This window comes from Actinomyces acetigenes, assembly GCF_031296635.1.
GTDB lineage: Bacteria > Actinomycetota > Actinomycetes > Actinomycetales > Actinomycetaceae > Actinomyces > Actinomyces acetigenes.
In genome coordinates this window covers 1-57671 of sequence record NZ_JASPFC010000008.1, presented here as the reverse complement: position 1 = coordinate 57671, position 57671 = coordinate 1, and the positions used below count along the sequence as shown (strand labels likewise).

The window sequence follows — 57671 nt, the reverse complement described above, 5'->3', positions numbered from 1 at the left end:
GCCGCTCAGCGCCGGTTCGGCCCTTGCAGGAACCACTAAGGAGGAGTAGAAACTTAGGTGTGCCTCACCAAAGCTGGTGGTGTGCTGACGAAAGGACGAGGATTCGGTATGGCCAGTACAGCCGGTTCGGCCGGAACAGCAGCGACCAACCCGGCCAGCAACAGTGGTGGTCGGGCGGCGAGCATCACCTCACCGCGCAACCTCATCAACGTGGGAGTCTTCACCGCCCTGTACTTCATCGCCCTGTTCGGCACCGGGATGCTCGGGGCGATCCATCCGATCATGATCTTCGTCGGAGGGATCATCGGTGTCATCGTAGAGGCGATTATCTGCATGCTGTATGTGTCCCGGACGCGGGCCATGGGTGCCTACACCATCCTGGGTCTCGTCATCGGCATCCTCATGGTCGTTACCGGACACGCCTGGGTCACGCCGCTGGTCGCGACCGTCCTGGGGCTCGCCGCCGACGCCATCACCCGTGCCGGCGGATACGACAGAACCATCACCAATGCCCTGGGATTCGCCGTCTTCTCCATGTGGGCCATCAGCCCGATCCTGCCGGTGATATGGGCCTCAGAGGCTTATTTCGCCGACATCCGCGAGTCCATGGGGGACACCTACGCCAGTGATCTCCAGGCGCTGATCAGCCCGATGTTCCTCCTGGTGTGGATGCTCCTCATCGCGCTCCTCGCCTACGCCGGCGCCCTGCTGGGAATGAGGGTGCTGCACAAGCACTTCAAGCGAGCGGGCGTCGCCTGAGCATGCGGCGCACCCGACCCCGGGGGGCCAACGTTCCTACGATGGGCGTGGAGGAGTCCCCGGCCTCACCGCAGGAGCTCGCTCGAGAGGGCCGCTCTGTCCTGGATGCCGCCTTTGGGGGACGTCCCGGCCCCAGGGGTGCCGCTGCTCCTCGTGTCCGCGCCGATCCGCGCAGCAAGTTCATCCTGCTGCTCGTGTGCAACGTGCTGGTCATGGGCATGGCCTCCAACCGAGCCGTTGGACTCATCGCCGTTCTGGTGGGCGCGCTCATCGCCCTGGACGAGCCGGTGCGCGTGCTCATCAGCTACACCGCCATCACCGCAGTGTTCTGGGGGCTCACCCAGCTGCCCCTGTGGTGGCCTTCCGGGGTCGCGGTCTTCTTCGGGGTCGTCGCCTACTGGCTGCTGCGCTTCGCCATCTCACTGTCGCTGGGGGCCTGGTTCGTCACCACCACCCGCGTCAGCACCCTGCTGGCGGCCCTCAACCAGCTGCGCGCGCCACGGTTCCTCACCATCCCGTTGGCAGTCCTCTTCCGCTTCGTGCCGGTGGCCCTCGACGAGGCCAGGGGCGTCATGGAGGCCATGCGGCTGCGCGGCTACAGCGGCTCCTACCTGTGGCGCCACCCGCTGGACGGTGTCGAGAAGCTCGTCGTCCCGGTCCTGGCCGCCTCGGCTCGCAGTGCCGATGAGCTCTCGGCCGCAGCCCTCATCCGGGGCCTGGGCAGCGGTGGTCGCCCCACCGTTGTCGACCGCCTGCGTTTCGGGGCTGCCGATGCCGTGCTCCTCGCGCTCAGCGCCGGCCTGGTGGTCCTGGCGCTGCAACCCGTCTGGGGTAGGTGACGATGAGGCCCTCCCACGATTCTCGCCTTCGTCTTCGTGGCGTCTCCTACGCCTATCCCACCGGCCAGCAGGTCCTCGACGACGTCGATCTGGACGTGGCCCCCGGACGCCTCACCCTCATCTGCGGGGCCTCGGGGTCTGGCAAGTCCACGATCCTGCGGCTGCTCAACGGCCTCATCCCGCACTTCCACGACGGTAAGCTCACCGGCCGGGTCCTCATCGACGACGAGGAGGTCCCCTCCGTCCCGATCGAGCGCTCCGGGCTGCGCACCGCCACGGTCTTCCAGAATCCCGCCGCCCAGTTCTTCACGACCACCGTAGCCGACGAGCTCGCCTTCGCACCCCAGAACTACCAGGTACCCGCCCCGGAGATCCGGAGGCGTCGTACTGAGGCCTTGGAGCAGCTGGGCATCACCGACCTGGCCGACAGGGATCTGCGCGGTCTGTCCGGCGGACAGACCCAGAAGGTCGCCTGCGCCCAGGCCCTGGCCCAGCAGACCCCCGTCATCCTCCTGGACGAGCCCACCTCCAACCTGGATCCGCGGGCCATCGACGACGTGCGCGCCACCATCGGGCGGCTCAAGGCGGCGGGGCGGACCCTGGTGGTGGCCGAGCACCGCGTCTACTTCCTGCGCGGCCTCGTCGACGAGGCCGTCATCATGGGGCAGGGGCGCGTCGTGCACCGCATGGCGGGGGAGGAGCTGTGGCGGATCGACGATGTGCGGCGCAGGCAGCTGGGTCTGCGGACCCTGGGGCGGCCCCGCCTGGACCTGTGTCCCGCACGGATCGCCGCCCTGGCCGGCCATACGGACAGGCGGGTCGACGACGGCACGAGCGGCGGCGTCGAGCGCAGTACCTCACCAATCGCTGGCGCTGTCCAGGCCGATCCTGACGAGATGCCCGGAGAGGAGGGGGAGGGCGGGCTGCGCATTGAGAACCTCAAGGTGGAGCGAGGCGGTCGCCTCATTCTCGACATCCCCGAGCTCACCTTTCCCGCCGGTGCGATCACCGGCGTCATGGGGGCCAATGGGATCGGGAAGACGACCCTGGCGCGGGCAGTCTGCGGCCTGCAACGCACCCAGCGGGGCGCGCGCGTCACGTACGGCGGCAAGGAGCTCGCCGCCGGGCAGGCCTTCCTCGTCATGCAGGACGTCCACCGCCAGCTCTTCACCGAGTCGGTCTCCCGCGAGGCGGGCCTTCCGCAGCTCGAGCGCCTCGACCTGGCCGACCTGGCCGATCGTCACCCGCTCTCGCTCAGTGGCGGTCAGAAGCAGCGCCTCGTCATCGCCACCGCGATCGACCAGGGTGCCCGCGTCCTCATCCTGGACGAGCCCACCTCCGGTGTCGACCACCGTCATCTCGTGGCCATCGCCGCCGAGCTGCGGGACCTGGCGCGCGAGGGTCGCGTCGTCATCGTCATCAGCCACGACGTCGAGTTCCTCAATGAGTGCGCCGACCGCGTCATCGAGATTGAATGACATCTCACTGAAGGTAGATAACGATAATGATTTGCAAATATGGCGATGCTCGAGTAGATGTGCGGTCATCGCGGCGGCGCGCCTGAGGTGGTGCGTCCTCGGTACTCCGGTACGACGTCGGACTGTTCACCACGACCTGCGAGAACACACAAGGAGAAGACATGAGCCCCACCAACCGCACAGCGACATCGACTGGGCAGGAGCGACCCACCGTGCGCACGTCGTCGCGCTCGGGCCTGGCCGACTCCGCGCTCGGCACCCGCAATCTCATGACGATCGCCGCCCTGGCGGTCGTCTCGATGATTCTCCTCGTGCCGCTGAACTACCTGGCCCCGGCGGCGGGGGCCTCCCGAGACGCCGTGCTCCTGGGGTGCGCGATCATGGGACTGTGGCTCGTGCCGTACCTGCTGCCCGCCACCGTCGTGCGCCGCCCCGGCGCCGTGATGATCGCGGCCCTTCTCATGGGCATCATGAGTGTCTTCACCACCCCGGTCGGCCCCGCGGCCATCGTCGGCAACCTCATCGGCGGGGCCTTCGTCGAGGTACCCCTGGCTCTCCTGCTCTACCGGAAGTGGACCTGGTGGTCCTACCTGCTCTCGGCGATGACCTTCGGCCTGCTCAACGGCATCATGTACGTCTCCGTCATGAGCGCCTCGGTGGGTATGGCCCCGGCGAGCGCCGGCGTCATCATCGCCGTCGTCTCGGCCCTGGTCGGCGGCGGCCTCACCATCCTCCTGACCCGACTGCTCAACCGTGCCGGCGTCGGCATCGACCACCGCACGACCGGCCGTGCATGAGACAGTGCCCGCCGCACCGGCTGCTCCCGAGGCCGAGCAGCCTCTGGGGGAGCCGGCCGATCCGGCGCTGGTGAGCATCGAGGGCCTCAGTGTCCACTACCTCGGACGCGAGAGCTGGGTCCTGGACGCCGTCGACCTCACCCACCTGCGCGCTCAGGTCACCGCCGTCATCGGTCCCTCGGGCTGCGGCAAGACCACCCTCGTGCGCGCACTGTGCGGCCTCATCCCGCACTGCCTGCCCTCGGAGTACGCCGGCAGCCTGAAACTGGCCGGCACCGAGGTCGCCGACGCCACCGTCCAGATCCTGGCCCAGACCGTCGCCTACGTCGGCCAGAGCCCCGACGCCGCCGTCGTCACCCGCACCGTCCACGACGACGTCGCCTTTCCCCTGCAGAATCTCTGCCTGCCCAGGTCCGAGATCACCGCGCGGGTCGAGCAGGCCCTGCGCGCGGTGGGACTCATCGAGCGCATCTGGGACGACCCCTGGACGCTCTCAGGCGGACAGCGTCAACGGCTCGCGCTCGCCGTCGCCCTGGCTATGCGCCCACAGCTCCTCGTGCTCGACGAGCCGACCAGCACCATCGATGCCACCGGTCGTGAGGACTTCTACACCCTCATCGCCTCCCTGACGGCCACGGGCATGGCGGTTGTCGTCATCGACCACGACCTCGACCCGGTACTGCCCATCGTCGACCAGGTCCTGGCCCTCAACGCCGACGGGCGGACCATCGCCGTCGGCTCGCCGCGGGAGGTCTTCATGAGCCACCGCCGCGAGCTGATCGACGCTGGAGTATGGATGCCCCGAGCCCTGCGTGAGGCCGATGACGACCTCTTCCTCGGGGCGGCCGCGCCGGAGGTGGCGCTGACCTGTGCCGAGGCCGGAATCTGGGTGCCGCGGCTCGCCGACCTGTGCGCCCACAACGAGGTGCGCTACCTGGAGAAACAGGTGCGGGACTCCGCTGAGAGCTGGCAGCGGGTTGAGGCCATCGACACCCGCGAGGTAGTCGCCGGCCGTCCCCGGCCTGAGCCCAGAACCAGTGTCGAGCTGGTCGACCTCGAGGTCCCGGGGCGCTCACCCCGGGTGTCCATGCGGCTGGGTGGTGGCGAGCTCGTGGCGCTGGTCGGCCCCAACGGCGCGGGCAAGTCCTCGATCCTGTCCGCCCTGGCCGGACTCGTCCGCTCAAGGGCCGACAAGGCGATGGTTGGCGGCCGGGACGTCGGCAAGGGCAGGCACCTGGTCGGATACGTCTTCCAGAACCCTGAGCACCAGTTCGTGGCCACCACCGTCGGAGCCGAGCTCGCCGTCGGAGGGACCTCGTCGGAGCGGGTCGATGAGCTCCTTGAGCAGTTCCACCTGACCGCTCACCGCGGCCACCATCCGCTGACCCTCTCGGGCGGTCAGGCCCGCAGGCTCTCGGTGGCCACCATGGTCAGCGAGGAGCGCGACGTGATCGTCCTGGACGAGCCCACCTACGGGCAGGACTGGGATAACACCTGCGAGCTCATGGACTTCATCGACCAGCTGCGCCACCAGGGGCGCACGGTCATCATGGCCACGCATGACCTCGAGCTCGCCTTGAAGCACTGCACCCACATTGTCGCCCTGCCGGGGGCGCCCGCAGCCGGGACGGCCGACTCTTTAACCGGACACGTAGGCCTCGCGCCGGTGCTCCCCCGGCCCCAGTCGCGGCGAGGCTTGTTCACCTCGCTCAACCCCTTGACCCTCTTCGTGTCGGTCCTGCCGGTCATGGTGATGGTCTTCGCCCTGCGCAACCATCACCTCAACCTGGGCATCCTGCTGGCCGCCTCGGTCCTCATCGTCGCCGCGCGCGCCTCCCTGAGACGCACCGTGGCCTCGGTGGTCGCCCCCTGGGTGGTCACCGCACTCATGACCTGGATCTTCAGCGGCGGAAGTCAGCACCAGGAGACGGCGGCGCGCCTCTACGACCTGGGCGACGCGGTGACTGGAGGTACCGGTATCGGCGCGCTCATCGCACTGGTCCTCGTCTCGGGCGTCTCCACCGACCCCGGTGCCCTCATCCGCACCCTGACTACTACCTTCCGCATGCCCTACCGCCTCGGGGCGGCGGGCACCGCGGCCATCGCCTTCATCACCCGCTTTCATGACGACTTCGTCCTCCTGCGCACCGCCAGGGCACTGCGTGGAGTCGGAGGGCGTTGGGGGCTGCTCGCCCCTGTGGTCCGCTGGACCGGATCGATCCTGCCGCTGATGATCCTGGCCATCCAGCACGCTGAGCGCGTCGCCCTGTCCATGGACTCGCGCGCCTTCGGCGCCCACAAGCGGCGCACCGAGATGACCGATGACCCCTGGAGGGTGCGCGATTGGAGCGTCGTCGTGCTCACCTGGGCGCTGGTCGCCATCACCTGGAAAACCCTCCACTGAGGAGACAGCCATGCCGAAGCAGCCGAATCACCAGCCGATTTACCAGGCAGCCAAAGACCTCACCGAGCATCCGGCCGAACCCCCCGACCACTCCGGGCAGTCCGGCGGCGCCGGACGCTCCGGCGTCACCGTCGGCGAGCTCATCCGGCCGGCGCGCCCGGCCATGATCGTCACCGGGCTGCTGACCGCGCTCGGAGCGCTGATGTCCATTGTCCCCTTCGAGGCTCTGCGCAACATGGCGGCCATCTGGCTGGGTGAGACCTCGCCGGAGGGCTGGCGCAGCAGCCTGTGGATCTGGGCGGCGATCGCAGCCGTCGCCCTGTTCGCCTCCCAGGCCCTCTACCTGGTGGGCCTGGGGATCACGCACCTGGCCGAGGCCCGACTGCGACACCACCTACGCAGACAAGTCGTCGAGGCCATCAGCAGCCTGCCCCTGGGGCGAGTGGCGCAGATCCCGCACGGCACCATCCGCAAGATGGTCTGCGACGACACCACCTCCATCCACACCCTCGTCGCCCACGTCCCCGGTGACGCCACCAACGCCGTCGTCATGGCTACGGCCGGGGCGGCCTACCTGCTGTGGACCGACTGGCGCCTGGCTTGCGCGCTGCTGGGGCTGTGGGTACTCACCCTGGGGGTCATATCCCTGGCCCTGGCCGGCATGTCAGATATCACCGAGCGCTTCGGCGTCGCGCAGACCGCGCTGGCCGCCGCAACCGTCGAGATGCTCGAGGGCATCAAGGAGATCAAGGGCTTCCAGGCCACCGACGCCTCCCGCACCCGCTTCAGCCGGGCGCGCACCGAGTTCTCCGAGCTGTCATACGAGTGGGTGAGCAGATCCGGGAAGGCCATCAGCGCCATGACCGCCGTCCTGCGGCCCTCCACGGTCTTCGCCACGGTCGCGCTCCTGGCCGTCCTGTTCACCTCCCAGGGGTGGACGCCGCTGTCAGCCACCCTGCCGTTCTTCCTGGTGGCCCTCGGGCTGCCGGAGGGGCTCATGATCCTCGTCGGTCTCATGCAGCACATGTACGAGTCCAGGATGGCTGCCCAGGCCACCGCCGACCTGCTCTCCTTGCCGCCGATGCCCGAGGGGGCCCATGACGACGGCGAGGGACCCGCCCCCGGGCGCGTCGACGTCGAGGACGTCACTTTCTCCTACGAGGCCGGCTCCCCGGTCCTGCAGGGCCTGTCCTTCACCGCCGAACCGGGAAGCGTGACGGCGCTCGTCGGCCCCTCCGGTGGCGGCAAGTCGACCCTGGCCCGCCTCATCGCCCGCTTCTACGACGTCGACGTCGGTGCCGTGCGCATCAGCGGCGTCGACGTGCGCGAGGTGACATTCACCTGGTTGCTCTCTCGGGTGGCGGTCGTGCTGCAGGACGTGGCCCTGGCCCACGAGTCCGTCCACGACAACATCGCCCTGGGACGCCCCGACGCGACCCGGGAACAGGTCGAGGCGGCCGCCCGCGTGGCCTGCATCCACGAGCGCATCACACGTCTGCCCCATGGCTACGACACGATCCTGGGCGATACGGGAGGATTCCTCTCCGGAGGGGAGCGCCAGCGCGTCACCCTGGCGCGCGCCTACCTCCAGGACGCCCCCGTCCTCGTCCTGGACGAGGCCACCGCCCAGGCCGATCCGGCCTCCGAGCGCGACATCCACCAGGCCCTGTCCCGGCTGGCGGCCGGAAGGACCGTCATCATCATCGCCCACCGTCTGTCCACGATCCGCGACGCCGACCAGATCCTCGTCGTCGACGCCGGACGCATCACCGAGCGCGGCACGCATGAGGAGCTGCTGGCCGCAGGCGGCCGCTACGCCGCCATGTGGAGCAGCCAGGACCTGAGCGAGGAGACCGACGCCGCGGCGCTGACCGCCCAGGTCGATCAGCCCGGAGCCAAGACCGCAGGGCAGGAGGAGGAGTAGCCATGTGGAAGCTGCTGACGCGAGTCGTCAACGCCGCCGAGATGCGGACCATCACCGCCTGGTTCGTAGCCTCCGCAGTCCTTCAGGGCCTCACCCTGGCCCTCATGATCCCCTTCCTACGCGCCCTCTACTCGCGCTCGGAGTCCCTGACCGGTTGGCTGATCGCAGTCGTGGTCCTGGGGGTGGTGAGCGTCGTCGTCGACACCATCGCCATGCACCGCTCCTACCGGGTCAGTGTCTTCGAGGTCTGCGACACGATGATCGACCGCGTCGCCGATCACGTCCTGACCCTGCCCCTGGGTTGGTTCAGCGCCGAGCGTGAGGCCGCCGTCGTCAACGCCACCTCCAAGGAGGTCAACACCCTCTCCCACCTGGCCTCCATGGTGATCCCCAACCTGTGCAACGCCTTCATCGTCCCGCTGGTCATGCTCGGGGCCACCGCCGTCGTCGAGTGGCCCCTGGCGCTCATCATGGCCGCCGCCATCGTCCCGCTGGTCCTGACGTGGCGGCTCATGGGAGCCGCAACCACCCGCGCCAACGAGCTGGAGGACCGCACCTCGAGCGCCGCGGCCGGACGCCTCGTGGAGTTCGCCCGGCTCCAGCCCGTGCTGCGCGCCACCGGCGTCACCAAGACGGGCTGGGCACCGGTGCGAACCGCCCTGGAGGCCGACTCCACCGCCACCCTGGACGGCTTACGGGTCAAGGGCAGGCCCGGGCAGTACTTCAACCTCATCGTCAACATCGCCTTCGCCCTGGTCATGGCGGTGGGACTGTCACGTGTGAGCGGGCACCGGCTCGACGTCGTCGCATACCTGGCGATCATGGCCGTCACCGCGCGCACGCTCCTGCCACTGACCAAGGCCGCCATGTACGGCGCCGAGGCCGACAACGCGAAGGTCGCCCTGCGGGCCGTGGGGGACATTCTTAACGCCCGTCCCCTGCCCGACCCCGAGCCTGGCCAGGAGATCGAGCCCCGGGGGACCACGATCGCCCTGAACGACGTCTCCTTCTCCTACGACGCCGGCCGCCCCGTCCTGGCGGGCGTCTGCCTGAGCGCACCGCAGGGACGAGTGACCGCCCTGGTGGGGCCCTCAGGGGCAGGCAAGTCCACGATCCTGCGCCTGGCCGCCCGATTCTGGGACGTCGACGGCGGGACCGTCACCATTGGCGGCGCACCGGTCCGCTCCATGCGCGCCTCGACGATCATGGGCATGACGTCCATGGTCTTCCAGGACGTCTACCTGTTCGACACCACCATCCGGGAGAACCTGCGCATCGCCCGGCCCGAGGCCACCGACGCCGAGCTGGCCGAGGCCGCCAGGCGCGCCCGCCTGGACCGCGTCATCGAGGCACTGCCGCACGGGTGGGACACACAGGTCGGTCCCGGCGGGCTGAGCCTGTCCGGTGGGGAGCGTCAGCGCGTCGCCATCGCCCGGGCCTTCGTCAAGGACGCCCCGATCCTCCTGCTCGACGAGATCACCTCGGCCTTGGACGGGGAGAACGAGTCCGCCATCACCGAGGTGGTGCGCGAGCTCTCCGAGGGCCGAACCGTCATCGTGGTGGCCCACCGCCTGTCCACCGTCCGCCAAGCCGACGAGGTCGTCTTCCTCGAACCGAGTCAGGCCGGCGCCCGCGTGGTCCAGTGTGGTACGCCCCAGGAGTTGGCTGCCGTTCCCGGCCCCTTCCGCGAGTTCATCGAGGCCTCCACGGCCTCCTCGCGCTGGCACATCCGCCAGGAGTGATGCGTAGGCAGGTCATCTCGGGTACGACAGATTCACGGACTGACGCTGTCTCATACCGAACGGTATGGGGCAGCGTCCCCGTTGTTATGAGAGCTCGCGGGGCTCCATGAAACCTCCTTGAAATACTGAGTGGTATCGTCAATACCGACCGGTACGGATCGATCTGGTGGTCGATCGGATTCCCGGATCCAGGTAGATGAACGAAAGGAGGAGGCTTCATGGCCGACGTACTAGCCATTGAGGACCTTCACAAGCACTTCGGAAGCGGGGCGCACACGGTGAGAGCCAACGCCGGCGTCACCATGCGGGTGGGTGCCGGCGAGGTGGTCGGGCTCCTCGGCCACAACGGTGCGGGCAAGACCACACTGGTCAACCAGGTGGTGGGGCTCTTGCACCCGACCTCTGGAAGCATCAGGCTCGACGGTGTCGACGCCGTCGCCAACCCCGCTCTCGCCCGCCGCCTCACCAACGTCCAGGCACAGGCCAACGTCCCCATCACGGGGCTCACGCCCCTGACAGCGATCAACCTCGTGGGGCGCATGCGAGGAGGGCGCCCGCGTCAGACACGCAGACGCGCCGAGGAGCTCATCGAGGCCCTTGACCTGGGGGAGTGGGCGAGGACTCCCGCGCAGAAGATCTCTGGCGGTATCGCCCGCCTGACAGCCTTTGCCATGTGCGCCGTCGTCCCCGGGCGCCTGGTCATCCTCGATGAGCCCACCAACGACGTCGACCCGGTGCGCCGGCGCCTGCTGTGGGACCAGATCCGACTCCTGGCCGATGCCGGATCCGCAGTCCTCCTCGTGACCCACAACGTGCGGGAGGCTGAACGGGCTGTCGACCGGCTCGCCGTCCTGGACCACGGCCACGTCATCGCCGAGGGAACTCCCGCAGCGCTCGTTGCTGGCCACGGATCATCCTTCGTCCTGGAGATCAGTCGGACTCCCGGCCGACGGATCGAACCGCCTGCGGGAATGAGCCTGACGCAGCACGACGCCGTGCACGCATCCGTGGCAGTGTCCTCCGACCGTACAGCGCAGGCCGTGGACTGGGCTGCTCACGCCCTCAAGGACGCCGCGATCGAGCGCTACGAGCTGGCACCGATCTCACTGGAGGACGTCTACGTCCACCTCACCGCGAGTACAGGACAAGAGGCGCATCGTCATGCCGCCTGAACCGAGTGAGGCAGCGGGAGGCCCGGCCCGTTCCAAGGATCCACGTTGCCCCGTGCCGCCATGTCAGCGCGGTACGACTCCAGCCCCCCAGAGAAACAGGAAGTGAAGGAGAAGCCGATGCTTGCTTCAACCAGCGCCGCTACTGAAACGGCTCCAGCCGCTGTGACTGCTCTCGAGGTCACGTCCCAGACGACATCGCTCTGGCATCAGCTCGGCCTGCTCATCCAGTGGCAGTTCCGACGCAGCCTCCCCATGCTGCCGCTGTTCATCATCGTCCAGACGCTGCTGTCCGTCTCCATGGTCCTGGGATACGGGCTCATCGCGGGACACCCAGACCGCGAGGCGAGCCTCTACCTGGCCGGCGGTGGCCCGGCGATCGCGCTCATCTCACTGGGACTCATCATGACACCCCAGTGGGTCTCCCAGTCCCGCACCGAGGGCAGTCTGGACTGGATGCGCACCCTGCCCGTCCCCAGGATCGCCTTCCTCCTGGCAGACCTCGCGATCTGGACCGCCCTGGCACTACCCGGCTTGGTCGTGGGCGTCATCGTCGCCAACGCCCGCTTCGACGTCGACCTCGCCCCACAGTGGTGGCTGGTACCCGGCGCCGTGCTGGTCGCCCTGACAGCGGCCTGCATCGGCTACGCCATCGCCACGCTCCTGGCTCCGGCCCTGGCTCAGATCCTCTCCCAGGTGCTCGCCTTCGGCATCTTGCTGTTCTCTCCCATGAGCTTTCCTTCCGACAGACTCCCCGACTGGGCCCAGGAGCTCCACCGCTGGCTGCCCTTCGAGCCCATGGCGCAGGTGGTGCGCGCCGGCCTGTTCTCCCACGACGCCACCATGCCCACCCGGTCCTGGGTCCTGCTGGTTGGATGGTGCCTGGTGTCCATCGCCGGAGCGTCATGGGCCCTGGGAAAGCGGCCCTGAACCGGCCCGCATAGTCGGAGCCCGGTGGAGGACGTGACGAATGTGGGGGAAGGACCGTGAAACCCTTTCTGAGGAGCCTCCTCTACAGTGGGGGCATGACCGCCAGGAGCTCCGCCCGAGGGCCGGACAGTGATAGTGACGACTCTGGGGCCTCCGCCTCGGATGACATCAGGGAGGCGACGCGCGCCCTCAACGAGGCGATCACGGCACTGTCCCGTGTGGTAGGGGCGGCCGGTCAGGAAGCGCGCCGGAGCAGCGAGAGCGCGGTGGCGGCCTCCCTGGACCTCGCCTCCCGGAAGCTGGCCTCCGCCTCCACCGCAGTCAGCGGCGCCGCCCCGGGGCGGGGCGGTGGACGGCGTCGGAGCGAGGAGACCAGGGCGCGGATTCTTGCTGCTGCCAGGGAGGTCTTCGCTGCCAAGGGCTACGAGGGGGCGTCGGTCAGTGACATCGCCTCGGCGGCCGGATTCACCAAGGGCGCCTTCTACTCCTCCTTCCCCTCCAAGGAGGCCCTGTTCCTGGAGGTCGTCACCTGCGGTGAGGAGAGCTCGGATGAAACCGCTCGCCAGATGGCGAGCCCCGACCAGTGGGGCGAGCAGCTCCAGGAGCTTGCCATGGAGGATGTTGTCCTGCACCTGGAGACCTGGCTCTACGCGATTCGTCACGAGGACTCCCGGGACCGGCTGGCCGGCAGCTGGCGGCGCTGGCTGAGAGAGACCTCTGTCATGGTGGCCCGTTCCCACGGACGCCACGAGCCGGCCCAGCAGGATGAGGAGACGGCCTTCGGACTCCTGGCGGTGGGCATCTTCGGCCGTGTGAGCGCCGCAGCCACCACCTCGCAGGAGGTCGAACCCATCATCCAGCGCCTGTCTGAGCGACTCCTTGAGGATGGTGGTAGCTGACGTTCCGCCTCCGCCGAGAGCAACCTGTTTCGCGTAGGGGCGAGGAAGAACGGCTGCCTTCCGCCAACAGTGCCCCTCTCGGTGGAGGCCGGGCCTCCCGATCAGGCGACCTGCTCGCGGTAGCGGCGGGCCACCAGCTCGGCAACCGCCGGGTGGTCGCCGATGGGGGCGGCCACGACGTCGGCGCCCGTGAAGTGCAGGGCCCGGTGAAAACGTCCCTCCGCCAGCAGGTAGGTGGCCACGCCCACCCGCCCGGCACCCCGGGTCCGGGCCGTGCTCACCGCGTCACGGACGCTGGGGCGCGCAGCCGACAGGTAGGCGGGCGTCACCTCGCGCCCCAGGCGCGTCTCGAGCAAGCGGGTGATGGCCTCAACCTCCTCCAACGCCGCCGCCTGACGCGACCCGGCCGCGCCCAGAACAATATGGTCGAGCCCTGCGAGCCCGCCCAGGGGCGCGGAGGCCTCGTGAAGCCGCTGCGCCACGGCCTCCGCCAGGTGCGCCTCGACCCCCAGGTGCTCGGCGACCGTCCCCGATCCGTGCCGTTCCACCGCGGCCGGTACGTCATGGACAACGTGATAGCCCCGAGCCAGGAAGAAGGGCAGGACCACCGGATCCACCAGCCCCTCCAGCGCCGTGGCCGGGTCCGGGGGCTGGAGCTCGACGTAACCGGTGCGCACCTCCACCTCGGGCAGGATCGTGCCGACGCGCTCAGCGGTGCGCGACAGGACTGAGGACGGCCCGGGCCGTCGCGAGCCGTGGGCCAGTAGCACCAGGGGACGAGTGCTCATGCCGGCTCCACCACCAGAACCGCGTGCGCGTGAGGACGAGCCGGCTCGACCGGCCTCGACCCGAGCGGACCACTCGAAGTGAGAGTCTCGTCCGGCACAGCAGCCTCAGGTGCGTGGCCGCACCGAGGAGCGGAGCGGACCTCCTCAAGCACCTGATCGGTCTGCTTTCGAATGTCTGTGGCGGTGGCGCGCGCCTTGCGAATCGCCAGGGCCAGGGAGGCCGCCCAGATCACCCCGAGCGCGCCGTACACCATGACTCCGGTTCGGGCCGAGGCCTCGGCCCAGGACAGGAGCACCCGCAGGTTCGTGGCCAGGATCAGCCCGCCGACGGCGGTGCCCAGCACCGCTCCAGGCAGACGGGAGACCAGCCAGGCGGCGATCGGTGCGGCCACCAGCCCGCCGGCCAGCAGGGTCAGGACGATCCCCAGGCTGATGCCCGCGGTGCCCAGTCCGGTGAGGAAGCCGGCCGAGGCCGCCACCGTCACCAGGAACTCCGAGGCCCCCACCGAGCCGACCACGGTGCGCGGCGCCGTACGACCACCCGTGAGCAGCGTCGTCGTCACCACCGGTCCCCAGCCGCCACCGCCGGTGGCGTCAACGAAACCGCCCACCACTCCCAGGGGGACCAGGAGCCGCCTGCCGTGCGGGGAGCGCCGGCTACCGGAGCCCTTAGGCGGGCGCAAGGAGAAGCGCCCCAGGACATAGGCCCCCAGCAGGATCAGCAGGCTCGCCGTCACCGGGGTCGCCGCGCGGGTCGACAGGTGCGACAGGACCGTGGCGCCGCCGAAGGCCCCCACCGCACCGGGCAGCCCCAGCCGGACCACCAGGCGAGGATCGGTGTTGCCCAGCCTCCAGTGGGAGGCCCCCGAGGCCAGGGTCGTGCCGATCTCAGCCAGGTGCACCGAGGCCGAGGCGAGCGCCGGGCTCAGCCCGGCCAGAAGCAGCAGGGAGGAGGAGGTCATGCCGTACCCCATCCCCAGGGAGCCGTCGACCAGCTGGGCGGCCAGGCCGACGAGGGCGAGAAGAACAAGCTTGCGCATCAGTGACTCCAGGACATTTGGTCTGCATGCGCCGAGGCGGGCTCACGCGGCGGGGCTCGCCGGCCGGGTCTCCTCGACGACTCGGTCAGCCCAGTACGGGCTCAGGGTGACGACGTCGCCGATGACGATGACCGCGGGGGCGGTCACGCCGCAGCGGGCGGCGACGTCGGCCAGACATCGCAGCTCGGTGGTGGTCACGCGCTGGTCGGGGTGGTAGCCGCGCTCGATGATCGCCGCCGGAGTGGCCGGATCGCTGCCTGCCTCCAGCAGGGAGGCGACCGAGTCCCGCAGCCGGGAGACCCCCATGAGCAGGATGAGGGTGTGATCGCGGCGCTGAGGGAGTACCCCCAGATCCGCATGAGCCGTGATGACCGAGAAGCCGCGCGACAGCCCCCGGTGGGTCACGGGGATCCCCGCCGCCGCGGGCACGGCGATGGCGCTGGTGATCCCCGGGACGACCTCGACGGCGACACCGGCCCGGCGGCAGGCGGCCGCCTCCTCCCCGCCGCGCCCGAGCACGTAGGGGTCACCGCCCTTGAGGCGGACCACTGCCTTGCCGCGGTGGGCCAGGTCGACCAGGAGCGCATCGATCTGCTCCTGGCTCATGACGTGCCGGCCGCGCCGCTTGGAGGCGTCGATGACCTCGGTTGTGGGGTCAAGGTCCTCCAGGAGGTCCCGGGGCGCCAGTGCGTCGACGACGACCACGTCCGCCTGGCCCAGCAGCTCCAGGCCGCGGGCGGTGATGAGGCCGCTGCTGCCTGGGCCGCCGCCCACCAGGGCCACCCAGCCGCCCGCGGAATCGGCGGAGCCAGTGGAGCCGGTGGGTGCATGAGCAGAGACTTCGTGGCTCATGGCTTCAGCCCCTGCCTGAGGAGGCGGCCGTAGCCGGTTCGTCGCGCCCTGCGTCCGCCAGCTGCACCATGCCCGCACCGAGCGTGCCACCCTCGTGGGCGTCAATGAGGAGGAAGGCGCCGTCGGACCGGGAGACCGAGTAATCGGCCAAGGGCACTGGTGAGGCCAGACGCAGCCGCACCAGGCCGATGTCGTTGAGCTCCAGGGCATCAGCCGGCACCGTGGTCAGGTCGTCCAGGTCGAGGCGCCCGTCAATGGCACGCACAATCGCCTGCACCGTCTGGGCGCCGTGCTTGAGCAGCACCCGCGTCCGGGGGCGCAGGGGCTCCTCGCTCAGCCAGGACACGCGGGCGGCGACCTCGGTGAGCACCTGGGGCGCGTCGCCCGCCGCGGCCAGGGTGTCACCGCGGGCGACGTCGATATCGTCGGTGAGGCGAACCGTCACCGACTGGCCCTCGACGGCCTCCTCCAGGCTGCGCTCGCCTAAGTCGATGCCGGCCACACGTGAGCGCCTGCCCGAGGGCAGCACCACCACAGGGTCACCGACACGCACCGTGCCCGAGGCGATCCGCCCGGCGTAGCCGCGGTAGTCGCGCAGCTCGGGCCTCGGCGCCGCCCCCTGGGGGCGGATGACCAGCTGGACCGGCAGGCGGAAGGCGCCCTCGTCGCGGGCGGTGGGCAGGGACTCCAGAAGCCCCAGCAGGGTCGGCCCCTCGTAGAAGCGCGTGCTGGCCGAGGTTTGGACGATGTTGTCCCCCAGGAGCGCGGAGGTCGGCAGGACATGGATCTCGGCTACGCCCAGCTCGGCGGCCACGGCGCGGATATCGGCCTCGATGGCCGCGTAGACCTCGGCGGAGAAGTCCACCAGGTCGATCTTGTTGACCGCGACGATGACGTGCGGGACCCGCAGAAGGGCGGCGACCGCCAGGTGGCGGCGCGTCTGCTCCAGGACCCCGTTGCGGGCGTCCACCAGCAGCACGACGACGTCGGCCGTGGAGCAGCCGGTGACCGTGTTGCGGGTGTACTGCACGTGCCCGGGGCAGTCGGCCAGGATGAAGGAGCGCTGCGGGGTGGCGAAGTAGCGGTAGGCGACGTCGATCGTGATGCCCTGCTCGCGCTCGGCCCGCAGCCCGTCGGTCAGCAGCGCGAGGTCGGCACTGGTCAGGCCCCGATCCAGGCTGACCCGCTCGACGGCGGCCAGCTGGTCGCGCAGCACGGACTTGGAGTCGAACAACAGACGGCCCACGAGCGTGGACTTGCCGTCGTCGACGCTGCCGGCCGTGGCCAGCCGCAGCAGTGAGCCGGTGGCGGCGGCGCGAGCCTCGGCCTCGGCGGGGATGTCGGTGAGGGTGGGGGTGCTCATCAGAAGTAGCCCTCCTTCTTGCGGTCCTCCATGGCCGTCTCGCTCAGGCGGTCATCGGCGCGGGTGGCTCCCCGCTCGGTCAGGGTGGAGGCGGCGACCTCCAGGACGATGTCGTGGTTGGTGGCGGCCTCGGACTCGACGGCGCCCGTGCAGGACATGTCACCCACGGTGCGGTAGCGCACGGTGCGGGTGACGACCTGCTCGCCGTCGCGCAGCCGGTTGACGCCTCCGGCCGCCAGCCACATCCCGTCACGCAGGAACACCTCGCGCTCGTGGGCGTAGTAGAGGCCGGGCAGGGAGATGTCCTCGCGCTCGATGTAGCGCCACACGTCCAGCTCGGTCCAGTTGCTCAAGGGGAAGACCCGCACGTGCTCGCCGGGGCGGTGGCGGGGGTTGAGCAGGTTCCACAGTTCGGGGCGCTGGTTGCGCGGGTCCCACTGGCCGAACTCGTCGCGCAGGGAGACGATGCGCTCCTTGGCCCGGGCCTTCTCCTCGTCGCGGCGCCCGCCGCCGAAGACGCCGTCGAAGCCGCCCTCCTCGATGGCGTCGAGAAGCGGGATCGTCTGGAGCGGGTTGCGGGTGCCGTCGGTGCGCTCGCGCAGACGGCCGTCGTCGATGTAGTCCTGGACGCGGGCCACCACGAGCCGCAGACCGAGCTCCTCGACCGTACGGTCACGGTAGGCCAGCACCTCGGGGAAGTTGTGGCCGGTGTCTACGTGCAGGACGGGGAAGGGGATCGGGGCGGGCCAGAAGGCCTTGCGCGCCAGGTGCAGCATGACCACGGAGTCCTTGCCTCCGGAGAACAGCAGCACGGGGCGGCGGCACTCGGCGGCGATCTCCCGGATGACGAGGATGGCCTCGGCCTCCAGGACGTCAAGAATGTCCAGGGCCTCAGTGGTGGCGGGAGCCCGGGAGAGGTCGGCCAGACCGGCCGGCGCGAGCTCCGGCGCCTGCGCGGGGGAGGGGACGGGGGCCGGACGGGGGTGGGTCAGGGTGATGCTCATAGGTGGATTCCGCATTCTGTCTTGGTGAATCCGGCCCAGCGGCCGGAACGGGGGTCGTCTCCGGGTCTGACTCGCGCCGTGCACGGGGCGCAGCCGATCGAGGGGTAGCCGTCGTACAGGAGGGGGTTGATGAGCACGCCGTGCTGGTCGGCGTAACCGGTCAGCTCCTCCATGCTCCAGGCCGCCAGGGGGTTGATCTTGACGATCTCGTGGGTGGCGTCCCAGCCGATCAGCGGTGTGTGGGTGCGGGTGGGGGCGTCCTCACGGCGCACCCCGGTGGCCCAGGCCTCGTAGCCGCTCAGGGCCCTCGCCAACGGCTCGACCTTGCGCAGGCGGCAGCAGGCGGCCGGCTCCCGTGACCACAGATCCGGCCCGTAGCGCTCGTCCTGCTCGGCCACGCTCAGCTCGGGCGTCACGTCGACGACGGTGACGTCCATGGTGGCGGCCACCGCGTCGCGGGTGCCCACGGTCTCGGCGAAGTGGTACCCGGTGTCCAGGAAGAGGACGTCGACGCCGGGCAGGACCCGGGAGACCAGGTGCGGCAGGACGGCGTCGGCCATGGAGCAGGCCACGGCCAGCTTGCCGGGGAAGTTCTGGGCCGCCCACTGGGCGACGTCGAGGGCCGGGGCATCGTCACCGAGCTCGCGCGCACCGGCCTCGGCCAGGGCTCGCAGCTCCTGCGTGGACCGCAGCGGGGCCGAGCCTGCGCCGCGCGACCTCGAGGCGGCAGGGGCACGGTGCGCCACGTTCAGGGATGCCTGGGCGCTGTCAGTGGTTGCGGCGCTCACTGCAGGGCCTCCTCATCGGCTCGGTGCGCCCACTGGGCGAAGGTCTCCTCAGGGAGACGCTGGTCCAGGTAGCGGCGCACTAGGCGCTCGACGTAGTCGACCAGGCCGGAGGCGGGAACCTTGAGGCCCCTCACCGTGCGGCCCAGGCCGGCCTCGGCGCGTCCGTCAGTGGCCAGACCGCCGCCAAGGTGCACCTGGAAGCCGGGCATCTGCTCGCCGTCGACCGTGATGATCTGGCCCTTGAGGCCGATGTCCGCGATCTGGATGCGGGCGCAGGAGTTCGGGCAGCCGTTGACGGTCAGGGTGATGCGCCGATCCAGGTCGGTGTCGGCCAGGCGCGCGTCGAGCTCGGCCGACACGCGCGCCGCCAGCTTCTTGGTCTCCACGATCGCGAACTTGCAGAACTCCAGCCCGGTGCAGGCCAGGGTCGAGCGGGTGAAGGCGCCCGGGTCGGGATCGAGCCCCAGCTTGCGCAGACCGGCGACGGCGTCGTCGACTTTGTCGGCAGGCACGTCCAGGAGCAGCAGGTTCTGCAGCGGGGTGGTGCGCACCCGGTTGGAGCCGACCTGCTCAGCCAGGTCTGCCAGGCCCAGCAGGACGTCCCCGCTCAACCGGCCGACGGGCGGCTTGGCCCCCACCCAGAAGCGGCCGTCCTTCTGCTCGTGGACACCGATGTGGTCGGAGTCCCCGCTCGGCTCCTCAGGTGCCGGGCCATCGGGCAGGGAGCGCCCCAGGTAGTCGTCCTGGAGGACTTGCCGGAACCTCTCCGGCCCCCACTCGGCCATGAGGAACTTCAGCCGGGCCTTGTTGCGCAGGCGGCGGTAGCCGTAGTCGCGGAAGATGCGGATGACGCCGTACCAGACGTCCAGGGCGTCCTCAGGCGTGACGAAGGCCCCCAGCCGCTGGCCCAGACGCGGGGCGGTGGACAGGGCTCCGGCCACCCACAGGTCGTAGCCGGGACCGAGCTCGGGGTGGTTGACGCCGACGAAGGAGACATCGTTGATCTCGTGGAGGATGTCGAGGCTGGGGGAGCCGGTGATGGCCGTCTTGAACTTGCGGGGCAGATTGGCCAGCTCGGGGTCACCCAGGTAGGTGTCCTTGATGGCACGGGCCAGCGGGGTCGGATCGATGACCTCGTCCTTGGCGACGCCGGCCACAGGGGAGACCAGGAACCCCCGGGGCGTGTCCCCGCAGCCCTCGATGGTGGTCAGCCCCACCGACTCCAGGCGCCGCCACAGCTCTGGGACACTGTCGATCTCCACCCAGTGGAGCTGGATGTTCTGCCGGTCGGTGATGTCGGCGGTGCCGCGAGCGAAGTCGTTGGAGACCGAGCCGAGCACCCGCAGCTGCTGGTGGCTCAGGCTCCCACTGTCCAGGCGCACCCGCTGCATGAAGTAGCGGTCGGACAGCTCGGAGACGTCCAGCTGGGCGGTGCGGCCGCCGTCGATCCCCTGCTTGCGCTGGGTGTACAGGCCCCACCAGCGGAAACGGCCGTTGAGATCGTCGGGTGCGATGCTCTCGTAGCCGCCGGGACCGTAGATGCGCATGATCCGGTCGCGCACCGCCAGCGGGTCCCCGTCCTGCTTGAAGGCCTCGTTGTCATTGAGCGGCTTGCGCCCGTCGAGGGCCCACTGGCCGTTGGAGCGGGCCTTGCGCGGCGGGCGCAGGGTACGGGCGGGTGGCGTGACGGTGGTGGTCATTGCTCCTCCATGACGGTGGCGTGTCATTGGCGTATGAGGAGCGTCCGGGGTCGGCCTGGTGCGCTGCTGCGTGCAGAGCCTGCAGTGCCGTTCGGTTGGCGTCAGCCGTCTCAACGGGGCCTTCCGGACGCTTCATTGCGCCGGATACCTCGTTGCGGGGTGAAGTCCCCGTGGTGTCAGGCGCTGGTCAGGCCCGACAACACATGACCGCATGGGCACGCAGAACGTCAGCGGGATGAGTGCCGCTGAAGAGCGCTGCGTGAGGGAAGGTCATGGCCGAAACATTAACCATGCATTTACCTGGCGACAAGCAGGAATGATCTGTGCTTCGAGTCACGGTGGGGTTGTTGAGGATAGCTTTATCCCGTCAGGACGCGGAAAAAGATCGCACTGCCGCACACTGCGCCGGTGGTGGCGTGCGGCAGCAGATAGGAGGGGTACGGGCCTTTCGGACCTGGGGCTGCGCTCAGGCGCCCAGCTCGCGGTCCCTCTCGGCGATGGCCTCGAAGGCGCGCACGACGGCGTCGGAGAAACCGGCCCGCTCCAGGGCCACCATGCCCGCCACCGTCGTGCCGCCGGGGGAGCAGACCGCGTCAATGAGGTCGGCCGGGGTGCGACCGTGGCCTCCCTCGGCGGTGCGCTGAGCCTCGGTCTGCACGGTGCGGGCGGTTCCCAGCACCGCCTGAGCCACGATCTGGACGGCCAGGGTCTTGGGGATGCTACCCATGACGCCGGCGCGCGCCAGGGCGTCGATAAAGGCGCACACCAGGGCGGGGGAGGAACCCGCCAGACCGATGAAGGAGGAGAAGTCCCTCTCCTCCAGGATCACGGTGCGACCGATGGTCTCCATGAGGGTGCGCACCGTCTCCAGGTCCTGGGGGCTCGCACTGCCCCCCGGTGCCAGCGCCGTCATCGACTCGCCCACGGAGGCGGCCATGTTCGGCATGGTGCGCACCACCCGGGTACCGTCCGGCAGCATCGACTCCAGGCGCTCCAGGGTCACTCCGGCCGCGATGGAGACCACCAGGGGCCGGCTGGTGGCGATGGCCTCCGACAACCGGGGCAGGACATCGGGGATGACGTAGGGCTTGAGGCCCAGGATGAGGACGTCGCTGCGTGAGACCAGCTCGGCGGCGTCGGGCACGTGGACGGCCCCGACCTGTCCGGCCAGGCGCTCGGCGGAACCGTGCTTGCTAGTCAGCAGCAGGTGCCCAGCCGGTGTTCCCGCCGCCACGGCACCCCGCACAATGGCGCTGACCATGTTGCCGGCGCCGATGAACCCGATACGCATGAAAGCCTCCTGCTCGTGAGCGACATGACGCCACCACCGTACCGCGGCGCGCGCCAGGCGATACGACTTCCGGGGCACCGGTGGCCTTCAGAGCACCAGTGCGGCGATCCACCCGGCGATGAGCAGGGGGATGTTGAAGTGCAAAAAGGTCGGGATGACCGAGTCGCGCATGTGGTCGTGCTGCCCGTCAGCGTTGAGCCCCGCCGTGGGACCCAGCGTGGAGTCCGACGCCGGTGAGCCGGCATCCCCCAGCGCCCCAGCGGTCCCGATGAGGCAGACCGTGGCGACCGGCGAGAAGCCCAAGGACACGCACAGCGGCACATAGATCGCCGAGATGATCGGCAGGGTGGAGAAGGACGAGCCAATGCCCATCGTCACGATGAGGCCCACGAGCAGCATGACGAAGGCGGCGGCGGGCTTGGAGCCCGCGAACAAGGAGGTCGCCGACTTCACCAGCGGCTCGATCTGCTTGGTCTCCTTGAGGACCTTGGCGAAGCCCTGCGCCGTGATCATGATGAGCCCGATGAGGGCCATCATCCGCATGCCTCCGGTGAAGACGTCGTCGGCCTCGGCGATGGTGACGACCCGGGTGGCCATGAACAGCAGCAGACCCGTGAGCGCCCCGACCAGGAGCGGGTCGGCCTCGGACTTCGTCCAGGTCAGGAAGGCCTGGACCGCGAAGCAGGCGACGACGGCGACCAACGCGACCCGGATCTTGTGGCGGTCCACCTCGACCGGGCCGGAGACCTCCTCGCCCGAGCCCACGCCGCTGCCGGCGTCGACCTGGTAGACGCGGGGCTTGCGGTAAGTGACGAACACGGCGATGAGCAGCCCCGCGACCATGCCCAGCGCCGGGATTCCCATGGCCTGGGTGGCAGAGACCTGTGAGACGTCCAGACCCGCTTCCTTGATGTTGCGGTAGAGGGTGTTGTAAAGGAAGACCCGCCCGAAGCCCAGGGGCAGGAACATGTAGGTCGTGACCAGCCCGAAGGTGATGGCGCAGGCCACGGCGCGGCGGTCCAGCTGCAGGCGGCTCATGACGATGAGCAGCGGTGGGACCACGAGAGGGATGAAGGCGATGTGAACCGGGATGAGGCTCTCGCTCATGATCGCCATGGTGGTCAGGCCTCCCAGCACCAGCATGGTGGTGGTGCGCACGGCTTTCTGAGAAGCGGACTCGTCGTCGTTCTCGATGCGGCCGATAAGCCAGTTCGCCAGTAGCTGGGGCAGCCCTGAGTGCGCCACCGCCATGGCGAAGGCCCCCAGCAGCGCGTAGGACAGGGCTATCTGGGCGCCGTCGGCCAGCCCGTCCTGGAAGGCGACCATGGTGCGGCTGACGCCCAGGCCGGCGCTCAACCCGCCTGCGAGCGCGCCGACGAACAGGGACAGGACCACATGGACGCGCAGCATCGCCAGGATAAGCATGACCAGGACGGCGAGGATGATGGCGTTCATAGGGGCCTTCCGGTGGGGCCGAACTGTGCTGGGCTTCGCAAGCGGGCCTGGGAGGACCCGTGCGAATCGGGCCCGATTGTGCCAGGCGAGCGTGACGGGGACGTATCGTGGACCGATGAGCGAGAACCTGAAGAACGTCACCGTCGACTCCGCGCCGGCCCGCCGCGCCCTGGTCACCGGCGCCTCCACCGGCATTGGCGCCGCCACCGTTCGGCTCCTGCGCTCCCACGGGTGGGAGGTCGTCGCCACCGCGCGGCGGGTGGAGCGCCTCGAGGCACTGGCCGCCGAGACCGGCTGCACCTGGGTGGCCGCCGACCTCCAGGAGCCCGGCGACGTCGAGCGCCTGGCCAGCGAGGTGCTGGCCGAGGGAGCCGTTGACGCCGTCGTCAACAATGCCGGTGGCGCGCTGGGAGTCGACCCGGTCGCCGAGGGCAGCGCCCAGGAGTGGGCCACCATGTACGAGCGCAACGCGCTCGCGGCCCTGCGCGTGAGCCAGGCCTTCCTACCGGGGCTGCGGGAGCGGGGCGGGGACCTGGTCTTCCTCACCTCCACGGCGGCCCACGACACCTACCCCGGTGGGGGCGGCTACGTGGCGGCCAAGCACGCCGAGCGGATCATCGCGAACACCCTGCGCCTGGAGCTGGTGGGGGAGCCGGTGCGCGTCATTGAGATCGCCCCCGGCATGGTGGCCACCGAGGAGTTCTCCCTCAACCGCCTTCACGGGGACGCCGAGGCCGCAGCGAAGGTCTACGCCGGTGTCGCCGAGCCGCTCAGCGCCGACGACGTCGCCGCCTGCATCGCCTGGACGCTGGAGCTGCCCGCCCACGTCAACATCGACTCCATGGTGGTGCGGCCGCGGGCCCAGGCCTCCAACACCCTGGTGGCCCGGGAGCAGTAGGGCAGCGGGACCGCCAGACATAGGAGGTCCACAGGCTCGACCTGCCCCGGGCACAGCGCGGGTTCTTAACGTCTCTTCCAGCCCCGGCCGGGCCGGGAAACAGACTGAAAGGACACCCATGACCAAGCATGTCTCCTCCGGTGGCGACGCCACTTCCTCCCCGCGCGACGCGGCCACGGAGAGCCTCCCCACCTGGGACGCCGCCGATGCCGCCGACGCCGCAGCGCAGCACCTGCCGCAGGGCGCGGCGGGCGACCCTGGCCGTGACGGCACCAAGGACGTCAAGGACCTTAAGGACCTCAAGGACGCTGCGGGAACCACTGACTCAGGCTCGGCGAGGACCGAGGTTCTTGCCAAGGACATCACCCAGGACTCCGCCAAGGGTTCCGGGGCGGCTCGCTCGGCTGCCAGCAGCACCGCCGACACCAGGCTGGGCAGGGCGTGGGCGTTCCCGGATGCTCAGAACGCTGCGACCATCGGCGCAGTGCCCTCCACATCCGCGGCGGCCAAGAAGGCCCGGACCAAGGCGCGTGGGCCCTGGTACCGGCGTCGCGTCGTCGTGGGCGCTGCCGGGGTGGCGCTGCTGGCGGGCTCCTTCGGGGCCGGGTGGGGGGGCCAACGAGCTCCTCAGCTCCGGCTCCCAGCACGGTCAGGCCCAGCAGCAGGGAGCCGGCAACGGTCAGGGCATGCCCGGAGGGGGCCAGGGAGGTCCTGGTGGGGGAGGACCTGGTGGCCAGGGCGGGCCCGGTGGGCAGATGCCCGGCGGAGGCCCCGGTGGCCAGAACGGTCAAGGCGGCCAGGGCGGTCCGGGAGGGGGCTCCGGTGGAGCCGGCCGAACCACCCCCAACGGCGACGCCTCCAGCGGCTCCGGCTCGAGCGGCGACCAGCAGTCGGGCTCCGGCTCGGGTGATAGCAACCAGAAGGGCGGCTCTGGCTCCTCGGGCGTCCTCCAGCAGCAGGACGCCTCTCCGAGCACGCAGAGCTGAGGCCGCCGGCACCGGCCGCATCACCGCCCACAGATCAACATTTTCTTCAAAGGCGACGCGTATTCGTGTCGCCTTTGAAGTTCTTGTCGGTGTGTGCAGATTCGGTTACGGTCGCTGGCACACCTCGCATCGCGCACCCTGATGACACGGAGGAGAGGAACCCGATGACTGACGCACACCCCCGCATGGCGCTGGGCACCATGCACTTCGGAACCCGCCTGTCCGCCGCCCAGTCCCGTGAAATTCTCGACGCCTACCTGGATCTGGGTGGCCAGTGGATCGACACCGCGAACTGCTACGCCTTCTGGGGAGCCGAGTCCGGCCTCGGAGGCCAGAGCGAGACCGTCATCGGCCAGTGGCTTGCTGATCGCGGCGTACGCGACCAGGTGCGGATCAGCACCAAGGTCGGTGCGGAGCCGACCCGCCCCCACGGCTTCCCGGGCGCCGTGGAAGGTCTCGGCAGGGACACAGTCAACCAGGCCATCCGGGACAGTCTGCAGCGCCTGCAGACGGAGCACGTCGACATGTACTGGGCCCATATGGAGGACCGGGCGCAGCCGGTCGCGGATGTCGCTGAGAGCTTCGGCGCCCTGGTTGACCAAGGGCTGACCGCACGGATCGGGCTGTCCAACCACCCGGCCTGGTACGCCGCCGCAGGCAACGTGCACGCCCAGCAACGGGGCTCGGCCGGCTTCAGCGCCCTGCAGCTGCGGGAGTCCTATCTCCACCCGAGGCCGGACACCCCGGTTGAGGGCGAGGACCACCCGCACGGGATGATGACCATCGAGAGCAAGAACCTCGCCGAGCGCTGCGGGCTGGACCTGTGGGCCTACACGCCGCTGCTCACCGGCGCCTACGAGCACCCGGAACGCCCGCTGCCCGAGGCCTACAGGCACCCGGGGACTGACAAGCGGCTGACGGCTCTGCGTCAATGGTCGGACAGCCTGGCCATGAAGCCGAGCCAGGTCGTCCTGGCCCTTCTCAACGCCCAGCAGCCGACCATCACCCCGATCGTGGGCGTCAGCAGCGTCGCCCAGCTCACTGACGCCGTCGAGGCCACCCGCTTCAGTCTTCCGCAGGAGGCCCTCGAGGAGCTCAACGCAGCCGGCTAGACCGAGCGGATCCGAGCCGGCGACCAGCCGCATCACCGCCCACAGAACAACATTTTCTTCAAAGGCGACGCGTATTCGTGTCGTTTTTGAAGTTCTTGTTGGTGTGTGCAGATCCTCCGTCGGGTGTGGGCAGGATGACGCCGCCAAGCCGCGGCGTGAACTGGCCCCGGTGGCGCACCGCCCACTAGACTTCCCGGAGCAAAGGCAGTGACCCGGCCATCACCGGCGAGCCTCCGGAAGAACCGGACCCCGGCGCACCAGCGTTGTCGGCCCTCAGTAGAACCGGACGGGACAGCCCGTCACAGCTGGAAACGAAGCGGTCGTGCACACCGTCCCTCTCGGGGCGCAGCACGGCAAGCGAGGTGGTACCGCGGTGCGGTGCCGGCTGAGGAACTCTTCCCGGCCGAGCCGACGTCGTCCTCGTCAGGCCCCGGGCGCCCGCCCGAGGCGGCAGGAACGAGTGAGACGAGAGCACACCGCGATGGCTGAGAAGATGGCTGACAGCACCACCGCCGACGGCAGCGAGCCGACCGGCGCCGCCTTCTACCCCCTGCACCGCCCGGGGGAGCAGATCGACCCCTCGCCCTCCTTCCCCGCCATTGAGGAGGACGTCCTGGCCTACTGGAAGGCCGACGGCACCTTCCAGGCCTCCATCGACAACCGCGCCGAGCCCTGCGACGAGTTCGTCTTCTACGACGGCCCGCCCTTCGCCAACGGCCTGCCCCACTACGGCCACCTGCTGACCGGCTACGTCAAGGACGCCGTCGGGCGCTACCAGACCCAGCGCGGCAAGCGCGTCGAGCGCCGCTTCGGCTGGGACACCCACGGCCTGCCCGCCGAGCTCGAGGCCCAGCGCCTGCTCGGTATCGACGACGTCACCGAGATCACCCGCCCCGGCGGCATCGGCATCGAGAAGTTCAACGAGGAGTGTCGCTCCTCCGTCCTGCGCTACACCAAGGAGTGGCAGGACTACGTCACCCGCCAGGCGCGCTGGGTCGACTTCGACAACGACTACAAGACCCTCGACCCCGACTACATGGAGTCGGTGCTGTGGGCCTTCAAGCAGCTGTGGGACAAGGGGCTGGCCTACCAGGGCTACCGCGTCCTGCCCTACTGCTGGCACGACCGCACCCCCTTGAGCAACCACGAGCTCAAGATGGACGACGACGTCTACCAGGACCGCCAGGACAACACGGTCACGGTGGGCCTGCGCCTGGAGGAGCCGCTGCGTCAGGGCGCCGAGCGCCCCGAGCTGGTCCTCATCTGGACTACCACGCCCTGGACGCTGCCCTCCAACGTGGCCATCGCCGTGGGGCCCGACGTCGAGTACGTGACTGTCCACGTCGATGAGGACCTCGACTCGCCGGTGGCCGGCCAGGACGTCGTCATCGCGAAGGACCTCCTGGGCTCCTACGCCCGCGAGCTCGGTGAGGACCCGCAGGTGCTGGCCACCTGCACCGGGGCCGACCTGGTGGGGCGGCGCTACCACCCGATCTTCGACTACTTCGACGACGCCGCCCACCGGGCCGAGGGGGCGGCGCCCGGGCCGAATGCCTGGCAGATCATCGCCGCCGACTTCGTGACCACCTCCGACGGAACCGGCCTGGTGCACATGGCCTCGGCCTTCGGTGAGGACGACATGATCGCCTGCTCCGGGGCCGGCATCGAGACGATCGTGCCCGTCGACGGCGGCGGCTGCCTGACCGAGGAGATCCGCGACTACGCCGGGCTGCAGGTCTTCGAGGCCAACAAGCCCATCGTCGCCGACCTGCGCGACGGGGCCGGTCCCCTGGCCCGCCGCGACGAGAACCAGCGGGCCGTTCTGGTGCGTCAGGCCTCCTATGTGCACTCTTACCCGCACTGCTGGCGCTGCCGCAAGCCGCTCATCTACAAGGCCGTCTCCTCCTGGTTCGTGCGCGTCTCGGCGATCCGTGACCGCATGGTCGAGCTCAACCAGGACATCGACTGGTACCCCGGCCACATCAAGGACGGCATCTTCGGCAAGTGGCTGGCGAACGCGCGCGACTGGTCGATCTCGCGCAACCGCTTCTGGGGCGCGCCCATCCCGGTGTGGGTCAGCGACAACCCCGACTACCCGCGCACCGACGTCTACGGCTCCTACGCCGAGCTCGAGCGCGACTTCGGCGTGAAGGTCACCGACCTGCACCGCCCCTTCATCGACACCCTCGTGCGGCCCAACCCCGACGACCCCACGGGTCAGTCCATGATGCGCCGCATCCCCGACGTCCTGGACTGCTGGTTCGAGTCCGGCTCGATGCCCTTCGCCCAGGTGCACTACCCCTTCGAGAACGACGAGTGGTTCGAGTCGCACTATCCGGGTGACTTCATCGTGGAGTACATCGGCCAGACCCGCGGCTGGTTCTACACCCTCCACGTCCTGGCCACCGCCCTGTTCGACCGGCCCGCCTTCACCTCCTGCGTCTCCCACGGCATCCTCCTGGGCAACGACGGGGCCAAGATGAGCAAGTCGCTGCGCAACTACCCGGACGTCTCCATGGTCTTCGACCGCGACGGGGCCGACGCCATGCGCTGGTTCCTGCTCTCGGCGCCGGTCATGCGCGGGGGCAACCTCGTGGTCACCGACAAGGCCATCCGCGACACTGTGCGCCAGGTGGTGCTGCCGTTGTGGAACACCTGGTACTTCTTCGCGCTCTACGCCGGCCAGGTGGGCCAGTCCGGCTACGTCACCGACGGCGTCGACCTGGGCGACGCGAGCCTGTTCGCCAAGCACGGCGGCCTGCACGTCATGGACCGCTACGTCCTGGCCCGCACTAAGGACCTGGCCGAGACGGTGGCCGCCCAGATGGACGGCTACGACATCACCGGGGCCTGCGCCACGATCCGCGACTTCCTCGACGTGCTCACCAACTGGTACCTGCGCACCTCGCGCCAGCGCTTCACCGACGGCGAGACGGCCGCCTTCGACACCCTGGCCACCGTGCTGCGCGTGCTCACTGAGGTGATGGCGCCGCTGGCGCCGCTGGTGAGCGAGGAGATCTGGCGGGGCCTGACCGGTGGGCGCTCCGTGCACCTGACCGACTGGCCCGTCCTGCCCGAGCATGTCGCCAACGCCGAGCTCGTCACGGCTATGGACGAGGCCCGAGCCGCCGTCTCGGCCGCCCTGAGCCTGCGCAAGGCCGAGAAGCTGCGCGTGCGCCAGCCGCTTCGAAGCCTGACCATCGCCACGGCGGACCCGGCCGGGCTGACCCCCTTCCGCGAGCTCGTCGCCGAGGAGGTCAACGTCAAGGAGGTGCGGGTCCTGGACGCCGAGTCCGCCGGCTACGAGGCCCGAACGGACCTGGCCCTCAACCCGCGCGCCTTCAGCCCCGAGGTCCGCAAGCTCACCTCCAGGCTCTTCGCCGCCGTCAAGGCGGGCCAGTGGGAGCTCACCGAGGACGGGGACGTGCGCTTCGACGACGTCCTGCTCGACGGGGCCCCCGTGCTCCTGGAGGCGGAGGACTCCGCCTTCACCCTGACCACCCGCATCGAGGTCGACGACGACTCCCTGGCCGCCACAATGCTCCCCTCGGGAGCCTTCGTGGTCCTGGACACCGCCCTCGACGACGCCCTGGAGGCCGAGGGCTGGGCCCGCGACCTGGTGCGCCTGGTCCAGGACGAGCGCAAGGCCGCCGGCCTGCACGTGGGGGACCGGATTCGCCTGGAGCTGAGGGTTCCCCAGGACAAGGGGGTCTGGACTGGTGCCCACCTGGACCTCATCAAGCGGGAGGTCGGCTGCGTGGATGCCTCCGTTGTGGCGGACCCGGCTGTGAAGGAGCCCACCGCCACCGTCGAGAAGGTCACCGAGACGGCCACGGGGGCGGGCGAGGCCTGATCGGGACCCGAACCTGACTACGAGTGGGGCTGGCAACTCGAGTGAATCGGGTTGCCAGCCCCACTCGTACGTCTAGTCACCAGAATTCTTGACGTGCATCGAAATACATCGCCAGAGGCAGCGCGGCAGAAAATTAACCGCACCGGTTAAAGTCGCTTTGTCGATCGCCCGCCGAGGGTCTGGAGTATCAGATGTTCCGCTGCGTCACTGTTTTTATGATGAGTGGTGTGCGTGCTACTATCTTCCGTGGAAACTCGGCCCCCGATGCTCCTTTGGTTGAATGATCCGAGTGTCTTAGGGGTAGGCTGTCACTACTGTGCGGCAGCACGCAGCTTCCGCTGAAACACTCCGGATTCCCCCTTGCGGACGAGCCTCAGTGACGAGGTCCATCCGTTAGCTCATTCGGCTCGCTCCAACGAAGGAGATCCCTGTGACGCTGTCGGCGCAAGCCCGATCCGCGTGGGCCAAGTTCGGCTACGACCCTGAGAGCCGTCACTGGCTTCCACTCTGGCTGCATCTGCTCGACGCCGCGGCGGTGGCTGAGCATCTCGCTAGACGCTGGTTGGCGCCTACCGTCTGCGAACTCATTGAGCGCGAGTTCGTGGACTCCGACTCAGGACTGATCCCGGTGGAAGAGTTCTGCCTGCTCGCCTCTTGGGTCGCTGGCGTCCACGACATCGGCAAGTGCACCCCGGCCTTCTCCGTCCAGGCCCCGGGCCTCGACGACCGCATGAAGGAGGTGGGGCTGATCCACGAGCCGGTTGATCGACTCGAGCGGCGCAAGGTTCCGCATGCCCTGGCGGGGCACGTGATCTTGGAGAAATGGCTCATGGACGGGCATGGTTGGGACCTTGAACCTGCCGAGGCCCTCGCCTCCGTCGTCGGCGCACATCACGGTATCCCGCCCACGACGGCGGCTCTCACCACGGACTACTACGGGCATGAGCACCTCCTCGGCGAGGACGAGGCGTGGAGCGTGACCCGCCACGAGCTCCTCGAACTCGTCACACGACGCACCGGTGCTGCGGCTCTTCTTCCTCGCTGGGCGCGTCACCGATGGTCCCAGCCCTTCCTCGTGGAGCTCTCGGGACTGCTCATCGTCTCGGACTGGATCGCCTCGACCGAAGCCTATTTCCCGCTGCTGCCCCTCGAGGACGATGGTGCGCGCCTGCTCGCGCCCGACGCCCATGCCCTTCGTGCGGCCACCGGCCTGTCGCGTCTGGAGATCCCCGCACCATGGCGTCCCCGCGACGAGGGCTCCGCTCCCGACTGTCTGCTCACCAGTCGTTTCAACCTGCCCGATGGCGCTCGCGCCACCGACGTCCAGGCCCGCACACTCCAGGCCGCCCGCACCATGGACCTGCCGGGCATGCTTATCGTCCAGGAGTCCACGGGAGGAGGGAAGACTGAGGCGGCTCTCATGGCCGCCGAGGTACTCGCCGCCCGCACACGCCGCTCCGGAATCCTCTTCGCCCTCCCCACCCAGGCGACCACGGACGCCATGTTCTCCCGCGAGCTCGACTGGCTGGAGAACATTGAGGAGGCCTACGCCGGTAAGGGGGCGCCGTCGGAGTTCGCCGCTCAGCTCCTGCACGGGCGGTCTCGACTCAACAAGGAGGCGCAGCTTCTGCGACGCCGCGGTTACGAGATCCGTGACCGGCTCCTTGGATCGCTTGACGACTCGACCGGTGAGAGCCCACGCCCTATCGGGATTGGATGGGACGAGGAAGAGGCTCGAACGGGCCGTGCCGCAGACTCCGAGGACGGCCGCAGAGCCGACCTGGCGATCCTGGCCTGGTTCAGCGGACGCAAGAAGTCGATGCTGTCGGACTTCGTCGTCACTACCGTGGACCACCTGCTGTTCGGGGCAATGCGTTCCCCACACTTGGCCATGCGACACCTGGGACTGTCCCGCAAGGTCGTCATTGTCGACGAGGTGCACTCCTACTCCACGTACATGAACGTCTACCTGGACCGGGTCCTGACCTGGCTCGCAGCCTACGGGGTGCCAGTGGTGCTCCTGTCTGCCACACTGTCCGAGGCTCGTTGCTCCGCCATGGTCGATGCCTACCGACGGGGCCTGCGCCTGGTAGCAGGTAAGCGCGTCCGCCGGCGTCCCGCCCCTGAGAACGTGCACACTCCCTTCCCCTGCCTGGTCACTGCTAGTGAGGAGCGCACTGAGGTCGTCCCGACCGCGTCGGGACGACGCAGCACAGTCCGGCTCAGACGGCTTACGAAGGATGCTCTGATCCCGCTCTTGGAGGAGGCCCTCGTCGACGGCGGCTGCGCGCTGGTGGTACGCAACACGGTGCGGCGCGCCCAGGAGACCTATGAGCGGCTGCGCGAGCACTTCGGCGAGGACGTCAGTCTCAACCACGCCCGGTTCACGATCGGCGACAGGCTCGCCAAGGACAAGGATCTTCTCAACCGCTTCGGTCCTCCGCGCAAGGCTGGAAAGCGCCCGCGCAGAGCCATCGTCGTCGCCACCCAGGTCGTCGAGCAGTCCCTCAACGTCGACTTCGACCTGCTCGTCACTGACCTCGCTCCCATCGACCTGGTCCTCCAGCGCATGGGACGCCTGCACCGTCACCAGCGGCGGCGGCCGCCCCGACTTGCCGAGCCCGACTGCTACATCGACTGGCTGCCATCGATGTCGTCCCCCGAGCCCTCGTTGGAACCGGGGGCCAAGGCGATCTATGGCGAGCAGGACATGCTCATGAGCGCGGCCGCACTGGACCGGGTGATCGACGGCTCCGGCATCGTCACGGTTCCCGATGATGTCCACGACCTCATCGAGGCCGTCTACGGTCCCGATGCCCCAGTACCGCCGTCGTGGAAGGAAGCCATCGACCGAGCTCGAGAGAAGTACGCGACGAGTAACCGTGCGAAGCATGAGGCTGCTCAGGGATTCCTTCTGAATGAGCCCGAGCGGAGAGGGAAGGGTACCTCCCTGATCGGCTGGCTGCACGTGACGGCCTCCGACAACGAGGAGAGGGGACGCGCCCAGGTCCGCGACGGCGAGGACTCCCTGGAGGTCATCCTCCTGGATCTGCGCCGGGTAGGCGGCCAGGAGGAGCTACGCACCCTGCCATCCGCACCGGAGGCTCCAGGAGCCATGATCCCCACAGACCGTGCCCCGGACAAGAAGATCGCCCGCGCCATGGCCCTGTCCACCGTGAGGCTGCCCCCGCGTCTGAGCAACCCGAGCAGGATCGACCAGGTCATTGATGAGCTGGAAATACGTGTCGTACCCGCCTGGCAGGATGATCCGCAGCTCCGCGGACAGCTGTTCCTTCTCCTGGATAAGGGCCGGGCGCGACTGGCCGACACGGTACTCGAGTACTCCCCATCCACCGGGCTCAAGGAGGTCCAATCAGAATGACGCAGCGTTTCAATCTTCTTGACGAGCCCTGGATTCGGGTGACCCGGCTCGACGGCGCCCCCGACGAGGTCTCTCTCCTCGCCTTGTTCCAGGAGGCGACGGACATCGCCGGGATCCACGGCGAGATCGCCAGCCAGGATGTGGCCATCCTGCGCTTGCTGCTGGCCATCTGCCACCGCACCATGGATGGGCCGGAGGACCTGGACACCTGGAGGGAGTACTGGGAGGAGCCCGAGCGCTTGGGACGGGACGCCAGTACCTACCTGGAGCGCTACCGGGAGCGCTTCGACCTGCGCGACCCGGATCGCCCCTTCTTCCAGGTCGCAGGTATCCACGCGGCATCGGGCAAGATCTCGGGGCTGGAGTCCCTCATCGCGGACGTCCCCAACGGAAATCCCTTCTTCACGACTCGTATTGCTCAAGGTCTGGAATCCATCGGCTGGGCGGAGGCGGCCAGATGGCTGGTTCACGTCCACGCCTTCGACCCGTCCGGCATTCGCACCGGAGCCGTCGGAGATCCCCAGGTCAAAGGGGGAAAGGGGTACCCAATCGGCCCCGGGTGGACAGGGCAGATCGGCACCGTGACCGTGGCGGGCGAAAGCCTGGAGCAGACGCTGCTCCTCAACACCGTTGTCTGTGAGGAGCTCTCCGATCTGGTCGATGTCGACCCAGAGCAGGATCTTGCTCCGTGGGAGCACGAGAGTGATGGCCCGGCGGGTTCCCACGACCTGGAACCTACGGGGCCCGTGTCCTGCTACACGTGGCAGACGCGCCGCGTGCTGCTGCACGGAGGCGATGCGGGAGTCACCGGTCTTTTCCTTGGCAATGGCGACAAGGCAACGCCTCAGAACCGGTATCTGGTGGAACCGATGACCGCATGGCGCTTCTCCGAACCCCAGACCAAGAAGCTCAAAACGCCCGTCTACATGCCGCGCAAGTTGCCGACGGACAGAGCATTCTGGCGGGGGCTGTCAACCGTCGTGGCTCAGTTGAGCCCGAAGGTGACGGTAAAAGGCGCAGGGGAAGTGACACGATACCGTTCTCCAGGTGTCGTCTCCTTCTATCAGGAGCTCATGCGTCGCAGAATCGTGCCTGCAGGGGGTCTCATTCCTTTACGCGCCGTCGGCATCGAGTACGGCAGCAACGAGTCGACCGTCGCCGAGCTCGTCGACGACGTCCTGTCGCTGCCGGCGGGTCTGCTCGATCCCGAGAACAGGCGCCTGCTCGCCGTTGTGCACGACGCCATGGAGGAGACGGAGCATGTCGCCTCCGCACTGCGGAACCTGGCTGGGAACCTGGACCGCGCTCGCGGTGGGAGCCCGGATACGGCATCGGCTGCGCGCGAGCATGCCAGTGCCGCCTTCTACCAGGTCATCGATGAGCGTTTCCCCCGATGGCTCGTCTCTCTGGACGAAGCCGAGCCGGTCAGGGCGCACGACCTGTGGCGCAGTCTGCTGCGCTCCGAGGCATGGGGACAGCAGGAAGCGCTGGCATCCGCCGTGCCTGATACCGCCTTCGCCGGGCGTGGAGAGGGGAAAGGGCGGATGGACGTCGGCAAGGCGTTGTTCTTCTTCCGCCGTGCTCTGAATGTGGCTGTACCGGCACCTGCGCAGCAAGACAGCACCGCTGAGAACAATATGAATGAAGAAAGGACACCGGCATGACTGTGTCGGATACCAGTACACACGCCAACCCTGCAGAAGCAGCGCTGCCTGGAGCGCGCCAGCGGCCCTTCCGTCCGCGGCTGGAGGAGAATGCCGGCCGCCTCGTCGACCAGCGCATTGGTGGAACGAAGAGGCAGGAGGGCCTGCAAGCCCGCTATCGGCGCAATGAGGCGCGAGCACGCGGTGAGCTGGCCGCTTTGCGCAAGGGCGCGAACAGGCCGCCCGGTGAGCTTCCTGAGATCTGGGAACTCACGAGCGTCCACGTTCCCGACTATGCAGGTGACGCCCCCACGTGGGAGGAGACTGCCGTCCATACTGCGATGACGCTCTATGCCGTGCACCAGCAGTCACGGACCGAACCCATGTTCGTGCCCGGAAGAGGGCTCGGCCATGCCGCCCGCAGCCTGATCGGTCCACCGGACGACGAGAACCCTTCGGCCCGGGCGCGCTTCAACGCCCTGGTCACCTCGACGACTGTGACCGAGCTGCGCCACCACCTGCGGGGCTTCATCTCGCTGCTCCGAGCCCGGAGCATCACCTTGGATCATGCCATGCTCGCAGACGACATCCTTCACTTCCAGCAACCGGGCGGAGCCAGAAAGGTTCGCCTGATCTGGTCACGGGAGTACCAGTTCCTGTCTGCCGATTCCTTAGCCTCTTCCGACGATGCCACCCTGGCATCTGCAACCAACTCAACGATAACCGAGCCAACCCCGGAGAACTGACAATGAGCACCTACATCGATATTCACATCATCCAGAACCTTCCGCCCTCCTGCGTCAACCGGGACGACTCAGGCTCACCCAAATCTGCTGTATACGGCGGCGTCCGCCGTCTGCGGGTCTCCAGCCAGTCCTGGAAACGAGCAACGCGTCTGTACTTCAATGACCTGCTGGACGCCGATGACGTCGGCGTACGCACGAAGCGAGTCGTCGAGGTGCTGGGCTCGGCGATTGCAAAGGATGCACCTGAGCTTGCGGAGAACGCTACTGCGCTCGCCGAGGGAGTGTTCAAGGCGGCCAAGATCAAGCTTTCACCTCCGCGCGGCAAGAAAGACGGGACTCAGGAGTCCGGATACCTTCTGTTCCTGTCCACCAGCCAGATCGCGCGCCTGGCAGAGCTGGCTGTTGCCTCGGTCCGCGACGGTGAGGCGCTCGACGCCAAGGCAGTCAAGAAGATCTTCAAGGAAACGCACGCCGTCGATATCGCATTGTTTGGACGCATGGTCGCCGACGACACAGACCTCAACGTTGACGCCGCCTGTCAGGTGGCCCACGCTATCTCCACACACGCCGCTGAGAACGAGTACGATTTCTTCACCGCCGTCGACGATGAGAAGAACCGCTCAGAGGAGGAGGACGCCGGTGCCGGAATGATGGGAACGGTGGAGTTCTCCTCGGCCACCATGTACCGTTATGCCACCGTTAATCTCGACATGCTGGTTGAGAACCTCGGGGACGGCGAGGCGGCACTGCGAGCGCTTGAGGTCTTCATCAGGGGCTTCTGCCTGTCGATGCCCACAGGGAAGCAGAACACGTTCGCCAACCGGACCCTCCCGGAAGCTATCGTTGTTTCTATCCGTGACGACCAACCCGTTTCCCTCGTTGGTGCCTTCGAGGAACCGGTGCCGGAGGCCTCCGGCACCGGTTACGTCGACCGTTCAGTGAGGGCGCTCGCTCAGTACACTGAGACGATCGAGAAGAACTACGGGGTGACGCCACTGAGCAGTTTCGTCGTTGCCCTCAAGGATTCAGACGCCGTCTCCTCGCTCGGTGAGCGTGTGTCCTTCGTCAACCTGCCCGACCGGGTCCGTCAGGTAGTGGATTCCCGAGTGAGCCATGAGGAGCGATCCTGATGACCGTCCTCCTCCTGCGACTCGCAGGACCTATGCAGGCCTGGGGGGTGAAATCTCGTTTCACCGTCCGCTCCACCGAGCTTGAGCCGTCCAAGAGCGGCATCATTGGCATGTTGGCTGCCGCTGTCGGCCGACGCCGGACGGACCCGATCGAGGATCTCCTGTCCCTGCGGTTCGGGGTGCGCAAGGACCAGCCCGGTCGAGTCATCAGGGACTTCCACACGGCACGCACCCTCGACGGCAAGGACTCCATGCCCCTGTCGGACCGGTACTACCTTGCCGACGCCGTCTTCCTCGCAGGTATCGAAGGTGATCGTCCCCTCCTGGAGGGCATTGACGAGGCGCTTCACCATCCGGCTTTCCCGCTATACCTCGGGAGGCGCTCCTGCCCGCCGACGCTTCCCGTGTCCCTGGGCCTTCGGGAGGCGTCGCTGCTCGATGTGCTTCGGACCGAGCCCTGGCTCGCTTCACCGTGGTTCCAGAAATGGCATCGCAGCCGTGTCTTTGACGCGGAGCTGCTGATCGACCAGGAGGCTGTACCCGTAGGGGAGCGGGGCTCGGCTCGCGGCAGTCGTGATGTACCGGTTTCCTTCGATCCGCGACGCCGCGACTATGACTTCCGCCAGGTTGAACGGCTCATGGTGCAGGTTGGTGTGCCTAAAGCGGACGCACATGATCCCATGCTTGCGTTGGAGGAGGCGAACCAGTGTTCCTAACAAAGATCGAGCTGGCCCCGGAGCGCCGCCTTGCACGCAAGTTTCTGGGGTCGTCTCAGGCCATGCACGCCGTCGTCATGAGTGCCACCGGAGGTCATGACGGGAACGGACCCGGACGCGTCCTGTGGCGGGTCGACCGAGGCGAAACAACGGCGCTGTACGTACTCTCACCGTTGGAGCCTGACTGCTCTCAGCTCGTCGCGGAGGCGGGGGCGGTCGGCACCCAGCCGCGGACCCTGGACTACTCGCCGTTCCTCGCCTCGTTGGATACACGGCAGCTGTGGGCCTTCCGTCTTGCGGCGAACCCGTCCTACTCGGCCTCGAAGGGACCGGGAGTGCGCGGACAGCGGTATGGGCACGTCACCGTTGAACAGCAGCGGCAGTGGCTTATTGAGCGCATCCCACGATTCGGCTTCGAGCTTATGCCCGTGGACCCTGATGATGGTGGGGGGACTGAGGAGGCCGTCTTGGTCACGCACCGGGAGCGCCCTGTTTTCAGTCGGCGACGACCGGGGGGTGAGGGGTACGACCGCGTGACTATCAACCGCACTGTCTACGAAGGTGTTCTGCGTGTCACCGATCCCGAGTCCCTGCGTCGTGCGCTCGTCACCGGGATCGGCCGGTCCAAGGCCTACGGCTGCGGGCTCATGACGCTCGCCCGGGTGCGGAAGGCCTGATTATGGTCAGGATGCTGCCGGTTCCGGTGACGGCGCTTCCCCGTGTCCAGGACCGGATGTCCTTCCTCTACCTTGAGCACTGCGTGGTGCATCGGGAGGATGGTGCCCTGACCGCACGCAACGACCGGGGCACCATCCGCGTTCCCGCTGCCTCGCTGGTCGCCGTCCTCCTCGGCCCGGGAACGTCGGTCAGTCACCAGGCGATGAGCCTGCTCGGCGAGTGTGGGACGACGGCGGTCTGGGTTGGTGAACGTGGTGTGCGCTACTATGCGCACGGCCGCTCCCTGGCTACCTCCACCCGACTGTTGGTGGAGCAAGCGGCTAGGGTCTCCTCTCCCCAGAAGCGACTTCGGGTGGCGCGCGAGATGTACTGCATGCGTTTCAGCGGTGAAAACGTCGAGGGGCTCACCATGCAGCAGCTCAGAGGCCGGGAAGGCGCTCGGGTTCGTGAGGTGTATCGAGACAACTCCAGACGTACCGGGGTCCCCTGGACTCGACGCGACTACCGTCCCGATGACTTTGAAGCGTCGGATCCGATCAACCAGGCGCTCTCAGCCGCGCACGCCGCCCTGTACGGCGTCGTCCACGGGGTGATCGTCTCCCTGGGCTGTTCTCCGGGGCTCGGCTTCGTCCACACCGGGCATGAGCGGTCTTTCGTGTACGACGTTGCCGATCTGTACAAGGCGGAGACGACGATCCCCATCGCCTTCGATGTCGTCTCCGAGGGGATGGATGACCTCACTGGGACCACTCGCAGGCGAGTTCGGGACAAGGTCTTCGAGCTCAAGATCATCGAACGGACGGTCAAAGATATCTACCGCTTGCTTGAGGTTGATGATCTGGAGGACATGAGCATCAACGTCGTCTCCCTGTGGGACTATCAGCAGCGTGCTGTAGCTGGTGGGGCGAACTACGCCGGAGAGGACGCAGGAGGATGGTAGTTCTGGTTCTCTCCGCTGCCCCTGCCTCGTTGCGGGGCTCCATGACCCGCTGGTTGTTAGAGGTCTCTCCTGGGGTCTTCGTCGGGCATCTCTCAGCTCGAGTGCGAGAGCAGTTGTGGGAGCTGGTGCGCGCGTACATCGGGGAAGGGCGAGCTCTACTGATCTGGTCGGTGCGATCCGAGCAACGGTTCGAGATCGCCTCCCTGGCGCACGAACGTGAACCGGTCGATATCGAAGGGTGCCTTGTCATGCGCACCCCGTACCGGCAGATCGAGGGATCGCAGGCGATCCCCGGCGCCGTCAAGCCTCCGAAGGAGTCCTGGTCGATCGCTGCGAGACGACGACGCTATCGGAACTCTGCGGAGCGAGCGCTAGGTCGGCAGTGAAGGCAAACGAGGTCTGGTAGTGTGGCTCGTCGTTGGGATTCCAAGGATCCGCAAGTGTAAACCCCGCGCGAGCGGGGATGATCCGCAACATGGGCTTCCTTTCCACCCGGTTTAATGGTAAACCCCGCGCGAGCGGGGATGATCCGTTTATCGGGGAGTTTCTCAATGAATTGGTTGAGTAAACCCCGCGCGAGCGGGGATGATCCCGATATTCGCGCGCAAAATAGTGTGAGCACTCAGTAAACCCCGCGCGAGCGGGGATGATCCTTGCTATCACTAACGCCATTAAAAGGGGTGAACGTAAACCCCGCGCGAGCGGGGATGATCCGATATGGTGGGCACTTACGTACCCACCATATCAGTAAACCCCGCGCGAGCGGGGATGATCCGTGAGGACTTGCACCGCCTTTCCACTGATGCAGGTAAACCCCGCGCGAGCGGGGATGATCCCCGGTACTATAAGCTAGCCCTGGTCTGACAGGCGTAAACCCCGCGCGAGCGGGGATGATCCGCCACATTTCATAGTCAATTCCTCCTGGCTCACGTAAACCCCGCGCGAGCGGGGATGATCCGGCCCCGGTCACCGTCATGGTGACCGGGGCCTTGTAAACCCCGCGCGAGCGGGGATGATCCCGTGACCATGTCGCCGGGTCGGGCGCTCCCGGGGTAAACCCCGCGCGAGCGGGGATGATCCCCGGTAAACGGCCGTATCTAGACGAAAACGGAGGTAAACCCCGCGCGAGCGGGGATGATCCATGTACGGCCGTGCGGGCGATCAGCAGTGCCGTGTAAACCCCGCGCGAGCGGGGATGATCCAGCACGGCTTTAAATGGGTGTCTGAGCACCCGGGGTAAACCCCGCGCGAGCGGGGATGATCCCTAACGGGCACCACCAGCAGGTGATGCCCGTCAGTAAACCCCGCGCGAGCGGGGATGATCCGTCGTCCAGTTTTTTCTTCGAGTCCCTAGCCCAGTAAACCCCGCGCGAGCGGGGATGATCCCCGCCAGGCACCCAAAGGCCCTCTACCTTTTCGGTAAACCCCGCGCGAGCGGGGATGATCCGCCACATTTCATAGTCAATTCCTCCTGGCTCACGTAAACCCCGCGCGAGCGGGGATGATCCTTTCACTTCGCATTCCATCCGCGAAATAAAATAGTAAACCCCGCGCGAGCGGGGATGATCCGCCCAAGGGGCGTAAGAGCATTACCGTCATCTAGTAAACCCCGCGCGAGCGGGGATGATCCCGGTACGTCGTCAACTTAACTCATTGTCAGATGGTAAACCCCGCGCGAGCGGGGATGATCCCGTGACCATGTCGCCGGGTCGGGCGCTCCCGGGGTAAACCCCGCGCGAGCGGGGATGATCCTAAAGTCGTCAGTGTTGTCCTTGAACTCATTATGTAAACCCCGCGCGAGCGGGGATGATCCCAACTACTCTTCTAGGAGGAAGATCAAATGAGCGTAAACCCCGCGCGAGCGGGGATGATCCGGGGAACGAGCCCCCGCCCCATGCGGAGGCGCTGTAAACCCCGCGCGAGCGGGGATGATCCCAACTACGTGCAGATGGCTCGGTCCTGTGTGTCGTAAACCCCGCGCGAGCGGGGATGATCCTCCACTCAAAGGCATAGGGCAACTCGGTGGATAGTAAACCCCGCGCGAGCGGGGATGATCCCTTCAGGCGATCTGTCGCCCGGATAGGACAACCGTAAACCCCGCGCGAGCGGGGATGATCCTGCCATTCAATTTCACTTCGCATTCCATCCGCGGTAAACCCCGCGCGAGCGGGGATGATCCCGGTACGTCGTCAACTTAACTCATTGTCAGATGGTAAACCCCGCGCGAGCGGGGATGATCCGCGGGTTAAACCAAATAGAATTACGGGCGTATAGTAAACCCCGCGCGAGCGGGGATGATCCGCGTCCAGTGACGCGTTGCCGCCCACCCGGTTAGTAAACCCCGCGCGAGCGGGGATGATCCAAGAATCGTTATTCCAGTCAGATCGTATTTATGGTAAACCCCGCGCGAGCGGGGATGATCCGGGGACACCGCTCTGCGCGTATACAGCCCCGTGGTAAACCCCGCGCGAGCGGGGATGATCCCGAATCAATCACTATCGATAACTTCCCGCACGTGTAAACCCCGCGCGAGCGGGGATGATCCTTGTCTCTGAAATATGATGCGATGCAGATTCAGGTAAACCCCGCGCGAGCGGGGATGATCCCATTAACATTAAACATAGGCCACTTATTGTCAGGTAAACCCCGCGCGAGCGGGGATGATCCGAACTGTTCTGAACAATCAGGTAGTTAAAAGTAGTAAACCCCGCGCGAGCGGGGATGATCCGCGCATCCTCACGCTTCTGGGCGACCCGTCCGAGTAAACCCCGCGCGAGCGGGGATGATCCCCTATCGCAGCAGACAGTATCTCACGACAGCGGGTAAACCCCGCGCGAGCGGGGATGATCCTGTGGCCGGTCTAGCCGCCTGACACGGTCTCTCGTAAACCCCGCGCGAGCGGGGATGATCCTGGCCAGCCAGTAGGAAAGAGTCGAGTCCACTAGTAAACCCCGCGCGAGCGGGGATGATCCCGTCCATTCCAGCAAGCGGAGTAGCAGCGGTGCGTAAACCCCGCGCGAGCGGGGATGATCCCGTCGGGCGCGGCAGGCGGCAGTAGAGCCGCCGGTAAACCCCGCGCGAGCGGGGATGATCCGTCCCGCCCAGAGCGGCTGGGTGACCGAGCAGTGTAAACCCCGCGCGAGCGGGGATGATCCCACCTGGGAGGCGGGGTCGACGCCCAGCGCCAGGTAAACCCCGCGCGAGCGGGGATGATCCCCGCCCCGCACAGCCCTCCCCTGCATGGCGCGTGTAAACCCCGCGCGAGCGGGGATGATCCCGTTCTGTAAGCCTCTCTGACGGCCTAGACCCGGTAAACCCCGCGCGAGCGGGGATGATCCCAAGGCGGTCCTCATTGCCCAGCAGCGCCAGGGGTAAACCCCGCGCGAGCGGGGATGATCCGACCCACCGGGCGTCGAATTTGATGTTCGCGTTGTAAACCCCGCGCGAGCGGGGATGATCCTAGTATGCAGGCATACGGATTAATCCTAGGAATGTAAACCCCGCGCGAGCGGGGATGATCCGGAGCTCACCATGCGCGTCAACCCCACCGACATCGTAAACCCCGCGCGAGCGGGGATGATCCGCGGCCATCGACGCGCTGGCGGATCGGATCGAGGTAAACCCCGCGCGAGCGGGGATGATCCCGGGATGCGCTGGCCGCACGACTGGGGAGGCGGGTAAACCCCGCGCGAGCGGGGATGATCCCGCGTGCTCAAGCTTGACGTCGAGCTGGACGGCGAGGCGGTAAACCCCGCGCGAGCGGGGATGATCCGAACGGGAAGACCACCCTGAGCGCCGCCATCATGTAAACCCCGCGCGAGCGGGGATGATCCGGGCACCCCGGTCGCGAATCCCGCGTTCTCCATGTAAACCCCGCGCGAGCGGGGATGATCCCCGTGCCATACGGGGTTGTGTAGAACCGTTCTGGTAAACCCCGCGCGAGCGGGGATGATCCCGGGTTTCGTGCGAATGGCTACTTTTCCGTCAAGTAAACCCCGCGCGAGCGGGGATGATCCTTAGTACGGCCGTAGGTGCTCCGCAGCGTCATCGTAAACCCCGCGCGAGCGGGGATGATCCAGGACACCAAGCTGTGAACCCCAACGACCCCGACACCACGGCCCGAAACACGTCTGGCGCGTGTAAACCCCGCGCGAGCGGGGATGATCCCGCAATTCGTAATGACGCGTCTCTTGACTATCGGTAAACCCCGCGCGAGCGGGGATGATCCCTGATCAGCCTGCGCAAGGCGGCCATTAAGTCCGTAAACCCCGCGCGAGCGGGGATGATCCGACAGGACCGGAGAACGCCTGGTAGGCCTTGCCGTAAACCCCGCGCGAGCGGGGATGATCCGCGAGATAGTTAGCTGCGTAGTCTCGGGGGCCAGTAAACCCCGCGCGAGCGGGGATGATCCGATACGGTAGGTCATATTAACCTGATACGTCTGGTAAACCCCGCGCGAGCGGGGATGATCCCAATAGTTCCGCGAGCGCCCTTGTAGTAGCCGAGTAAACCCCGCGCGAGCGGGGATGATCCTAACGTCCATCATGTCGTTCATATAGCCGCGCGGTAAACCCCGCGCGAGCGGGGATGATCCCGATCCTAACGTCCTGACACTTCCAGTAGGAGAGTAAACCCCGCGCGAGCGGGGATGATCCCGAGGACGACGCCAGGCAGGCGGCTGAGCGCTAGTAAACCCCGCGCGAGCGGGGATGATCCCGAACTTACCGAACCGGGTATTAGCAACGTCATGTAAACCCCGCGCGAGCGGGGATGATCCCATAGGGAGATCGGTCCAGACAGAGAAGCAACCGTAAACCCCGCGCGAGCGGGGATGATCCTGTATTACGGGACTTTGGGGAATCGAATAGAATGTAAACCCCGCGCGAGCGGGGATGATCCCACCGACCGCGTCCCTGGAAAGCATGAGGCAGAGTAAACCCCGCGCGAGCGGGGATGATCCCGAACGGGTCGCGCTTAACGAGTTCAGCCTCATGTAAACCCCGCGCGAGCGGGGATGATCCTCTCATCGTTGCGCTGCGCAATGACCTTTGCTCGTAAACCCCGCGCGAGCGGGGATGATCCGTCTTTCCGGTACCACGACTACCTACGACCATGGTAAACCCCGCGCGAGCGGGGATGATCCGACGGGCGCCGTAGTCCACGGAGGTGACGCTGCGTAAACCCCGCGCGAGCGGGGATGATCCGATCGACGCGGGCAGATTCGTCATCACCACCACGTAAACCCCGCGCGAGCGGGGATGATCCCCACGGGAACTGGCGTGCGAACAGATTAACGAGGTAAACCCCGCGCGAGCGGGGATGATCCGAACTGTGCGTGACACGAATTACGAGATGGCCCGTAAACCCCGCGCGAGCGGGGATGATCCGCGCCCGCTTCACGACCGCGCAGGCGACGCGCTGTAAACCCCGCGCGAGCGGGGATGATCCCTGTCATCCCCAGCGGCTTAATGAACATATCCTGTAAACCCCGCGCGAGCAGGGATGATCCGACACTCGATATCTAACGTTAGGTGCGCAGATTGTAAACCCCGCGCGAGCGGGGATGATCCCCGGCCGCAAGCCCAACGGCGGACGTGACCGCCGTAAACCCCGCGCGAGCGGGGATGATCCGGGACGTTCAAGATTGCTAGTAATTCTACCGGCGTAAACCCCGCGCGAGCGGGGATGATCCAGCGCGTCAATTTTCGCCAGGCCCGCCTGCCCCGTAAACCCCGCGCGAGCGGGGATGATCCCGTGGATCCGGTGTTGGCGCCGGACAAGGTGAAGTAAATCCCGCGCGAGCGGGAATGATCCCATGAGGCTTATTCATGGGGTGTAGGTGAATGTGAGTCCGAGGATGGCTGTGATGGTTTCTGGGAAGGTTTCTAGTGGTCTTCTGTAGCCGGTGTGCAGGACTCTCCAGGTCTTGGAGGCTTATTCACAGGGCTAGCCGACTCCGGCATCTGCGCAGTTCAGAGCACCTTTGACGGATGCTGTGAATAAGCCTCTTGATGTTGGCGATGACTCGCTCGATCTTGTAGCGGATCTGGTTGACGGTTTTGTTGTAGGTCTTGTCGTCTGGGTGGAGCGGCAGGTGTGGGGGTTTTCTCTTGGGGGTGATCATGCCCAGTCCGATGTACCCCTTGTCGCCAATGTGCTTGGGTGGTGAGACTCCGTCTGGGAGGTCGGTGGCGGGGACGTCGAGCAGGCCGCAGCGGCGCAGGGCCTTGGCGTCGTGCGTGCGTCCGTTTTGGGGGTCGGAGACCCAGGCTAGGGTCCCTGAGGGGGTGCAGGTGACCTGGACGTTCAGACCTGTGGTCTTGTGCTTGCCGGAGTAGAGCTCAGGATGGTCTTTCCAGGACCAGCACTGAAGTAGGGTGCTGTCGATGATCAGCTGGGCTGTGGGGTCCAGGTCCTCCACCGTCGGCACACAGGCTTGGAGGGCGTGGGTGATCAGGGGCGTGTAGGCGGCGATGACGCGGGAGGCGGTGGCCTGCGAGACGCAGTAGGCCTCGGCGAGCAGCTCCTGGCACGGGTTGTGGCGCAGGTAGGTCAGGGTCAGGCGCACGCACAGGAACACCCCCCCCAGCACCCTCGCCCCGAACACCGGCAGGGGGCCGGAGGCGTGAATGGTCTCGCACAGGTCCAGGACATCATCGCGAGTGATCCTCGTGCTACTATTCGTCATGGCGGTTTGCTTCTTGGTTGAGCTGGCTAGTCACCAAAACTCTCTCAAGAGCAAGCCGCCACCCTATCTAACGACACACCCCCTTTTAAACACCCTAAACACCCCTATGAATAAGCCTCCATGATTGGAACACACTTTGCAGATGAGCCAAAGTAAACCCCGCGCGAGCGGGGATGATCCGCCTGGTGGAGGCGGCACCCTGCCGCGCACGACGTAAACCCCGCGCGAGCGGGAATGATCCGAACACAGCCTCAGCGGTCGCGGATATAGTCTCGTAAACCCCGCGCGAGCGGGGATGATCCAAGAGCATTTGCCCGAGGAGGGGGAGGGCCCTGTGAGCCCTGCGCGGGTGGGAGAGTGGGAGAACGGCCCGTGTGCTTGAGGTGGAGTGACCGGCTCATGAGTCCGGGCGGGGTGCCTGGACTGGTGCCCACCTGGACCTCATCAAGCGGGAGGTCGGCTGCGTGGATGCCTCCGTTGTGGCGGACCCGGCTGCGAAGGAGCCCACCGCCACCGTCGAGAAGGTCACTGAGACGGCCACGGGGGCGGGCGAGGTCTGACTCAACACGCTCAGTCGATTAACTTTACAAATACATCTGGTGTGATGCAGGATAAAGCCGTTGCTCGGCCACCAGGGTCTGGTCGGGCAACGGCGTGCTCCTGTTCCCCCAGGACCGCCTCTGTCATCTCCCTAGCCGGTACTCATCAGGCCGCCGACACGGCGGTCTGAGGGGCGTGCGCGTGTCCCCTCCCTGGGTGGGGCTGCCGGCACTCTCATTAAGAGGTATTGACAATGAGTGTCAAAGGTGCCGCAGAGGTCATTTTCTCCCCGCCGGTTCAGAACTGGTTGAAGCGGGCGATCTACCGTCATAACTGTCGGATGTCCCCGGATCACTACCGTTCTGCGCTCAAGCACTGGTACTGGCTGTTCAAGTGCCGTCCCTGCCATGTGGAGGAGCCGCGCACCATGACGGAGAAGATTCACTGGCTCAAGCTCTACGACTCCACGCCGGTCAAGGGGCGCCTGGCGGACAAGTTCCTGGTGCGTCAGTGGGTTGCCGGCAAGGTGGGGGAGAGGTACCTCGTACCCCTGCTGGGTGTGTGGGACTCGCCCGATGAGATCGACTTCGAGTCCCTCCCGGACAGCTTCGTTCTCAAGGCCACGCATGGCTCTGGCTGGAACATCCTCGTGCCTGACAAGAGTGCACTCGATGTGGCAAGGACTCGTCAACGCCTGCGGGAGTGGCTTGGCCTGCGCCAGGCGATGAAGGGCGGTTTCGAGCTGCACTACGAGTACTGCGAGCCTCGCATCGTGTGCGAGCCCTTCCTGCGTGACGCCTCAGGAGGACTACGAGACTACAAGTTCATGGTGTTCGACGGGGTCGTCCAGTTCATCTTCACTGTGGACCGGACTCAGGGACGTGCGCTGCGGGGCACCTACCTGCCTGACTGGACCCGAGCACCTTTTGAGTACACCTGTGAAGCCGACCGGGCCTCGGACATCCCGGCACCCGCAGGCCTGGAGACCATGCTCCGTCTGGCTGGCGAGCTCGGAAAGGGGTTCGCCTGCGCGCGCATCGACTTCTACGAGGTCGATGGAGACGTCTACTTCGGCGAGATCACCTTCACGGATGCTGATGGGCTGTCGGACTTCACTCCCTCACGCTATGATCGCGTGTTCGGAGACCGGATCGTCCTGCCGGAGAAGAAGTGCTTCAAGGGTGTCATGCTGTGACGGGACAAGCGGGCAGGGAAGGTATTTCGTAGACTTCCTACGAAACGAGTCCGCTTCATTGGGAAGAAATGTTCAAGAACTCATCGATGTTATGAGTGCTTCCTCATTAAATCGACCGGACGCTTGCGTGTCGTGACCTCAGGTGTGTTACTGTCTTGGTCGTAAATAATGGCGCTCTTTCATTGGTGTTTCGCATTGATTGGCGCCCTGCCCTGTCAGCCCTGATATTATCCGGTGGTGCGTAGATGACACTAGAGGACCTTCTTCACCTGACCCGTCGACGTATTGGATCCCTGGTTTTGGCGCTGGTCGTCTGCGTACTGGCCTCGATGCTGTTCGCTTTCGTCTCGCCAAGCACCTATACGGCGACTTCCCAAGCCTATCTGCGCGTGAAAGTGGCGGGAGATCCGGCGCAGAGCACGCTGTCTCAATACAATGCGGCACAGCTCGCCGCAATGAAGGCCGACGCCGTGGTCCCCGTCTTCACCTCGGCTGCGGTCGCTCAGCGAGTCGTGGACTCGCTCAAGCTGGATGAGACGGCGGAGGAGTTCGCCTCTTCGGTCTCTGCGACCAGGGTCCCTGAGACGGTGTCGGTGCAGGTCTCTGTCACTGCCTCCTCGTCGCACCGCGCTCAGGTCCTGGCTGACGAGGTCGTTCGCCAGGCCTCCGTCGAGATCAAGGACCTGGAGGGGGAGGACTCTCCCGTGGAGATCGTCCTGCTGTCCTCTGCCGAGCTGGTCAGCGCGACTCGTTCGCCGGCCCTGGTGACCTGTGTGGCGGTGGGGCTGCTGGCCGGGCTGGTCCTGGGTTATGTCTGGATCCTCGTTCAGGAGCTGCTCGACAAGAGTCTCAAGGGGCCCGAGGAGGTTCGCGAGGCGCTGTCGGTGCCGTTGCTCGGTGCCCTGCCGCGGGTTCCGTCGCTGCGGTGGCTGAGTCGAGGGGCGGAGCTCAAGATGGAGGAGCAGTTGCGTGTGGCCCGCACCAACGTGCTTCATGCGTTGTCTCAGGGCGGCCGGCGAGTCATGGTCGTCACTTCGGCCGGTCCGCAGGAGGGGACGTCGGTGACCGCTGCCAGCCTGGCGCGGGTTCTGGCTCTGTCTGGGCACCGGGTTGTCCTGGTCGGAGGAGATTTGCGTGCGCCCAGCAGCACAACCGAGCTACAGGGCAGTCCTGGGCTCGCAGACGTGCTGACAGGCTCGGCGTACCTCGGTGAGGTTCTGGTCAAGGGGGCGGTGGAGGGCCTGGAGCTTCTGCCCGCAGGCCGAATGCCGGCGAATCCTTCCGAGCTGCTGGGGGCCCCTATGATGCGCGATCTGCTGCGTGAGCTGGCAGCAGACCGGCTGGTCATCATTGATGCTCCGCCAGTCCTCCGATTCACTGACGGAGTGGTCCTGGCTGCCCATTCCGGAGGCGTCATTCTCGTGGCGCGCGCTGGTCGCACCAGCGCGGAGGACTTGCGTGAGGCGGCCCTGGCGGTCGAGCAAGGGGGCGGGCGCATGCTTGGAGTGGTGCTCAACAACGTGTCGGAGCCCGGAGGAAAGCGCAAGGGCGTGCGGGGCAGCGCCGTTCCCGCCGAGAGTGTGCCTGTCTAGGCTCCTGACATACGTCATGATCGGCACGTGGAGGCTTGGGATTTGTGAGGCATCGCTGTTGGCCCCGAAGTGTCTTCGGTAGGCATGCTCCGTCTCTCGCCGTGGGTGTGGTGTCGCGCTACGTTCTTTCGTGCGCGAGGTGCGTGCTGAACGCCCACTGTCGCTGTCAAGATGTTTATGAGATTGTTATTTAATCGCAGTGTAGACATCTGTCAGTTATGTAGCATTAGTCGCCTTGGTATTGTTGCTTCAAACAGTTGACGAGTGTTGGTTGGTGAATTCATATCATCAACTGGCGTTGTTTCTGTCAAGAAACGATGATTGCGAGTGAATCACGTCAGAATCTTCCAATCGGTGGCATCTGATGTTAGATTGATGTAGAGCCGTAAAAAACGGCAAGTACTCGTGTTGGCTGAATGTTGTTCAGCTGCCATGTTGTTGATCTGTTGTTGCCAGCTTCGGTGATTGCAGTCGTATTCTCCAGTCCGTCCAGCGAATCAGCTAATGCTGTTCGCCCATCCGCAGATTGAAACCCTGATGACATTTGAATTCTGTCGCTTCTGCCAGTGCGACTCGCTTGATCAGAGTTCCTCGCTCACAGGCCGTACGTCCTTTACCTATCGGCCGGCACAGTGGAGTGTGACGACCCATGGCTGAGCCGCGTCAGTGCTCCTCCGATGCGACAAGCCGTCTCGACGGGAGTGCCGGGAGCTGCGAGCCTGATTCGAAGCCGCTGTTGTCACGCGCATCCGAGGGACATGAGGCGTTGGCCCTCTCCAGCGCCTCTTTGTCGATCGGATCCGCGCCCATGCAGCAGCCTGCTCGTGGACCGGCGTGGGTGAACCTGCCCGTGTGCCGGATTGAGCCCATCGCCCTGATGGTTGTCGACGTCCTGGCCACCTACCTGGCCCTGTACTGCGCGGCGTGGGGGACCACGAAGTGGGCGACGGCGACGGGGGCAACCGGTGGCCTGCTGGCCGTGGGCGTCCTCGCGGTTGTCAACGTCGGGGTCTTCGCCGCCTTCAAGATGTACAACAGCCTGTGGCGCTACGCCTCGATGACCGAGGCGCTGCGGATCCTCTACGCGACCGTCGTCGGCTCGGTGTGCGGGGATCTGCTGTTCTCCTTGGCTTTCGACGGCGGGCTGTCGGTGCGCTCCTACGTCATGGCTTGGGCACTGCTCGCCATCATGACCGCCGGGACTCGTCTCGCCGTGCGGGCCCTGTGGAGCAGCCAGGTGCAACGCAGCGCTCGAGCGGGAACGCACGAGGCCCGGCCCCGCACACTCATCGTCGGTGCGGGACAGACTGGTTCGCTGACCATTAAGCGCATGCATCTGTGCGATGAGGACATGCGCGGCGAGCCGGTGGCCCTGGTGGACGATGACGTGACCAAGCACGGTCGCCACGTCCACGGTGTCAAGGTCTACGGCTCGTGTGAGGACATCCCCCGCATTGCCCAGGAGTGCCAGGCTGAGCAGATCGTGCTCGCCTGCCCCTCGGCTCTGGCCTCCGAGCGCCAGCGCATCCTGGCCATCTGCCTGAAGACGGGGCTGAGAATACTGACCCTCCCGAACGTACGGGACCTGGCCCAGCAGGACGATGGCAGAATCGCACTGCGGGAGGTGGAGATCTCCGAGCTGCTCAGCCGCGATGAGGTCGCCTTCGACACCATGAGCATGGGCTACGTGCGAGGAGAGGTCGTCCTGGTGACCGGCGGCGGCGGTTCCATCGGCTCCGAGCTCGTCCGCCAGCTCATCGAGGCCCAACCTCGCCAGATCGTCATCTTCGACGTCTACGAGAACACAGCCTACGAGCTGTTCCACGAGATGCAGTCCAAGGCCGCTGAGCGAGGGGTGTCCCTGTCGGTCGTCATCGGCTCGGTGACCAATGAGCGGATTGTCCGAGACTGCTTCGAGCGTTACCGGCCCAAGGTCGTCTTCCACGCGGCGGCGCACAAGCACGTCCCCCTCATGGAGGACAACGCCCGTGAGGCGGTGGAGAACAATGTGCTGGGCACCTGGATGGTGTGCCGTCTGTCTGAGGAGCTCGGCTGCAGCCACTTCATCCTGGTCTCCACGGACAAGGCTGTGAACCCGACCAATGTGATGGGGGCGACCAAGAGGCTGTGTGAGCTGGAGGTTCAGGCCCTGGCCAGCACCAGTCGTACCACCGTCTTCGCCGCCGTGCGCTTCGGCAACGTCCTCGGCAGCCATGGCTCCGTCATCCCGCTGTTCAAGCGGCAGCTGCGATCAGGCGGGCCACTGACCGTGACGCACAAGGACATGACCCGCTACTTCATGACGATCCCGGAGGCGGCCCAACTGGTCATCACCGCAGGCTCGATGTCTCGGGCCGGAGAGATCTTCATCCTGGAGATGGGACAGCCCGTGCGGATCTACGACCTTGCCGTCAATCTCATCAAGCTCTCAGGCCTGCGGGTCGGACGTGACATCGAGGTGGTGTTCACCGGGCTGCGGCCGGGCGAGAAGCTCTATGAGGAGCTGCGGATGGACGGAGAGGACCTGCATCCCACCGAGAACAAGTCCATCCTCGTCTCCACGGCGTCGCCGCCCACCATGCAGGAGGTGGAGGACACGATCGCTCGGCTGAAGCGATGCCTTCCTGAGGGGAATGACGAGATCAAACGGGAGCTCGCTCGCGCGGTACCCACCTACCAACCGCGCTTTGACCACGATTCAACTACGTCGCCGACGATGAGGAGAGCAGGCTGATGCGCGTCGATTTCTCACCCCCAGACATCACCGATGCCGAGTGCCAGGAAGTGGTGGATGCGCTGCGATCGGGCTGGATCACCACGGGGCCGCGCACCAAGAGCCTGGAGAAACAGGTGGCGCAGCGCTGCGGAACCGCCCGGGCTGCCTGCCTGAACTCCGCAACGGCCTCGTTGGAGCTGACCCTTCGAGTCCTTGGCATCGGTCCCGGAGACGAGGTCATTGTCCCGGCCTACACCTACACGGCCTCGGCCTCCCCAATCGTGCACGTGGGCGCCACCCCGGTGATCGTCGATGCCGGTGACGCCGACGACGGTTACGGACTGGACCCCCGGGTCCTGGAGTCCGCCATCACCCCGCGGACCAAGGCCGTCATCCCGGTCGACGTCGGTGGGCGTATGTGTGACTACCCGGCCCTGCGCGCGGTCGTCGACAGCTACAGCCACCTCTTCGCCCCGGCAGGGCCGGTCCAGGAGGCACTGGGCCGCGTCGCCCTTGTCGCCGACGGCGCCCACAGCTTCGGTGCCCGGCGCGACGGCACGCCCTCAGGCAGTGCCGCCGACTTCACTACCTTCAGCTTCCACGCCGTGAAGAACCTGACCACCGCCGAAGGCGGGGCCGTCACGTGGAGGCCGGAGCTGGACCTGGACGAGGAGCTCTACCGCCAGTACATGCTGCTGTCCCTGCACGGGCAGAGCAAGGACGCCCTGTCCAAGACCCGCCTGGGGGCCTGGGAGTACGACGTCGTCAGCCCCGCCTACAAGTGCAACATGACCGACGTGTGCGCCGCGATCGGCCTGGCGCAGATGACCCGCTACGACTCGATGCTCGAGCGTCGGCGCCAGATCATCACCCGCTACGACCAGGCCCTGGCGCCGGCGGGCGTGACATCGCTACGGCACTACGAGGAGGGGAGCGTCTCCTCCGGGCACCTCTACCTGGCGAACCTGCTGGGCCTGGGGGAGGAGGCGCGCAACGAGTTCATCGAGCGCATGGCGAGTGCGGACGTGGCCTGCAACGTCCACTACAAGCCGCTGCCCCTGCTGAGCGCCTACCGGAACCTCGGCTTCACCATTGAGGACTTCCCACGGGCCTACGCCCTCTATGCCAACGAAGTGAGCCTGCCTCTGCACACCTCATTGACCGACGAGCAGGTTGACTACGTCATCAGCTGCGCGCTCGAGACGCTCGCGGCGATGGGCCGCTCATGAGGATGCCGCCCTGGGAGGACCTGCCGGACGCCCTGCGGACCGAGGAGGTCCGCCCCTACTACGAGGTGCTGTCCCGGCGCGGAGTCCAGCTGCGGCTCAAGCGTCTGCTCGACGTCGTCGGAGCGACGATCCTGATAGTGCTGCTCGGGTGGCTGTTCATTATCCTGGCGACCCTCATCAAGCTGGACTCGCCCGGGCCGGTGTTCTTCCGCCAACGGCGGGTCACCCAGTTCGGACGCGAGTTCCGGATCGTCAAGTTCCGCACCATGACGCACCGGCCGGCAGACCCCGGCGACCAGATCACCCGAGGCAACGACCCCCGGGTCACGAAGGTCGGTGCGGTACTGCGTCGGTACCGGCTCGATGAGATCAGTCAGCTCATCGACATCCTGCGCGGCACGATGAGCTTCGTGGGGACCAGGCCGGAGGTGCCCGAGTACGTCAAGCAGTACACCCCACAGATGCGGGCCACCTTGCTGCTGCCGGCCGGGGTCACCTCCACGGCCTCCATCGAGTTCAAGGACGAGGCCGAGATCCTCGCCGCCGCCCCGCCGAGCCAGGACGCCTACCTCACCCAGGTCCTGCCGGCCAAGATGCGCCTCAACCTGCGCGACGTGCAGAACTTCAGTATCGGGCGGGAACTGTCGATCGCACTGAGGACCGTCCTGGCGGTGGCCACATGAGACGCGCAACGACGATACCTAAGGAGTAAACATGACAGCAGGCACCGAGCACAATCGCGAACCGGATTCCGACCTGGTCTCCATCATCATGCCGACCTACAACTGCGGCGCCTTCATTGCCGAGACCATCGCCACCGTCCAGGCCCAGACCCACTCCCGCTGGGAGCTGCTCGTCGTCGACGACTGCTCCACCGACGACACCGCCGACGTGGTCGGGGCCCTGGCCAAGGACGACCCGCGGATCCGGTACGTGCGCCTGGAGACCAACAGCGGCGCCGCCATGGCCCGCAACCGGGCGATGGAGCTGGCCCAGGGGCGCTATATGGCCTTCCTGGACTCCGACGACCTGTGGCACCCCGACAAGCTCAGGCGCCAGATCAACTTCATGACCTCGCGCGGCGTGGCCATGTCCTGCACCGCCTACGCCCAGATCGACGAGCAGGGCGTGCCCACCGGCAGGATCGTGCGCAGCCCGACCAGGATCAGCTACAACCGCCTGCTCCTGGACTGCCCGGTGGGCAACTCCACCGTCATGTACGACGTGGCGCGCCTGGGCAAGTTCGAGGTGCCCAACATCCGCAAGCGCAACGACGACGCCCTGTGGCTGCGCATGCTCCGCACCGAGCCCTACATCTGGGGGATGCCGGTCGTGCTCATGAGGTACCGGCTGCGCTCGGGATCGGTGTCGGCCAACAAGCGGAGCCTGGTCAAGTACCACTGGATGCTCTACCGCGACATCGAGCATCTCAGCATCCCCCGCTCCGTCTTCCACATCGGCGTGTGGGTCCTCATTAAGACCCTCAAGATGAAATGAGGATGGGCGTTAGCAGGACGAGCAGTTCCCCGGACCGGCCCGGGGCCGACGGAGGGAGGCCGGCAATGAGTCAGGAACAGTCATCGACCCCGCAGGATTCTGGGGGCGGACCTCTAAGGGTCCTGCAGATCAACTCATCAATCTCCCAGCGTTCCGGTGTCATGAGCATGCTCATGAACTACCTCAGGCACATGGACCGTTCGCAGGTGGTGCTCGACTTCTTCTGCTACGCCACACCCGACGAGACCCACCGTGAGGAGATCGAGTCGCTGGGCGGACGCTGCTATGTCATCGACGCCGGGAACCGCATCGGGCGCATCCGTTCATCTCTGGGGCAGCTGCTGGAGCAGCATGCGGGGCAGTACCCCGTAGTGCACCTCCATGACCCCATCCTCTCGCGCTTCCTCTATCCGGTGGCTCATCGCCGCGGGGTACGTGCCTTCGCCGTCCACTCCCACTCGACCGCCTACTCCGACTCCCGTCTCAAGAGCGTGCGCAACTGGATCGTGTGCCGCAATATTGGTGCCTACTCGGATGCGCGCCTGGCCTGTTCCCGGGCTGCCGGTGAGTTCATGTTCCGCCGTAGCCGTTTCGAGGTGCTTCCTAACGCCATCGACGTGGGTACCTACCGCTTCGATCGCCAGGCCCGCGTCAAGGCTCGGCGTGCGCTCGGTCTGGGGGACGGCCCGGTAGTGGGGCACGTGGGACGCTTCAGTGAGGAGAAGAACCACCGGTTCCTTCTTGACGTCTTCGGCGAGCTGCTCCGCCTCAGACCTGGGGCGCGCCTCGTGCTTGTTGGAGACGGGGCCCTGCGCCCGGGGATCGAGGAGCGTGCGGCCGACGGAGGACTGGCTGACCACGTCCTGTTCCTGGGGGACCGTAAGGATGTTCCTGAGCTCTACCAGGCCATGGATGCGTTGGTCCTGCCCTCGCTCTTCGAGGGGCTGCCCATGGTGGGAGTCGAGGCTCAGTGCGCGGGGCTGCCCATGGTCTGCTCGGACCGCGTGCCCGACGAGGTTGCGATCGGGCACTGCGAGTTCCTACCGCTGGAGGTTCCGCCGGGCCGGTGGGCCACCCGGGTGGCGCAGGCGATCGACCTGGGGCGGGACCTGGGACGCAGGGGCCAGGGCGCAAGCCTGACGCGCACCGCAGGCTTTGATATCACGCGTGAGGCCGGCTGGCTCGCTCACCGGTACCGAGACCTGGCCGGGCGGTGAGACAGCAGTATGTGGATCCACTTCGCACTGTTCGCCACTCTGCTCCTTCCCGCGGCTCTGCTGGGACTGCGAGGCAATGCGGGGCGCCGCGGTTCTCCGATCCTCCTGGGTATCACTTTCGTTGCTTTCACAGCCTTCTCCACCTTCAGAGCCGTCAGCGTCGGCAACGACACGGTCGAGTATCACCGCGTCTTCAAGGCAATCGCCGCCACGGACAGCTTCCAGGAGGCCCTGAGCGTCAGCCGCTTCGAGTACGGCTACGTCCTGGTCAACTACCTGGTCAGCCGCCTCACGCAGGATTTCAACATCCTGCTGCTTATCACCTCGGTCTTCGTCTACGGCTCAGTGGTCCTGTTCATCAAGCGGTATGCCGCCAGCTACTCCCTGGCAGTTCTCTTCGCCTTCGGTATGTCCGTCTTCTACGACCTCATGCTCGCTGTGCGTCAGGGCATCGCGGTGGCGATCTTCCTGCTGGCCGTCCCCGCGCTCATGGAGCGCAAGCTGGTGCGTTACGTGCTTCTCGTTGTTCTCGCCTCACAGTTCCATGTCAGTGTGCTGCTGCTGCTCGTCGTCTACCTCATTCCGTATATGAGGCTGAGTACCTTCGGGGACTGGTTCAAGTGGGGTGCCCTCATCGGAATCGTCATGTTCTCGCTGAGCTGGCTCCTGACCTGGCTGCTGATCTCCTCGGCCTACTACGGTCACTACCTGCACAGCGACTACGCAGACGGAGGCGTCCGCTCGGCCACGGTCCTGCTGATCATCACCCGCATCATCCTCCTGCTCCTGGCAGCGACCTGCGGCTGGAACGCCTCGGTGGAGGCCGACTCCTCCGGGCGCACCCGCATCCTCCTGGCCCTGGCGGTAGCGGACGTCGCCATGGTCGTGATCGCACTCGGATTCAACCTCCTGGACCGCCTCGAGATGTACCTGACCCTGCCCTTCGCCGTCGGACTGGCCAACCTCGCGGCACACGGCGAACGGCCCGAGAGCTCCTACGTCAGTGCCCTGCTCGTCGTCATTGCCTTTGCGGCCACCACGATCTTCTTCCTGTACCGCCCCGAGTGGTACCACCTGTTCCCCTACCGCACGTTCCTCGAGGAAGGGCTCCCATAATGGATCCTGTCTACGTCTCATACTCGGCCGCTCGGTGGCTCTCGCGCCATCATCTTGCGCCCGCCGCATACCTCATCCGCGGAGCTATGCGCGCGGTGTTCGCCTGCGACGTTCCGTATGCTGCCCGCATCGGTGAGAACACAGACTTCCCGCACCATGCCCTGGGCGTCGTAATCCACCCTCGGGCCGTGATCGGTACGGGCTGTCACATCGGGCACGGGGTGACCATCGGTGGTCGCAAGGGCATCGAGACAGTTCCCGTGTTAGGCAAGGATGTCGTCGTGGGCTGTGGAGCGACGATTCTCGGGCCGATCACTGTTGGGGACGGCGCGATAATCGGGGCGGGTGCCGTTGTGATCCACGATGTCCCTGCTGGCGCGACGGTCACGGGAGTCCCGGCCAGGATCATCAGGGAGAAGACCGCATGACATGGGCTCTGCAGCGGGGTGCCTCTATCGGTTCACCCAACATGGGTGATGAGCCCATCGGTATCGAGGCCTGGAAGGTGCAGTTCGGTGTCGGCAAGCAGTAAGGGGCGCATCGCGTTCTTGCTGGGCAATACCTTGGTGTTTGCC

The 57671-nt window shown here is 66.8% G+C and carries 41 protein-coding genes and 1 CRISPR repeat array; of the genes, 31 read left to right on the top strand and 10 right to left on the bottom strand.

The window, feature by feature from the left end:
• Positions 1 to 108 precede the first annotated feature (108 nt).
• The 10 genes from RIV14_RS04750 to RIV14_RS04705 all read left to right on the top strand — a co-directional run bounded on the left by RIV14_RS04750 (position 109) and on the right by RIV14_RS04705 (position 12941).
• Positions 109 to 759, top strand: coding sequence for an MptD family putative ECF transporter S component (locus tag RIV14_RS04750; protein ID WP_081381847.1), 651 nt, complete (start codon positions 109 to 111; stop codon positions 757 to 759).
• 41 nt (positions 760 to 800) lie between these two features.
• On the top strand, positions 801 to 1598 hold the full coding sequence (locus RIV14_RS04745) for an energy-coupling factor transporter transmembrane component T (RefSeq protein ID WP_075372501.1): 798 nt from the start codon (positions 801 to 803) through the stop codon (positions 1596 to 1598).
• A gap of 2 nt (positions 1599 to 1600) precedes the next feature.
• On the top strand, positions 1601 to 3076 hold the full coding sequence (locus RIV14_RS04740; RefSeq protein ID WP_075372500.1) for an ABC transporter ATP-binding protein: 1476 nt from the start codon (positions 1601 to 1603) through the stop codon (positions 3074 to 3076).
• A gap of 161 nt (positions 3077 to 3237) precedes the next feature.
• Positions 3238 to 3873, top strand: a complete 636-nt coding sequence (locus RIV14_RS04735; RefSeq protein ID WP_075372499.1) for an ECF transporter S component — start codon at positions 3238 to 3240, stop codon at positions 3871 to 3873.
• A 70-nt stretch (positions 3874 to 3943) separates the two neighbouring features.
• A complete protein-coding gene (locus RIV14_RS04730) occupies positions 3944 to 6277 on the top strand; it encodes an ATP-binding cassette domain-containing protein (protein WP_309324961.1) in 2334 nt (777 codons plus the stop codon).
• 163 nt (positions 6278 to 6440) lie between these two features.
• Complete coding sequence (locus RIV14_RS04725; protein WP_075372262.1) at positions 6441 to 8201, top strand: ABC transporter ATP-binding protein; 1761 nt, start codon at positions 6441 to 6443, stop codon at positions 8199 to 8201.
• A gap of 2 nt (positions 8202 to 8203) precedes the next feature.
• The gene (locus tag RIV14_RS04720; protein WP_075372260.1) at positions 8204 to 9943 is read left to right on the top strand and encodes an ABC transporter ATP-binding protein; all 1740 of its coding nucleotides are present in this window, start codon (positions 8204 to 8206) and stop codon (positions 9941 to 9943) included.
• 218 nt (positions 9944 to 10161) lie between these two features.
• A complete protein-coding gene (locus RIV14_RS04715; protein WP_075372259.1) occupies positions 10162 to 11115 on the top strand; it encodes an ABC transporter ATP-binding protein in 954 nt (317 codons plus the stop codon).
• 117 nt (positions 11116 to 11232) lie between these two features.
• Positions 11233 to 12042, top strand: a complete 810-nt coding sequence (locus RIV14_RS04710; protein ID WP_075372258.1) for an ABC transporter permease — start codon at positions 11233 to 11235, stop codon at positions 12040 to 12042.
• Between the two features lie 95 nt (positions 12043 to 12137).
• Positions 12138 to 12941, top strand: a complete 804-nt coding sequence (locus RIV14_RS04705) for a TetR/AcrR family transcriptional regulator (protein WP_075372257.1) — start codon at positions 12138 to 12140, stop codon at positions 12939 to 12941.
• Positions 12942 to 13042: 101 nt separating this feature from the next.
• On the opposite strand, the gene RIV14_RS04700 is transcribed toward RIV14_RS04705, so the two are convergent.
• The 9 genes from RIV14_RS04700 to RIV14_RS04660 form a co-directional block, all read right to left on the bottom strand.
• Positions 13043 to 13729, bottom strand: a complete 687-nt coding sequence (locus tag RIV14_RS04700) for a sirohydrochlorin chelatase (RefSeq protein ID WP_075372256.1) — start codon at positions 13727 to 13729, stop codon at positions 13043 to 13045.
• A complete protein-coding gene (locus RIV14_RS04695) occupies positions 13726 to 14769 on the bottom strand; it encodes a sulfite exporter TauE/SafE family protein (protein ID WP_075372255.1) in 1044 nt (347 codons plus the stop codon). Before RIV14_RS04695 ends, RIV14_RS04700 begins: the two co-directional genes overlap by 4 nt.
• Positions 14770 to 14811: 42 nt before the next feature.
• Entirely contained in the window at positions 14812 to 15621 is an 810-nt protein-coding gene (gene cobA / locus RIV14_RS04690) for a uroporphyrinogen-III C-methyltransferase (RefSeq protein ID WP_075372254.1), read from the bottom strand.
• Positions 15622 to 15625: 4 nt separating this feature from the next.
• Positions 15626 to 16984: a sulfate adenylyltransferase subunit 1 gene (locus tag RIV14_RS04685; protein WP_075372253.1), complete on the bottom strand. Its 1359-nt coding sequence runs from the start codon at positions 16982 to 16984 to the stop codon at positions 15626 to 15628.
• Positions 16984 to 17988, bottom strand: a complete 1005-nt coding sequence (cysD, locus tag RIV14_RS04680) for a sulfate adenylyltransferase subunit CysD (RefSeq protein WP_075372252.1) — start codon at positions 17986 to 17988, stop codon at positions 16984 to 16986. The genes RIV14_RS04685 and cysD overlap by 1 nt, the downstream gene beginning before the upstream one ends.
• Complete coding sequence (locus tag RIV14_RS04675) at positions 17985 to 18776, bottom strand: phosphoadenylyl-sulfate reductase (RefSeq protein WP_075372251.1); 792 nt, start codon at positions 18774 to 18776, stop codon at positions 17985 to 17987. Before RIV14_RS04675 ends, cysD begins: the two co-directional genes overlap by 4 nt.
• Entirely contained in the window at positions 18773 to 20476 is a 1704-nt protein-coding gene (locus tag RIV14_RS04670; RefSeq protein ID WP_075372250.1) for a nitrite/sulfite reductase, read from the bottom strand. Before RIV14_RS04670 ends, RIV14_RS04675 begins: the two co-directional genes overlap by 4 nt.
• A gap of 466 nt (positions 20477 to 20942) precedes the next feature.
• A complete protein-coding gene (gene proC, locus RIV14_RS04665; RefSeq protein ID WP_075372249.1) occupies positions 20943 to 21767 on the bottom strand; it encodes a pyrroline-5-carboxylate reductase in 825 nt (274 codons plus the stop codon).
• An 87-nt stretch (positions 21768 to 21854) separates the two neighbouring features.
• Positions 21855 to 23222 (bottom strand): Na+/H+ antiporter family protein, encoded by a 1368-nt coding sequence (locus tag RIV14_RS04660; protein WP_075372248.1) that lies wholly within the window; start codon positions 23220 to 23222, stop codon positions 21855 to 21857.
• A 115-nt stretch (positions 23223 to 23337) separates the two neighbouring features.
• On the opposite strand from RIV14_RS04660, the gene RIV14_RS04655 reads away from it, so the two are divergent.
• The 12 genes from RIV14_RS04655 to cas2e all read left to right on the top strand — a co-directional run bounded on the left by RIV14_RS04655 (position 23338) and on the right by cas2e (position 39692).
• Positions 23338 to 24120 (top strand): SDR family NAD(P)-dependent oxidoreductase, encoded by a 783-nt coding sequence (locus RIV14_RS04655; RefSeq protein ID WP_070659080.1) that lies wholly within the window; start codon positions 23338 to 23340, stop codon positions 24118 to 24120.
• 530 nt (positions 24121 to 24650) lie between these two features.
• Positions 24651 to 25106, top strand: a complete 456-nt coding sequence (locus tag RIV14_RS04650) for a hypothetical protein (protein ID WP_256699223.1) — start codon at positions 24651 to 24653, stop codon at positions 25104 to 25106.
• Between the two features lie 164 nt (positions 25107 to 25270).
• Positions 25271 to 26218: an aldo/keto reductase gene (locus RIV14_RS04645; protein WP_075372247.1), complete on the top strand. Its 948-nt coding sequence runs from the start codon at positions 25271 to 25273 to the stop codon at positions 26216 to 26218.
• A 481-nt stretch (positions 26219 to 26699) separates the two neighbouring features.
• On the top strand, positions 26700 to 30071 hold the full coding sequence (ileS, locus tag RIV14_RS04640) for an isoleucine--tRNA ligase (RefSeq protein WP_075372246.1): 3372 nt from the start codon (positions 26700 to 26702) through the stop codon (positions 30069 to 30071).
• A 430-nt stretch (positions 30072 to 30501) separates the two neighbouring features.
• A complete protein-coding gene (locus tag RIV14_RS04635) occupies positions 30502 to 33453 on the top strand; it encodes a CRISPR-associated helicase/endonuclease Cas3 (protein WP_075372245.1) in 2952 nt (983 codons plus the stop codon).
• Complete coding sequence (casA, locus tag RIV14_RS04630) at positions 33450 to 35117, top strand: type I-E CRISPR-associated protein Cse1/CasA (RefSeq protein ID WP_075372244.1); 1668 nt, start codon at positions 33450 to 33452, stop codon at positions 35115 to 35117. Before RIV14_RS04635 ends, casA begins: the two co-directional genes overlap by 4 nt.
• Positions 35114 to 35842 carry a type I-E CRISPR-associated protein Cse2/CasB gene (casB, locus tag RIV14_RS04625; RefSeq protein WP_075372243.1) on the top strand — a complete coding sequence of 243 codons (729 nt, stop codon included), beginning with the start codon at positions 35114 to 35116 and terminating at the stop codon, positions 35840 to 35842. The genes casA and casB overlap by 4 nt, the downstream gene beginning before the upstream one ends.
• 2 nt (positions 35843 to 35844) lie before the next feature.
• Complete coding sequence (cas7e, locus tag RIV14_RS04620) at positions 35845 to 36972, top strand: type I-E CRISPR-associated protein Cas7/Cse4/CasC (RefSeq protein WP_075372242.1); 1128 nt, start codon at positions 35845 to 35847, stop codon at positions 36970 to 36972.
• Positions 36972 to 37688 (top strand): type I-E CRISPR-associated protein Cas5/CasD, encoded by a 717-nt coding sequence (gene cas5e, locus RIV14_RS04615; protein WP_075372241.1) that lies wholly within the window; start codon positions 36972 to 36974, stop codon positions 37686 to 37688. Before cas7e ends, cas5e begins: the two co-directional genes overlap by 1 nt.
• Positions 37679 to 38365, top strand: coding sequence for a type I-E CRISPR-associated protein Cas6/Cse3/CasE (cas6e, locus tag RIV14_RS04610; RefSeq protein ID WP_075372240.1), 687 nt, complete (start codon positions 37679 to 37681; stop codon positions 38363 to 38365). Before cas5e ends, cas6e begins: the two co-directional genes overlap by 10 nt.
• Positions 38366 to 38367: 2 nt before the next feature.
• Positions 38368 to 39306: a type I-E CRISPR-associated endonuclease Cas1e gene (gene cas1e / locus RIV14_RS04605; protein ID WP_075372239.1), complete on the top strand. Its 939-nt coding sequence runs from the start codon at positions 38368 to 38370 to the stop codon at positions 39304 to 39306.
• The gene (gene cas2e / locus RIV14_RS04600; protein ID WP_070659091.1) at positions 39300 to 39692 is read left to right on the top strand and encodes a type I-E CRISPR-associated endoribonuclease Cas2e; all 393 of its coding nucleotides are present in this window, start codon (positions 39300 to 39302) and stop codon (positions 39690 to 39692) included. Before cas1e ends, cas2e begins: the two co-directional genes overlap by 7 nt.
• 56 nt (positions 39693 to 39748) lie before the next feature.
• A CRISPR array of direct repeats spans positions 39749 to 45120; the repeat unit is 28 nt; unit sequence GTAAACCCCGCGCGAGCGGGGATGATCC.
• Positions 45121 to 45244: 124 nt separating this feature from the next.
• On the opposite strand, the gene RIV14_RS04595 is transcribed toward cas2e, so the two are convergent.
• A complete protein-coding gene (locus tag RIV14_RS04595; protein WP_309324939.1) occupies positions 45245 to 45994 on the bottom strand; it encodes a transposase family protein in 750 nt (249 codons plus the stop codon).
• 967 nt (positions 45995 to 46961) lie between these two features.
• Here RIV14_RS04595 and RIV14_RS04590 point away from each other — a divergent pair.
• The 9 genes from RIV14_RS04590 to RIV14_RS04550 all read left to right on the top strand — a co-directional run bounded on the left by RIV14_RS04590 (position 46962) and on the right by RIV14_RS04550 (position 57524).
• Positions 46962 to 47729, top strand: a complete 768-nt coding sequence (locus RIV14_RS04590) for an ATP-grasp fold amidoligase family protein (RefSeq protein WP_256695108.1) — start codon at positions 46962 to 46964, stop codon at positions 47727 to 47729.
• Between the two features lie 245 nt (positions 47730 to 47974).
• Entirely contained in the window at positions 47975 to 49321 is a 1347-nt protein-coding gene (locus tag RIV14_RS04585; RefSeq protein WP_075373462.1) for a tyrosine-protein kinase domain-containing protein, read from the top strand.
• 808 nt (positions 49322 to 50129) lie between these two features.
• Positions 50130 to 52055: a polysaccharide biosynthesis protein gene (locus RIV14_RS04580; RefSeq protein WP_075373464.1), complete on the top strand. Its 1926-nt coding sequence runs from the start codon at positions 50130 to 50132 to the stop codon at positions 52053 to 52055.
• A complete protein-coding gene (locus RIV14_RS04575; protein WP_075373461.1) occupies positions 52055 to 53266 on the top strand; it encodes a DegT/DnrJ/EryC1/StrS family aminotransferase in 1212 nt (403 codons plus the stop codon). Before RIV14_RS04580 ends, RIV14_RS04575 begins: the two co-directional genes overlap by 1 nt.
• Entirely contained in the window at positions 53263 to 53949 is a 687-nt protein-coding gene (locus RIV14_RS04570) for a sugar transferase (RefSeq protein ID WP_075373460.1), read from the top strand. The genes RIV14_RS04575 and RIV14_RS04570 overlap by 4 nt, the downstream gene beginning before the upstream one ends.
• A gap of 31 nt (positions 53950 to 53980) precedes the next feature.
• The gene (locus RIV14_RS04565; protein WP_075373459.1) at positions 53981 to 54763 is read left to right on the top strand and encodes a glycosyltransferase family 2 protein; all 783 of its coding nucleotides are present in this window, start codon (positions 53981 to 53983) and stop codon (positions 54761 to 54763) included.
• Positions 54764 to 54828: 65 nt separating this feature from the next.
• Positions 54829 to 55980, top strand: coding sequence for a glycosyltransferase (locus RIV14_RS04560; RefSeq protein ID WP_075373458.1), 1152 nt, complete (start codon positions 54829 to 54831; stop codon positions 55978 to 55980).
• A gap of 9 nt (positions 55981 to 55989) precedes the next feature.
• Positions 55990 to 57096, top strand: a complete 1107-nt coding sequence (locus RIV14_RS04555; RefSeq protein WP_075373457.1) for an EpsG family protein — start codon at positions 55990 to 55992, stop codon at positions 57094 to 57096.
• Positions 57096 to 57524, top strand: a complete 429-nt coding sequence (locus RIV14_RS04550; protein ID WP_075373456.1) for a serine O-acetyltransferase — start codon at positions 57096 to 57098, stop codon at positions 57522 to 57524. Before RIV14_RS04555 ends, RIV14_RS04550 begins: the two co-directional genes overlap by 1 nt.
• Positions 57525 to 57671: the final 147 nt, after the last annotated feature.

Excerpts from the sequence above, each read along its gene's own strand:
- RIV14_RS04750 (WP_081381847.1), top strand. The coding sequence starts at position 109 with ATGGCCAGTACAGCCGGTTCGGCCGGAACAGCAGCGACCAACCCGGCC.
- RIV14_RS04745 (WP_075372501.1), top strand. The coding sequence starts at position 801 with ATGGGCGTGGAGGAGTCCCCGGCCTCACCGCAGGAGCTCGCTCGAGAG.
- RIV14_RS04740 (WP_075372500.1), top strand. The coding sequence starts at position 1,601 with ATGAGGCCCTCCCACGATTCTCGCCTTCGTCTTCGTGGCGTCTCCTAC.
- RIV14_RS04735 (WP_075372499.1), top strand. The coding sequence starts at position 3,238 with ATGAGCCCCACCAACCGCACAGCGACATCGACTGGGCAGGAGCGACCC.
- RIV14_RS04725 (WP_075372262.1), top strand. The coding sequence starts at position 6,441 with ATGATCGTCACCGGGCTGCTGACCGCGCTCGGAGCGCTGATGTCCATT.
- RIV14_RS04720 (WP_075372260.1), top strand. The coding sequence starts at position 8,204 with ATGTGGAAGCTGCTGACGCGAGTCGTCAACGCCGCCGAGATGCGGACC.
- RIV14_RS04715 (WP_075372259.1), top strand. The coding sequence starts at position 10,162 with ATGGCCGACGTACTAGCCATTGAGGACCTTCACAAGCACTTCGGAAGC.
- RIV14_RS04710 (WP_075372258.1), top strand. The coding sequence starts at position 11,233 with ATGCTTGCTTCAACCAGCGCCGCTACTGAAACGGCTCCAGCCGCTGTG.
- RIV14_RS04705 (WP_075372257.1), top strand. The coding sequence starts at position 12,138 with ATGACCGCCAGGAGCTCCGCCCGAGGGCCGGACAGTGATAGTGACGAC.
- RIV14_RS04700 (WP_075372256.1), bottom strand. The coding sequence starts at position 13,729 with ATGAGCACTCGTCCCCTGGTGCTACTGGCCCACGGCTCGCGACGGCCC.
- RIV14_RS04695 (WP_075372255.1), bottom strand. The coding sequence starts at position 14,769 with ATGCGCAAGCTTGTTCTTCTCGCCCTCGTCGGCCTGGCCGCCCAGCTG.
- cobA (WP_075372254.1), bottom strand. The coding sequence starts at position 15,621 with ATGAGCCACGAAGTCTCTGCTCATGCACCCACCGGCTCCACTGGCTCC.
- RIV14_RS04685 (WP_075372253.1), bottom strand. The coding sequence starts at position 16,984 with ATGAGCACCCCCACCCTCACCGACATCCCCGCCGAGGCCGAGGCTCGC.
- cysD (WP_075372252.1), bottom strand. The coding sequence starts at position 17,988 with ATGAGCATCACCCTGACCCACCCCCGTCCGGCCCCCGTCCCCTCCCCC.
- RIV14_RS04670 (WP_075372250.1), bottom strand. The coding sequence starts at position 20,476 with ATGACCACCACCGTCACGCCACCCGCCCGTACCCTGCGCCCGCCGCGC.
- proC (WP_075372249.1), bottom strand. The coding sequence starts at position 21,767 with ATGCGTATCGGGTTCATCGGCGCCGGCAACATGGTCAGCGCCATTGTG.
- RIV14_RS04660 (WP_075372248.1), bottom strand. The coding sequence starts at position 23,222 with ATGAACGCCATCATCCTCGCCGTCCTGGTCATGCTTATCCTGGCGATG.
- RIV14_RS04655 (WP_070659080.1), top strand. The coding sequence starts at position 23,338 with ATGAGCGAGAACCTGAAGAACGTCACCGTCGACTCCGCGCCGGCCCGC.
- RIV14_RS04645 (WP_075372247.1), top strand. The coding sequence starts at position 25,271 with ATGACTGACGCACACCCCCGCATGGCGCTGGGCACCATGCACTTCGGA.
- ileS (WP_075372246.1), top strand. The coding sequence starts at position 26,700 with ATGGCTGAGAAGATGGCTGACAGCACCACCGCCGACGGCAGCGAGCCG.
- casA (WP_075372244.1), top strand. The coding sequence starts at position 33,450 with ATGACGCAGCGTTTCAATCTTCTTGACGAGCCCTGGATTCGGGTGACC.
- casB (WP_075372243.1), top strand. The coding sequence starts at position 35,114 with ATGACTGTGTCGGATACCAGTACACACGCCAACCCTGCAGAAGCAGCG.
- cas7e (WP_075372242.1), top strand. The coding sequence starts at position 35,845 with ATGAGCACCTACATCGATATTCACATCATCCAGAACCTTCCGCCCTCC.
- cas5e (WP_075372241.1), top strand. The coding sequence starts at position 36,972 with ATGACCGTCCTCCTCCTGCGACTCGCAGGACCTATGCAGGCCTGGGGG.
- cas1e (WP_075372239.1), top strand. The coding sequence starts at position 38,368 with ATGGTCAGGATGCTGCCGGTTCCGGTGACGGCGCTTCCCCGTGTCCAG.
- cas2e (WP_070659091.1), top strand. The coding sequence starts at position 39,300 with ATGGTAGTTCTGGTTCTCTCCGCTGCCCCTGCCTCGTTGCGGGGCTCC.
- RIV14_RS04595 (WP_309324939.1), bottom strand. The coding sequence starts at position 45,994 with ATGACGAATAGTAGCACGAGGATCACTCGCGATGATGTCCTGGACCTG.
- RIV14_RS04590 (WP_256695108.1), top strand. The coding sequence starts at position 46,962 with ATGACGGAGAAGATTCACTGGCTCAAGCTCTACGACTCCACGCCGGTC.
- RIV14_RS04585 (WP_075373462.1), top strand. The coding sequence starts at position 47,975 with ATGACACTAGAGGACCTTCTTCACCTGACCCGTCGACGTATTGGATCC.
- RIV14_RS04580 (WP_075373464.1), top strand. The coding sequence starts at position 50,130 with ATGCAGCAGCCTGCTCGTGGACCGGCGTGGGTGAACCTGCCCGTGTGC.
- RIV14_RS04575 (WP_075373461.1), top strand. The coding sequence starts at position 52,055 with ATGCGCGTCGATTTCTCACCCCCAGACATCACCGATGCCGAGTGCCAG.
- RIV14_RS04570 (WP_075373460.1), top strand. The coding sequence starts at position 53,263 with ATGAGGATGCCGCCCTGGGAGGACCTGCCGGACGCCCTGCGGACCGAG.
- RIV14_RS04565 (WP_075373459.1), top strand. The coding sequence starts at position 53,981 with ATGACAGCAGGCACCGAGCACAATCGCGAACCGGATTCCGACCTGGTC.
- RIV14_RS04560 (WP_075373458.1), top strand. The coding sequence starts at position 54,829 with ATGAGTCAGGAACAGTCATCGACCCCGCAGGATTCTGGGGGCGGACCT.
- RIV14_RS04555 (WP_075373457.1), top strand. The coding sequence starts at position 55,990 with ATGTGGATCCACTTCGCACTGTTCGCCACTCTGCTCCTTCCCGCGGCT.
- RIV14_RS04550 (WP_075373456.1), top strand. The coding sequence starts at position 57,096 with ATGGATCCTGTCTACGTCTCATACTCGGCCGCTCGGTGGCTCTCGCGC.